The following is a 55,203-nucleotide window of genomic DNA, read 5'->3' as shown; positions in this document are numbered from 1 at the left end:
CACCTGTGACGCGCTGATCATCGCCACCGGCGCCAGCGCCCGTTATCTGGGCCTGCCGTCCGAAGAAGCGTTCATGGGCAAGGGCGTTTCCGCTTGCGCTACCTGCGACGGTTTCTTCTACCGCAACAAGCCAGTGGCTGTGGTCGGTGGTGGCAACACGGCCGTGGAAGAGGCGCTGTACCTGGCCAACATCGCCAGCACCGTGACCCTGGTTCACCGCCGCGAGACCTTCCGCGCCGAGAAGATCCTGATCGACAAGCTGCATGCCCGCGTGGCTGAAGGCAAGATCATCCTCAAGCTCAATGCCACCCTCGACGAAGTCCTGGGCGACAACATGGGCGTGACCGGTGCTCGCCTGAAGAACAACGACGGCAGCTTCGACGAGCTGAAAGTCGACGGCGTGTTCATCGCCATCGGCCACACGCCGAACACCTCGCTGTTCACTGGCGTGCTGGAAGCCAAAGACGGTTACCTGGTGGTGCAGGGCGGCCGTGAAGGCAATGCGACTGCCACCAATATCGAAGGTATCTTCGCGGCTGGCGACGTGGCCGACCACGTGTACCGCCAGGCCATCACCTCGGCTGGCGCCGGTTGCATGGCGGCCCTGGATGCCGAGCGTTACCTCGACGGCCTGCAGAACGCCTCGTTCTAAACAGCGCCGCAAAACAAATGTGGGAGGGGGCTTGCCCCGATGAGGGAGTGTCAGTCACTGGATTGGTTGACTGACACACCGCCATCGGGGGCAAGCCCCCTCCCACATTTTTATCGGTGTTTGATTCAGGATTTGCGGGTGAGTGGTTGGGCGGTGAATTTTACGCCGGCCAGGCCGTGGGCGATCAATGCGCGGATATTGCCATGGTCACTGCCCTCAGGCGTATCCACCACCGAACGGTAGTGCTCACCAAACGCCAGCAACGCTTCCTGATCACTCAAGCCTTCCAGCAGCGCCAACCCCAAGGTCTTGCACGACCCCTCGTTCTGCCCGGCGGCGTTTTCCACGGTGCCGTTGGTGAAGGCTTGCGGCTGGTAATCGTAACCGGCGGCGACGAATGCCAGGGTCTCGGCAAAGGCGTGTTCGCCGCTGTTGAGGCTGGCGCGCAGGGTGTTCAAATCAGTCATGGGTTTTTCCTTTGGCGAACGCCGCCTGCTGGTCGGCACTGGCTTCTTTCTGGTATTGGGCTTTCCACTCGGCGTACGGCATGCCGTACACCACTTCGCGGGCGTCATCGAGGCTCAGCTCGATATGGCGCTCATCGGCCTCGGCCTTGTACCACTTGGACAAGCAGTTACGGCAGAAGCCCGAGAGGTTCATCAGGTCGATGTTCTGCACATCCTTGCGGCTGTCCAGGTGCGCCACCAGACGGCGGAAGGCGGCGGCTTCGAGTTCGAGGCGTTGTTGGTCGTTCATAGGGCTCACTTGACTATCAGCGGCTGGCGGCCAGAGTGATCGAAACCGACTCGGCGAAACGCAGCGCATGGGGCTTGTCCACTTCGACTTCGGCGTACAACACCGATTCATTGCTCATCACCAGGTCCAGCAGCTCCTGGGTCAGGCGCTCCAGCAGCGCAAAGCGATTGCCTTCGACGTGGGCGATGATCGCCTTGGTGATGGTGCGGTAGTTCAGCGCGTGGTCGATATCGTTGTCGCGCACGGCTTCCTGGGCGGCATACAGGATCGTCAGGTTGATCAGCACGTCCTGCTTGTTGAGGATCTCGTCTTCATTGATGCCGACGAAGGTGCGCAGGCACAGGTCCTTGACCCGGATGCGCGCCATGCCTGGTTGAAGTTGTGGCATTGCTACTTGCTCCGTCCAATCAGTTGCAGGAACTCCATGCGCGTGGTGTTCGACTCGCGAAACGCGCCGAGCATCACCGAGGTGTTCATGGTTGAATTCTGTTTTTCCACGCCGCGCATCATCATGCACATGTGCTTGGCCTCGATCACCACGGCCACGCCGGCGGCCTGGGTCACTTCCTGGATGGCGTCGGCGATCTGGCGCGTGAGGTTTTCCTGGATCTGCAGGCGCCGGGCGAACATGTCGACGATGCGCGCCAGCTTCGACAGGCCCAGCACCTTGCCGGTCGGAATATAGGCCACGTGGGCCTTGCCGATAAAGGGCAGCAGGTGGTGCTCGCACAGCGAGTACAACTCGATGTCCTTGAGGATCACCATCTCGTCGTTATCGGAGGCGAACAGCGCACCGTTGACGATGGTTTCCAGGTTCTGCTCGTAGCCATGACACAGATACTGCATGGCCTTGGCGGCGCGCTTGGGGGTGTCGAGCAAGCCTTCGCGTTCCGGGTCTTCGCCCAGGCCTTTGAGGATCTCGCGGTAGTGTTGGGGCAGGGATAAGGTCATACAACATCCTCAAAACGGCTTACTTGATATGCCGCCCGCCGTTGACGGTCAGGGTGGTACCGGTGACATAGGGGTTGTCCAACAGGTAACGCAGGCTCTGGTAAATCACCTCGGGCCCGGGCTCGATGCCCAGCGCCGACTTGGCCAGCACCTTGGTGCGATAGGCCGCGTCGTCGTCTTCATTGAACATCACCATCGCCGGGGCGATGCCATTGACCTTGATCAACGGCGCAAACTGCGCAGCAAACGACAGCGTGAGGCTGTCGAGCCCGGCCTTGGTGGCGCAATAGGCAATGTGCTGGCGGCTGCCCTTGCGCACCACGTCATCGCTGATGTGCACGATATCGGCAGGTGTCGAGCGTTGCAGCAAGGGTGAACAATGCAGGTTGATCAGGTACGGCGCAAGCATGTGTACGCTGAACATGTCGCTGAAGGCGCGGCTTTCGTCGCCGGGTGTTTCCGCGACCCAGGCCGAGGCGTTGTGGACAATCGCGCGCAGGCTGTGGGTGTGGGTGTTCAACTCGGCGATAAACGCCAGAATCCCCGCCTCCGTGGAGAAGTCGGCAAACACACCCACCGCGCCACGTGCGCGCAGGGCTTCGACGCCTGGGCGTTCGCTGCGGTAGCTGAAAATCACCGGTTGGCCCTCGTCCAGCAGGCGCTGGGCGCAATGCAGGCCGACACGCTGGCTGGCGCCGGTGATCAGGATCGGGGCGGGGGTGGAAGTCATGGGGGGCTCGCGTCGCTGGCAGAGTGAAACTATACCAGCGCGCGGCCGCCCCTGTACTCACGCGGCGGCTTCGGTGGCCTTGCGCGGTGGCGGCGTCGGGTGCAGCCAGTTGGCCAATAGATGGGTCGACAACGGGATAAACCAGTAAACCATCAAGGGCGTGAGCGCCAGGGTGCTGACCAGCACGCGCGGCACCAGGTCCAGCCCGCCGAGCAGCGGCCCGAGCACGAAGTTGAACAGCAGCGACACCGGGAAAAACGCCAGCCAGATCGCCACCGCCTGTTTCCAGCGCGGTGGCCGTGCGCCTACTGCGCCAAACCAGCCATCAATGCCGCTGACGCGATGTTCGGACGGGTCGGCAAACAGCTCGCTGCCACGGCTCAGCCACGCACTGCGCGAGGCGGAAAACTCCCAGGCGTGCAGGGTCTGGCCATCGGCGAAGCGGAAAATAATCTGGAATTCATCATCGTTGGGTGGTGGCGCGAGCACGCCGGAACCCAGGTAACCGGGAAAGTCCGTGGCCAATTGCTCGCCTTCGCGCAGCCAGGCCATCAATTCTTCGTAGCGACCTTTGGCCACGCGACGCGCAACCATCAAGGTGACGGGTGAGGTAGACATTGTGTATCTCCAAGTAATCAGGTGCGCTGGGCCGGGTAGGCGGCGCACAAACGTAGCTGCCGGGTAGGCTGCTACGTAAAAACAGGCAAGGATTATTCCTGTTTCAGCCAAATACACCAGATACTTTGGTCGGTTCGCTGTGTAACTTGAATCCGGTGCCCTCATAAGCGTTAAATGGGATCCAAATCGACACGGACGGTTCCTGACCTCTGATGCCCGAAATCACTGCTCCTCATCACGAATCCGCGCCCGACAGCGTCGCGGATATCGATGATCTTTTTCCGATTCGCGAAGTTGCCCGACTGACTGGCGTAAATCCGGTTACGTTGCGCGCGTGGGAGCGTCGCTATGGCTTGATTCAGCCGGTTCGCACCGAAAGCGGGCATCGGTTGTATTCGAGCACCGACATCGACACCGTGCACCGCGTTCTGGACTGGATCGAGCGCGGCGTCGCCGTGAGCAAAGTGGGCAAGATGCTGGCACGCGACGCGCTGTACAGCGAGCCCGCCACCCCCTCGCGCGTCGACACCGAACGCGAGTGGAGCCAGTTGCAGGCCCAATTGCGCGTGGCCATCAACGCGTTCGATGATCGTCAACTCGACCGCCTGTACGGCCAGATTTTCGCGGCTTACCCGCTTGCGGTGGTGCTCCAGAGCATTCTCATGCCCCTGTGGCAGCAGCTGCTGCGTCACCAGGGGCACTTCGGCCAGGCGAGTGAGTGGTTGTTCTTCGACGCCTTCCTGCGTGCCCGCCTTGCACAACGCCTGCACCTGGCCAGCGCTTCGGCGACACCTCGGGTATTGCTGGCGGCCGTGGCCGGCGAGTGCCGGGAGCTTGAGTTGCTGGTAGCGGGGGTGTTGATCGGCTCGGATAAGCTGGCGGTGAAAGTGTTTGCTGCGGGCCAGCCGTTTGACGAGTTGACGCTGGTGTGCGAGAAAACCCGGCCGCGCGCGCTGGTGCTGTTCTCCAACCGCGCACCCGGCGCCGAGTTGCCCTTGCGCCTCAAACGCCTGGCGCTGACCCTGGACTGCCCGTTGCTGCTGGCCGGGGATGCGTCGGACATGGCAGAAGAAACCCTGGCGGACTCATCCATCGGTTGCCTGGGCAATGAAGGGCGCTCGATGCAACACCGCTTGCAGCAGTTTCTGCGCGGCAGCCTGGACACCTGATCTCAGGCGTGAACCTCGGGGTGGATCAAGCGGTGCTGATGCAGGATGAACTGGCGCAGCCGCTCGGTTTCGTCCATGTCGCTCTGGTCCAGGCGATAGGCAAACAGGCCCCTCGCGGTTTCACGCTGCAGCGTGCCACGCAGGGCGATGCGCTCGTAGCCCGAAGGGCTGAACCACAGCGCAAAAGTCTTCGGCGGCTTGAACCGCCCGCGAATTTCCACCAGCACACCCTTGAATGAAACCTCATGCACCCACAGGGCGCCGGGGTTGCCCCTGATGTTCTCCAGCGCGACCGGCGCTTCAAGGGCCAGGCGCCAGGGGCGGACCATCGGCCCGTCCTCAAAGATAGTCGGCACGCCCAGGCGCAAATGCACCGCGTGAAACTCGTCTTCCACCAGGTGCAGGGGGAAGGTGAGTTGCTGGTTTTCGAACTGCGCCTGAATGGTGAGCTGCTCATGGCTGGCCAGCCGGGTGAGCAAGTCACGAATTTGCGCGCCGCCGTTGACGGTCAGGCTCGACGAAGCATCCCGCAGGTTGAGTTGCGGGTTGTGCTGCATCTTCTGGATAAAGTCCAGTTCGTCCTGTGTCAAAAGTGCGTCGCGTTGCATGAGGCGTGCTCAGGAGGGAGGCATTAAAACGCCATTATCCGCTTAATGGTCGAATATCCTATGATTTGTTGCTGCCACTGGTCATTTTAAGCACGGCCAACTCGGCTTTTACCTGGGCCAGTTCGGCTTCCAGCTGAAACACGCGCTGCTGGGCCTTGACCTGCAGGGTCACGTCCTTCTGCACACCGACAAAATACGTCTGTTTGTCCGCTTCGTTGTACACCGTCGACAGCGACAGTTCGTTCCAGAAGTGGCTGCCGTCCTTGCGGTAATTGCGCAGGGTTTCGCGACAGGCGCCGCCACTTTCCAGGGCCTCGCGGATGGCCATCAGGGCTGGCTGGTCGCGGTCGCCGGACTGCAGGAAACGGCAATCCTGATAGAGAATTTCATCCGGCGTGTAACCGGTCATCCGCTCGAAGGCCGGGTTGACGTAGATCAGCGGCCTTTCCTTGCCTTCGCGTTCCGCGACGACGATGCCGTCGTTGGAAGCGTTGATCACCATTTGCATCAGTTGAGCGTTAATCATTGAGCGGTACGTGCCTTGTTAAGGATGCTGGCAGTGTATGACATGCCCTGAATGTTGCACGGCGCGCGCCGAAATTTTTGCCACAGCTGCTAATATCCCAGGCTTTCACTCAACTACAGGATCAGATTGATGAAAGTCGCCATCCTTTCCGGCTCGGTGTACGGCACGGCTGAAGAAGTCGCCCGTCACGCCGCCGGCATCCTCAACGCGGCCGGTTTTGAAGCTTGGTACAACCCGCGCGCCACTCTGGCAGACGTGCAGGCCTATGCTCCCGAGGCCTTTCTGGCGGTGACTTCCACCACCGGCATGGGTGAGTTGCCCGACAACCTGCAGCCGCTTTATTCGGCCATTCGCGACGTGCTGCCCGCCGCCTGGCGCGGCCTGCCCGGCGCGGTGATCGGCCTGGGCGACGCCAGCTACGGCGACACCTTCTGCGGCGGCGGGGAGCAAATGCGCGAGCTGTTCGGCGAGCTGGGCGTGCGCGAAGTGCTGCCGATGCTGCGCCTGGACGCCAGCGAAAGCGTGACCCCGGAAGCCGACGCCGAACCTTGGCTGGCCGAGCTGGTTACTGCACTGCGCGCTTGACCGGAAACTCGCGCATTCTCGCCAGATAAAGACAATGTCCCCGCGCAAATAGTCGGGCGCCCTGAACGTGAGACGGGCCCATGAAGTGGGCGGCGAACAGGGCTCGGTGGCCTGCTCAACCTGTTTGCCGTGCCTTTATTGGCGGCGCTTCTCTGACGCTGCTTGAGCAAATTTCAACTATTCTCATGGCTGACTCGCTCGGTCATCAAGCTGGCTGCCAAGGCAACTCCTTGGGCCAGGGTGTCTGACTAGACTGGCCCATCACTCAAAAAATAATAACAAGTGCGCCAAGGAGGTCTTTACCGTGAGCCTAGCCCCCGTTCTATCGCCACAGAATGTCAAAGACCAGGTCAGCGCTGCCGAGTGGCAAGCCCGTGTCGACCTGGCGGCCTGCTATCGCCTGGTGGCGCTGCATGGCTGGGATGACCTGATCTTCACCCACATATCGGCCAAGGTGCCGGGCACCGATGACTTCCTGATCAACCCTTACGGGCTGATGTTCCACGAGATTACCGCGTCGAGCCTGGTCAAGGTCGACCAGGCCGGCAACAAGCTGATGGACAGCCCCTACGAGATCAACCCGGCGGGCTACACCATCCACAGCGCCATCCATGAAGTGCGCCACGACGTGAACTGCGTGCTGCACACCCACACCGCCTCCGGGGTGGCGGTGGCGGCGCAGAAGCAGGGTGTGCTGCCGATCAGCCAGCAATCGATTTTCGTGCTGTCGAGCCTGGCCTATCACGCCTACGAAGGCGTGGCGCTGAACCATGAAGAAAAGGCGCGCCTGCAGGCTGACCTTGGCGACAACAACTTTCTGATGTTGCACAACCACGGCTTGCTCACCTGCGGCAGCACCATCGCCGACACCTTCCTGATGATGTTCACCTTCCAGCGCGCCTGCGATATCCAGGTGCTGGCGCAAAACGGCGGCGCTGAACTGATCCCCATCGGCCCGCAGATTCTTGCCGGAGCCAAGGCGATGGTGGCGGCTGTCACAAAGAGTGCACAAGGTATGGGGGGCGCGCTGGCCTGGCCGGCGTTGCTGCGTAAATTGGACAGCCAAGACCCTGGGTATAAAAGCTGATGCCACTCGCCGAGATCCCGCTCAGAGCCTGGCGCAAGCGCGGTCAGGAATTCGTCTTCCGTGGTCGTGCGATCCGTTACTGGGTGGCGGGGCAGGGCGAGCCGTTGCTGCTGATCCATGGCTTCCCCACGGCCAGCTGGGACTGGCATTACCTCTGGCAACCCCTGGCCCAGCGCAATCTGGTGATTGCCTGCGACATGCTCGGCTTTGGCGAGTCGGCCAAGCCGCTGGACCACGGCTATTGCCTGCTGGAGCAGGCCGACCTGCAACAGGCGCTACTCGACCACCTGCGCGTGGATCAGCCGGTGCATGTGTTGGCCCATGACTACGGTGACAGCGTCGCCCAGGAGCTGCTGGCCCGCCACTATGAAGGCCGGTTTTCGATGGCCAGCTGCGTGTTTCTCAATGGCGGTCTGTTCCCCGAAACCCACCGCCCGGCGCTGGTGCAGAAACTCCTGCTCAGCCCGCTCGGCTGGATGATCGGCCGCGCCTTCGGGCGCAACGCCCTGGCCAACAGTTTCAGCCAGATCTTCGGCCCCAACACCCGCCCCAGCGAAAGCGCGCTGGATGACTTCTGGAGCCTGATCGACTGCAACGACGGTACGCGCATCCTGCACAAACTGATCGCCTACATTCCTCAGCGGCGACGTATGCGTGAGCGTTGGGTGGGTGCAATGCAGCGCGGCGAAGTACCGCTGCGGGTGATCGATGGCGAGGTCGACCCGATCTCCGGTGTGCATATGGTCGAGCGTTATCACCAGTTGGTGCCGAATGCCGACACGGTACTGCTGGCGAATATCGGCCACTACCCCCAGATCGAGGCGCCGGTGCAGGTGCTCAAGCACTACCTGGCGTTTCGCGATGGGGTTGGGCAGGCGGCGCCGCGCTTGGCCTATTCCTGACACCGCAGTTCCAATGTGGGAGGGGGCTTGCCCCCTCCCACATTTGAACCAGTGTCGGCCTGGCATCATCCCCCTGCCTTATCGAGCACCATTCAGCTCTGGCCGACTTTATTGTGACCAGAAGCCCCGTGCCTGACACTCAAGCCATTCCCATTGTCGCCATTGGAGTTCGGTATGAGTGAGTCAGTGCAGTTCCAGGATAAGGTCGTGATCGTCACCGGAGCCGGCGGCGGGTTGGGCCGTGCCCATGCACTGTTGTTCGCCCGGCACGGGGCCAAGGTGCTGGTCAACGATCTCGGCGGTTCCACCCAGGGCGAGGGCGCCAATGCGTCGGCGGCTGACCGCGTGGTCGCCGAGATTCGCGCCGCCGGCGGTATCGCCGAAGCCAACCATGACTCTGTCACCGAGGGTGACAAGATCGTGCAGAACGCCCTCGACGCCTTTGGTCGCATCGACGTGGTGGTCAACAACGCCGGCATCCTGCGTGACAAGACCTTTCACAAAATGGACGACGGCGACTGGGACCTGGTTTACCGCGTGCATGTCGAAGGTGCCTACAAAGTGACGCGCGCCGCGTGGCCCCATCTGCGTGAGCAAGGTTATGGCCGGGTAATTTTCACCGCGTCCACCTCGGGCATCTACGGCAACTTCGGCCAGTCCAACTACGGCATGGCCAAGCTCGGGCTCTACGGCCTGACCCGCACCCTCGCTCTGGAGGGGCGCAAGAACAACATCCTGGTCAACGCCATCGCCCCCACCGGCGGCACGCGCATGACCGAAGGCCTGATCCCGCCGCAAGTGTTCGAGCGCCTCAAGCCGGAGCTGGTCAGCCCGTTGGTGGTGTATCTGGGCAGCGAGGCCTGCCAGGACACCGCGGGGCTGTTTGAAGTGGGCGGCGGCTGGATCGGCAAGACCCGCTGGGAGCAAAGCCTGGGCATGGGGTTCGATCCGGACGCCGGGTTTTCGCCGGATGACGTGGCGGCGCACTGGGCGCAGATCTGCGACTTCGAAGGCGCCTCGCACCCCAAGGACAATATCGAGGCGTTGAAGGAGATGATGGCGAATTTGCAGAAATACAGCCTGTGATCGTTACCTGAAAAAGCCTGAATCCCACGGGGCGCTGATAGCGCCCCGTTTTATTTTCGGCAAAAAAAAGCCGCTGCAAAGGCAGCGGCTGAAGTAAGACGTTGGATCAAGGAGCGACAAATCAACGTCAGTGAACACCGGTAACAGATTGAAAATAGGCATCAATCCATTGGAGTCTGGCTTTTCTTCCCGTTGGGGAAGCGGGCCGTTTGCCCTGAAAGCCCGGCAAGAATAGCCGTTTGTAACAAAATGAGTAATAGCGCTTCAGGACAAGGACTGTTACCGATATGGCAATAGTTGCAATGGGCGCCATCCATCCTCCTGATAACCCGCCATCCACCCAATCCATGACCTCGCCCAGACCCCAGCCAGAGCGCCCGGTAATCCTTTCGAGCGACAACACGAATCCCTCCTTGGTGCGCTTATCCCTCCTGACCGGCGGCAGTAGGGTGGGGCCTTCTGTCACTCACCGGGGAAGACGCATGACAAGAACAACAATGCGCGCCATCTTCAGGCCACAGGCGCTGGCCGCTGCGGTTGCACTGGGATGCTGTGCCCAGGCGCAGGCTGTTTCATTCAACATTGGCGAGATCGAAGGGCAATTCGATTCCTCGCTGTCGGTGGGCGCCAGCTGGGGCATGCGCGATGCCGATAAAAAGCTGGTGGGCACCGTGAACGGCGGCACCGGGCAGGCGTCGACCGGCGATGACGGGCGCCTGAACTTCAAGAAAGGCGAGACCTTCTCGAAGATCTTCAAGGGCCTGCATGACCTTGAATTGAAATACGGCGACACCGGCGTGTTCGTGCGCGGCAAGTACTGGTACGACTTCGAACTGCAGGACGAAGACCGCGAGTTCAAGCAGATCAGCAATCACAACCGCAAGGAAGGCGCCAAATCCAGCGGCGCGCAGATCCTCGATGCGTTCGTGTATCACAACTACTCACTGGGCGACCTGCCGGGCACCGTGCGAGCGGGCAAGCAAGTGGTCAGCTGGGGTGAAAGTACCTTCATCGGCAACTCCATCAACAGCATCAACCCCATCGACGTGTCGGCGTTCCGCCGCCCAGGTGCGGAGATCAAGGAAGGGCTGATTCCGGTGAACATGCTGTTCGCCTCCCAGGCCCTCACCAACCAGCTGACCGTGGAAGGCTTCTATCAGCTGGAGTGGGACCAGACCGTACTGGATAACTGCGGCACCTTTTTTGGTGGCGACGTGGCGGCGGATGGCTGCACCAACAACTACACCGTGGGCAACCCGGCGATTGCGCCGCTGCAGCCGGTGGCCGCCGCGTTCGGCCAGGGGTTTGGCGTCACCAACGAGGGCGTGATCGTGCGCCGCGCCGGCGACCGTGATGCGCGCGATTCCGGCCAGTTCGGTGCGGCGTTGCGTTGGCTCGGGGATGACACCGAGTACGGCCTGTATTTCATGAACTACCACAGCCGCACGCCGACCGTGGGCACCATCACCAATAACACCAGCCTGGCCACTCTCGGCGCGATTTCCGGTACCGCCAACGGCCTGGCGCCGGGCTCCGGTGCGGGTCTGGTCCAGAGCCTGATGCTCGGGCGCGGCCAGTACTACCTCGACTACCCGGAAGATATCCGTCTGTTTGGTGCCAGCTTCTCCACCACCTTGCCCACCGGCACGGCGTGGACCGGCGAGATCAGCTACCGCCCGAACGCACCGGTGCAACTCAATACCACCGACCTGACCCTGGCGCTCATCAACCCGGTCGCGGGCCAACTGGCCTCGCCGATCCGCAGCAACTTCGGTGACGACAACAAAGGCTACCGCCGCAAGGAAATCACCCAGGTCCAAAGCAGCATGACCCAGTTCTTCGACCAGGTACTGGGCGCCGAACGCCTGACGCTGGTGGGCGAAGCGGCCATCGTGCATGTCGCAGGCCTGGAGGATAAATCCAAACTGCGTTACGGCCGCGACTCGGTGTACGGCGCCTATGGCTTCCAGGGCGATACCGACGGTTTCGTCACCTCGACATCGTGGGGTTACCGTGCGCGGGCGATTCTGGACTACAACAACGTGATTGGCGGGATCAACCTCAAGCCCAACCTGTCGTGGTCCCACGACGTCGCCGGCTACGGCCCCAACGGCCTGTTCAACAAAGGCGCCAAGGCCATCAGCGTCGGGGTCGATGCCGACTACCGCAACACCTACACCGCCAGCCTCAGCTACACCGACTTCTTTGGTGGCGACTACAACACCCTGACCGACCGCGACTTCCTCGCCTTCAGCGTCGGCGCGAACTTCTGATCTGTCTTAAAGAAGGACAAGACTCTATGCGTAAGCTATTTGCGGTGATGGCCCTCAGCCTGTTGGCGGCCAATGTGATGGCGGCGGTGTCGCCGGAAGAGGCGGCCAAGCTCGGCACCAGCCTGACCCCAATGGGCTCGGAAAAAGCCGGCAACGCCGACGGCTCGATCCCGGCCTGGACCGGCGGCATCCCGAAAAACGCCGGCGCGGTAGACGCCAAGGGCTTTCTGGCCGACCCGTTCGCCAGTGAAAAACCGCTGTTCGTGATCACCGCCGCCACCGTCGACAAGTACAAGGACAAACTCTCCGATGGCCAAGTGGCGATGTTCAAGCGCTACCCCGAGACCTACAAGATCCCGGTGTACCCGAGCCACCGCACGGTCAACCTGCCGCCGGATATCTACGAGTCGATCAAGCGCAGCGCGCTTAACGTCAAGCCGATCAACGATGGCAATGGCCTCGAAGGTTTCACCGGCAACCGCTACTACGCGTTCCCGATCCCCAAGAATGGCGTGGAAGTGCTGTGGAACCACATCACCCGCTACCACGGCGGCAACCTGCGCCGCATCATCACCCAGGCTACGCCGCAGACCAACGGCAGCTACACCGCGATCCGTTTCGAGGAAGAAGTGGCGGTGCCGCAATTGATCCCGGACATGGACCCGGCCAAGGCGGCCAACGTGCTGACCTTCTTCAAGCAGTCAGTGACGGCGCCAGCGCGCCTGGCCGGCAACGTGTTGCTGGTGCATGAAACCCTCGACCAGGTGAAGGAACCGCGCCTGGCCTGGATCTACAACGCCGGCCAGCGTCGGGTGCGGCGTGCGCCGCAAGTGGCTTATGACGGGCCGGGCACTGCGTCCGACGGCCTGCGTACCTCCGACAACTTCGACATGTTCTCCGGCGCACCCGACCGCTACGACTGGAAACTGTTGGGCAAGAAGGAGATGTACATCCCCTACAACAGCTACAAGCTGGACCAGCCGACGCTCAAGTACGACGACATTATCAAGGCCGGCCACATCAACCAGGACCTGACCCGCTATGAACTGCACCGCGTGTGGGAAGTAGTCGGTACGGTCAAGCCGAGCGAGCGGCACATCTACGCCAAGCGCCACATGTACATCGACGAAGACAGCTGGCAGGTCGCGCTGGTGGATCACTACGACGGCCGTGGCCAATTGTGGCGGGTGGCCGAGGGCCATGCGCAGTTCTACTACAACCACCAGACCCCGGCCTACACCGTGGAAACCCTGTACGACATCATCGCCGGGCGCTACATCGCGCTGGGCATGAAGAACGAGGAGAAGAGCAGCTTTGTGTTCGGCTTCAATGCCAAGGCGGCGGACTACACGCCGGCGGCGTTGAGGGCTGAAGGCGTGCGCTGATCCCTCGGTTGCAATGCAGTTCAAATGTGGGAGGGGGCTTGCCCCCGATGGCAGTGGGTCAGTCAAAGATGAATTGGCTGATACACCGCCATCGGGGGCAAGCCCCCTCCCACAGTGGTTTGTGTACACATTGGGTTTTGTGCATGGGCTTCAATCACCCTGCTGAATACTTCTTCAATAACCGCCGCCCACAGGACTAGGGTAGGCGCCAGGTTGCATAACAATAAAAAGCAGGATGCAGCAATGACCGCCATGACACGCTGCCTGGACCGTCCTGGATTCATGCCTCGGCTGTCCGCCCACCATCTGCTGCGCCCGCGCCTGGCCGAGCCTTTGCTGGCAGCGCCGGCCAGGGTCAAACTGCTGTGTGCGCCCGGCGGCAGTGGCAAGAGCGCCTTGCTCGGCGAATGTGCGTTGCAGGCACCGACGGGTTGCCAAGTGTATTGGTTGCCGCTCAATGGCGTGGCCTTGAGCCCTCTCGACTTGTGCCAGCGGCTGGCGCAAAACCTGGGTTTGCCGTTCACCGATGAAGCCACGTTGCTGCTGGACCTCAGCCGCTGGCAGGCGCCGGCGTGGCTGTTCCTGGATGATTTTTGCCGTCTGCCCGCGCCCGACACCGACGCCTTGCTCGACCGCCTGCTCACCGCCGGGAGCCCGGCGCTGACATGGTGGCTCGGTGCGCGGCGGCGCCCGGCGTGCAACTGGCCACGGCTGCTGCTCGACGATGAATTGCTGGAGTGTGGCGCCGAGTTGGCTTTCAGCCCCGGCGAAATTCAGCAACTGCTCAGCCATGCACCGGGGCACTCGGTGGACAGTGTCATGCAATTCAGCGCCGGCTGGTGCGCCGGTGTACGCATCGCCTTGCTTGGCGATGGTCATCCCGAAAAAACCTTGCTCGATTACCTGCAACACGAACTGTTCAGCACGCTACCGCCCGAGCTGGCCGACGCCTGGCGCGTGTTGGCGCATCTGCCGCGTTTTAATCTGGGGCTCTGTGAGCACCTGTTCGGCTATGGCGACGGCAATCACTACCTGCGGGATTTACAGGCCCTCGGTGCATTTATCCAGCCGTGGGAAGACACCGACTGGCTGCAAGTATTTCCACCCCTGGCCAACCTGCTGCGCGATGAGCCTTGGGCGGCCAAACGCTCCTGGCATCGGCGCGCCTGCCAATGGTTTACCGCCGAGCAGGACTGGCAGGCCGCCTTCGAGCAGGCCCTGTTGGCGGAAGAATATGAGGTGGCTGTCAGCCTGTTGCAGCACTTCAGTTTCGAGGACCTGTTCCGCCAGCAGAACGCCGCGCTGCTGTTGCGCTTGCATGAGCAGCATGGTGACGAATTGATGCTCGGCTCGGCGCAGCTTGTAGGTTTGGTCACGGCGGCGTTGCTGTTTGCCGGGCGCTTCGAGCAGGCCGCGCAGTGCATCGATCAACTGGCACGATTCGCCCCGCAACCGACGGCGGCGCAGCAACGGCACCTGCTGGCACGCTGGCAGGCGCAGTGGGGCTGGCTGCTGCACTTGGGCGGGGACGCCGAACGTTCCCGCGTGCATTTTTTGGAAGCCCTGCAAGCCTTGCCCGACAGCGCCTGGACCTCGCGGCTGATGTGCCTGTCGGGGCTGACCCAGCAAGCCTTGCTGCGGGGTGAGCTGGACGTGGCGCAAGGCCTGAGCCGCGAAGCGCTGTGCCTGGCGCGGGCTCACGGCTCGTTGCTGCTTGAGGCTTTGCTCGAACTCGATCACGCGCAATTGCTGGAGCAACGCGGCGCGCCGTATCGGGCGCAAAGCCTGCTGGAAAATGTGCAGGCGATGTTGCTTGAGCAGCGGCTCAAGGTTGGGCCGCTGGTAGGTCGTATTGCCTTGCGGCGTGGGCACCTGGCATTGCGCCAAGGGCAGGACGCCCTCGCGGGTGAATGTTTCGAAAGCGGCCTGGCGCTGTGCCTGCACAGCCAGGACAAGCGCGTGCTCTACGGCTTTCTCGGCCTGGCACTGCTGGCCGCCAACCGCGGTGATTACGCCCAGGCGTTTTTCCAGTTGCGTGAAGCCGAGCGCCTGATGCAGCAACGCCAGGTACCAGACACGGTTTATCGCGCCGTGCTGCTGTTGGTCAGCGGGCATTTCTGGTTGCAGCAGGGGCGGCCTGAATTGACCGTGGAGGCGATGCGCCGCGTGCTCCGCCATTTCCGTGGGCCCCAGGCCAAGCAGGCACCGCCGGCCACCCTGGAGCTGATCCCGCGTCTTGAGTACCTGCTGGTGTTGGCGGAGGTGAAGCTGGGCTGCGCCGAGCAGCCGGTGGCACGCCTGACTGCACTACTGGAGGCCACTCACCAGCGCGGCATGCTGTGCCTGGAAACCGAATTGCACCTCGTGCTCGGGGAGGTGGCCTGGCAGCTGGGCGACAGCACCCTCGCGCGGCGTGCACTGCAAACCGGGTTGGACCTGGCCGCGCGCTGCCAGGTGCAGCAGGCCGTGCGCGAATTGCGTTTGCGCTCGCCGGGGTTGTTGAGCGAGCTGGGCATGGAGCCGCAGGCCAGCACGCCCGGCACCGTGGAAAACCCGCTGAGCCAACGCGAGCTGGAAGTGCTGCAACTGATCGCCGTGGGCAACTCCAACCTGGAAATCGCCGACCGCCTGTTTATCTCCCTGCACACCGTCAAGACCCACGCGCGGCGCATCCACAGCAAGCTCGGCGTGGAGCGGCGCACCCAGGCGGTGGCCAAGGCCAAGACGCTGGGGCTGATGGTTTAAAGGAACGCCTGGCGGTATTCACCAGGCGTTGCGCCCATGGCCTGGCGGAAGCGATGGGTGAAGTGGCTGGCGCTGGAAAACCCGCACAGCCAGGCGATTTCACCCAAGGGCAGGGCACCGCCGCGCAGCAGGCTTTGCGCGCGAGTCAGCCGGCGCGCCAGCAGGTACTGATGGGGCGGCAGGCCGAAGCTTTGGCGGAACATCCGTGCAAAGTGGTATTCCGACAGCGCGCACAGGCTGGCCAATTGGCCCAGGCTGATCGGCTCCGCGAGATGCTGGTCGATGTAGTCCACCAACAACCGTCGCTGATACGCCGCCAGCCCACCTTTCAACCGCAGGCCCTCACGCGCGCCGACCTGGCTGAGCAGGGTGTGGCTGAGCATTTCGTGGGCCAGGCTGCTGGTCAGCAAACGCTCGGCAGGCTCCTGCCAGTTGAGGGCGATCAACTGGTGAAAGCGCCGGGCCTGGCTGGCGTCTTCGAGGAAGGTGCTCTCGCGCAACGCCAGCGTGCGCGGCTCGCGGTCGAGCAGGGTGACGCACCCCAGGGCAAATTGCTCCGCGCTGAAATACACATGGGCCAAACGGATTTCACCGTTGATCACCCACGCCGACTGATGCTCGGCAGGCAGGATACAGAGTTTGCCGGGCCCGCCCTTGGTGCCCGGCTGGTCACGCCGAAACGTACCGGTGCCGCCGCCGATGTAGCACGACAGGGTGTGATGGCTGGGCGCCTGGTAATCCTGGGAATCGTGATGGTTGCTCCACAAGGCCGCAGACAAGCCGTCACCGAGCTCGGCGCAGGCTTCCAGGCGTGCGTTGGGCGAGCGGTTAAGGGCTTGAAAGACTTGCAGGGATTCCAGATCAGGCATGGTGTGTACTCTCCGACGCCTTGCATCCTACTCCGCGCAGCGGGCGCTGTGAGCCCGCCGCCCGACAAAAGCGCAAGAATGTGCAAGAGCGTTGCACGGGTTGAAGGCGACACTGTGGCTCAACCGATGGAGCCCGCTATGAACCTTTCCCTGTATTTACTCACCGTGCTGATCTGGGGCACTACCTGGATCGCCCTCAAGTGGCAACTGGGCGTCGTCGCGATTCCTGTGTCCATCGTCTATCGCTTCGGCCTGGCGGCGCTGGTGCTGTTTGCGTTGCTGTTGCTCAGCCGCAAGTTGCAGGTGATGAACCGGCGCGGGCATCTCATTTGCCTGGCCCAGGGCTTGTGCCTGTTTTGCGTGAACTTCATGTGTTTTCTCACGGCGAGCCAGTGGATTCCCAGCGGTCTGGTGGCGGTGGTGTTTTCCACGGCCACGCTGTGGAATGCGCTGAATGCCCGGGTGTTTTTCGGCCAGCGGGTGGCGCGCAATGTGTTGATGGGCGGCGGCCTGGGCTTGCTGGGGCTGGGCTTGCTGTTTTGGCCGGAGCTGGTGGGGCATACCGCCAGCCCGCAGACTTTGCTTGGTTTGGGGTTGGCGCTGTTGGGGACCATGTGTTTCTCGGCTGGCAATATGCTTTCGAGCCTGCAGCAGAAGGCGGGGTTGCGGCCGCTGACTACCAATGCCTGGGGCATGGCGTATGGCGCGGCGATGTTGGCGACGTATTGCGCGGTGCGCGGGATTCCGTTTGAGATGGACTGGAGTGCGCGGTATATCGGCGCGTTGTGGTACCTGGTGATTCCGGGGTCGGTGATTGGGTTTACGGCCTACCTGACGTTGGTCGGGCGTATGGGGCCGGAGCGGGCGGCGTATTGCACGGTGCTGTTTCCGGTGGTGGCGTTGAATGTGTCGGCGTTTGTTGAGGGGTATCAGTGGACGGCGCCGGCGTTGGTGGGGTTGGTGTTGGTGATGGCGGGGAATGTGTTGGTGTTTAGGAAGCCTAAGGTTGTGAATGCTGTCTTGAAGGCACAACACATCTAATGTGGGAGGGGGCAAGCCCCCTCCCACATTTTTAACCGAGTTGGCTGGGCTATTTCAGGCCGAGCCGTTTGGCCATGCGGCCCAGGTTGGCGCGGTCGAGGCCCAGTTCGCGGGCGGTGCTGGCCCAGTTGTGCTGGTGGCGATCCAGGCAGGCGGTGATGACTTGGCGCTGGTAGTGCTCGGTGGCCTGGCGCAGGTCGCCGGTCACGGCGAGGGGTACCTGCGCCGTTTCTTCGACAGCTGGCGCGCTGACATCGGGCAGGTCCAGGTCCTGGGCACTCAGGCTCAAAATCTTCGGACGCTCGCGACAGTTTCCCAGGGCTTTCAGCGCGCTGCGTCCGATCAAATGTTCCAGTTCGCGCACATTGCCTGGCCAGTTATACGCCAGCATCGCCGTCTGGGCATCGCTGGTCAGGCGCAGGCTGCCCAGGCCCATGCGTGAGCGGTTCTGCTCGAGGAAAAAACCCGCCAGCAGCAACACATCCCGCCCACGCTCGCGCAGCGCCGGCACTTGCAGGGGGTACACGCTGAGGCGGTGGTAGAAGTCGGCGCGGTAGCGGCCGTTGCGTACTTCGTCGGCGAGGTCGCGGTTGGTCGCGGCGATCAGGCGCACATCCACCTGGTGTTCCTTGTCCGAGCCCAGGCGTTGCAATTGGCCGCTTTGCAGCACGCGCAGCAGCTTGGCCTGCACGGTCAACGACAACTCGCCGACTTCATCGAGGAACAGGGTGCCGCCATTGGCCAATTCGAACTTGCCCCGGCGTTCATTCAGCGCGCCGGTAAAGGCACCGCGCACATGGCCGAACAGTTCACTTTCCACCAGGGTTTCCGGGAGGGCGGCGCAGTTGAGGCTGATCAGCGGTTTATCCGCGCGGTGGGAGGCGGCGTGAATCGCCTGGGCCACCAGCTCTTTGCCCACCCCGGTTTCGCCGGTAATCAGCACGGTCAGGTCGCTGCCGCCCACCAGTTGGATTTCTTCCACCAGGCGCTTGTGGCTTTTGCTCTGGCCGATCATTTCCTTGTGCTGCTGGCCGCTGGCCTGGCGGTAGATCTCGGCGCGCTGGTGTTCGTCTTCGGCGCGCAAGGCCAGGCGTTCGATGCGTTCGGCCACGTTGACGGTGGCGGCGGCGAGGCTGGCGAAGGCTTGCAGGGCGTCCAGTTCCACGCGTTCGAAGCGCTCGGTGTCGAGGGCGTCCAGGGTCAGCAGGCCCCAGGGCTGGTCGTCGACGAACAGCGGGCAGCCCATGCAATCGTGCACTTCAAGGTGGCCATGCAGGCCGTCGACCAGGCCGTCGTAGGGGTCGGGCAATTCGCTGTCACTGTCAAAGCGCGTCGGGCCGGGGCTGCTCAGCAGCACGGCGAAGCGCGGGTGTTCGCTGACCTTGAAGCGGCGGCCCAGGGTGTCGGCGCTCAAGCCGTCGACCGCCAGCGGCACCAGCCACTCGCCGTCCAGGCGCAGCAATGCGGTGGCGTCGCACGGCAGCAGGGCGCGCATGGCGTGCAGCAGTCGACGGTAACGCTCGCCTTCGGGCAGGTCGCGGGACAGGTCGGCGACCAGGGGCAGCAGGGTGGTGAGCAGCGATTGCGCAGTCATAATGACTCCTTGTAGTCCTTATGACTATAAAGTGCTTGCAGTCATATTGACTATATTTAATTTAAACTATTGATATATATAGAATTATTTGTTGGCATGAATAGTGACTATACAAAGGCAATCAGTAAAGAAGCCCAGGAGGCTCCCATGCTTAGTGCCCAAGACCGTGCCATCGTCAAATCCACCGTGCCCCTGCTGGAAAGCGGCGGCGAAGCACTGATCACCCATTTCTACCGCATGATGCTGTCCGAGTACCCCGAGGTTCGCCCGTTGTTCAACCAGGCCCACCAGGCCAGCGGCGACCAGCCCCGCGCCTTGGCCAATGGCGTGTTGATGTACGCGCGGCATATCGACCAGCTCGACCAGTTGGGCGACCTGGTGGCGAAAATCATCAACAAGCATGTGGCGTTGCAGATCCTGCCGGAACACTACCCGATTGTCGGCGCCTGCCTGTTGCGCGCCATATCCGAAGTGCTCGGCAGCGAGATCGCCACCCCTGAGGTGATGAGCGCCTGGGGCGCGGCGTACGGCCAGCTGGCGGATATCCTGATTGGCGCGGAAAAAGCCATCTACGATGAAAAGGCCGAGGCCCTCGGCGGCTGGCGCGGTGCGCGGGCATTCAAGGTGGTCAAGCGCGTGGAGGAGAGTGCCGAGATCATCTCCTTCTATTTCGCCCCTGTGGATAACGGCGCGATTCTGGCCGCCGCGCCGGGCCAGTACATCGGCATGAAGCTGCTGCTCGACGGTGAAGAGGTGCGCCGCAACTATTCCCTGTCGGCCCTGACCGATTCGGGCCAGTACCGCATCAGCGTCAAGCGCGAAGCGGGCGGGCGGGTGTCCAACTACCTGCATGACCAACTGCCTGTCGGCGCGACCATCGACCTGTTCCCGCCTTCGGGTGAGTTCACCCTGGCGGCCAGCGACAAGCCGCTGGTGCTGATCAGCGGTGGCGTCGGCATCACGCCGACCTTGCCGATGCTCGAAGCGGCCTTGGCCACCCAGCGCCCGGTGCACTTTATCCACTGCGCGCGCAACGGCGGGGTGCATGCGTTCCGCGACTGGGTGGATGGCCTGGCGGCGCAGCATCCGCAACTCAAACGCTTCTACTGCTACGCCGAGGACGACGGCATCAGCCCGGCAGCCGACAAGGTTGGCCTGCTGAACCAGGAACAACTGGCCGCCTGGCTGCCCGAGCAGCGCGACCTGGACGCCTACTTCCTCGGCCCCAAAGGTTTCATGGCCGCCATCAAGCGCCACCTCAAGGCCCTGGGCGTTCCCGATAAGCAGGCCCGCTACGAATTCTTCGGCCCCGCAGCCGCCCTGGAATAACCCCTAAAGGTTCACTCTGTTCAAATGTGGGAGGGCTGATTAATCCCCCGTTAACCCCCCTCTGTTTAAACCACTGTCTGTGTGTAAACTTGCGCCCATTGGCACAACCAAACAAAGGTATCGGGGATGAGTGACGAATTGCGTTTAGGCAGGGAGCGACGCTTTCTGGTGTTGCTGGGCATCATCTGCCTGGCGCTGATTGGCGGCGCACTCTACATGCAGGTGGTGTTGGGCGAGGCGCCATGTCCGCTGTGCATCCTGCAACGCTACGCCTTGCTGCTGATCGCGATCTTCGCGTTCATCGGCGCCGCGATGCGCACCAAGGGCGCCGTTACCCTGTTTGAAGGCCTGGTGATCCTCAGCGCCCTCGGTGGCGTGGCGGCGGCCGGCCATCATGTGTACACCCAGTTTTTCCCCGAGGTCAGTTGCGGTGTGGATGTACTGCAGCCGATCGTCGATGAGCTGCCCCTGGCCAAGGTGTTCCCGCTGGGCTTCCAGGTCGACGGCTTCTGCAGCACCCCGTACCCGCCGGTCCTCGGCCTGTCCCTGGCGCAATGGGCGCTGGTAGCCTTTGTGCTGACGGTGATCCTGGTGCCACTGGGCATCTATCGGAATCGCCAGCGCCAGGCCTGAGCCTTTCACGGAAACGCCCCGGTCCTTCTTGAGCGAAGGCCGGGGCGTTTTTGTGTGTAGGGTTTTGTGAAAGGGCTGTGACGAGGGGCAAGTTTAGGTGTGCGCAGTGTGCGACATGTTGTCACACGGAAGCTGTCGCAGGACGTTTCTGAGACGTTATTTGAAGCCTTAAATTTGCATCCGGCGGTCAATTTGTGCTGTCAGTTCGTGGTTTGAACCCTGCCTGAAAGGTCGCGCCATTCGAGCTTCGGCGTGATGTCCGAATGCCTTGTTTTATGGGGGGTTGGGTGCGTTTGCCATGCCCTTACGGGCAGTAAGGGCTGAGCCCAGCGGGCTAATAACAGGGCAATTTTTGTGGTTTTTGTTGAGAATCTAACGCGATAAGATCGCGAACCCCCGCAATAATGGTGAAGGATTATTGCTGTAATCGATAAAAATTATTTCTTTATAAGACATGGTTTATACATCGCTAGCTAACTACAATCGCCCGCACTGAATGTCCGGTGCTGTTCAATATTTGAGCACTGGAGCGGTCGAGGGGCAGATGGATGGCTCTGTGCGACCCCAAGGTTCCGGCAGCCTTTCAACTATCCGCACCAAATGGAATTGGTCTGTAACAAGGCCTTTAACCACGAAATCGAATAAGAACTCACCGCAGGTCCGTGAAACGTACAGTTATGGCGTGACGGGCAGGCTCTTATTCAATCGAAGAGAAATGCCAACCCTTGGCAGGGTGAAGTGTTGGCGATCAAAACCCAACTGCATTGCGCAAGCTGCTTTAGAGGTCGTGAGATGAGTAAAAACAGGTACCCCCGATTACTAGGCTTTTTGCCGCTGCTTGGCATGATGTTAATGCTGGGAGGCTGCAAGTGGACCTTGATGGACCCAAAAGGACAGATCGGTCTGGATCAACGAAACCTGATCATCACCGCCACCCTGCTGATGCTGTTGGTCGTGGTGCCTGTGATCATCATGACCTTCGCCTTCGCCTGGAAATACCGCGCGTCGAACACCAGCGCGACCTACGCGCCCAAGTGGTCGCACTCCACCAAGATCGAAATCGCAGTGTGGCTGGTGCCGATCCTCATCATCATCGCCCTGGGTTACATCACCTATAAGTCGACCCACGAGCTGGACCCGTACCGTCCGCTGGAGTCCGACGTCAAGCCGATCAACATCGAAGTGGTCGCGCTGGACTGGAAGTGGCTGTTCATCTACCCGGACCTGGGTATCGCTACTGTCAACGAGATCAAGTTCCCGGAAAACACCCCGCTGAACTTCCGGATCACCTCCGATGCCGTGATGAACTCGTTCTTCATCCCTGCCCTGGGTGGCCAGATCTACGCGATGGCAGGCATGCAGACCCGCCTGCACCTGATCGCCAACGAAAAAGCTGAAATGGAAGGCATCTCCGCCAACTACAGCGGCGCTGGCTTCACCGGCATGAAATTTAAAGCGACTTCGACTAGCCCAGAGGATTTCAACGCCTGGGTAGCCGAAGTCAAGGCCGCACCTAAACAGCTTGATCAAGCTGAATACGATGCCCTGACCAAACCAAGCCAGAACAACCCAGTCGCCCTGTACTCCGCGTATGAGCCGAACCTGTTTCAGAAAATCGTCGACAAGTACGAAGGTATGAAGCCAGGCAAGCCGGTCAAGCACGAGAAGAAAGAAGTGGCCGCGGTTGAAGGTTCTGACACGGGCTCGCATTCAACTGCTGGGGCAGAGGAGTAAACGATGTTTGGTAAATTAAGTTGGGATGCGGTCCCGTTCCACGAGCCGATTGTGATGATTACCATCGCCATGATCGCGCTGGGTGGTCTGGCACTGTTTGCAGCAATCACTTATTTCAAGAAGTGGACCTACCTGTGGACCGAGTGGCTGACGTCGGTCGACCACAAGAAAATCGGCGTCATGTACGTCATCGTTGCCATGGTCATGCTGCTGCGTGGTTTTGCCGACGCCATCATGATGCGTACCCAGCTGGCCATGGCCACCGAGGGTTCGCCTGGCTACCTGCCACCTGAACACTATGACCAGATCTTCACCGCTCACGGTGTGATCATGATCATCTTCATGGCGATGCCATTCTTCACCGGCCTGATGAACCTTGCCTTGCCGCTGCAGATTGGTGCGCGTGACGTTGCCTACCCGTTCCTGAACTCCCTGAGCTTCTGGCTGCTGGTTTCCGGCGTAGTGCTGATCAACGTATCCCTGGGCGTCGGCGAATTCGCCAAGACCGGTTGGGTTGCGTATCCGCCACTGTCGGGCATTCAGTACAGCCCTGGCGTGGGTGTGGACTACTACATCTGGGCCCTACAGTTATCAGGACTCGGGACGACGCTAACGGGGGTCAACTTCCTGGCCACCGTGCTGAAAATGCGCGCCCCTGGCATGAAACTGATGGACATGCCGATCTTCACCTGGACCTGCACCTGGGCCAACGTCCTGATCGTGGCTTCGTTCCCGATCCTGGCCGCTACCATGGCGCTGCTGTCGCTTGACCGTTACCTGGATTTCCACATTTTCACCAATGAACTTGGTGGCAATCCAATGATGTACGTGAACCTGTTCTGGGCATGGGGTCACCCTGAGGTGTACATCCTGATCCTGCCAGCGTTCGGTATCTTCTCCGAAGTGATCTCGACCTTTACCGGCAAGCGTCTGTTCGGTCACCACTCGATGGTCTACGCATCGGGCGCGATCTCGGTACTGGGCTTCATGGTTTGGCTGCACCACTTCTTCACCATGGGTTCGGGGGCCAGCGTCAACGCCTTCTTCGGCCTGGCGACGATGCTGATTTCCATCCCGACGGGGGTGAAGCTATTCAACTGGCTATTCACCATCTACCACGGCCGTCTGCGTATCACCAGCCAGGTTCTGTGGACCCTGGGCTTCATGGTGACCTTCGCCATCGGCGGCATGACCGGCGTACTGCTGGCTATCCCGGGTGCTGACTTCGTACTGCACAACAGCCTGTTCGTGATCGCGCACTTCCACAACGTGATCATCGGTGGTGCGGTATTCGGTTACATCGCTGGTTTCAGCTTCTACTTCCCGAAAGCGTTCGGCTTCAAGCTGCACGAAGGCTGGGGCAAGGCTGCATTCTGGTTCTGGATCTCGGGCTTCTTCGTCGCGTTCATGCCGCTCTATGCACTGGGCTTCATGGGCATGACCCGTCGTCTGAACGCCACGACCAACCCTGAGTGGGTGCCGTACCTGTACGTCGCCATGTTCGGTGCGATCATGATCGCCGTGGGTATCGCCTGCCAGCTGATCCAGCTGTACGTGAGTATCCGTGACCGTAAGCAGAACGCTTGCGACTCCGGCGACCCATGGAATGGCCACACCCTGGAATGGTCGACTTCGTCGCCACCGCCGTTCTACAACTTCGCCGTGATCCCTACTGCGAACACCATTGATGCGTTCACCGAAGCCAAGGAAGACGGTACTGCGTACCAGCGTCCTAAGCACTACGAGCCGATCCACATGCCGAACAACACCGCCACTGGCGTGGTGATGGGCGCGCTGTTGACCGTGTTCGGTTTCGCGATGATCTGGCACATCTGGTGGCTGGCAATCGTTGGCCTGGTAGGCACTATCGGCTACTTCATTGTCCACGCAGCACGTGATGATCAAGGCTACATGGTGCCGGTCGAAACGATCGAACGCATCGAAGCCGAGCAGCACGCTCGCCTGGTTGCCGAGAAGAAAATCCCGGCAGACCGTGTAGAAACCTCGATGGAACAGGCTTAAACCATGTCGAACTTAGTGACCAATGCTGGACACGCCCATGTCGATGACCATGGGCACGATGACCATCACCACGACTCGGGGCCGATGACCGTTTTCGGTTTCTGGCTCTACCTGATGACCGACTGCATCTTGTTTGCGTCGATCTTCGCGGTGTACGCGGTACTGGTAAACAACGTAGCGGGTGGCCCGTCGGGCCACGACATCTTCGAACTGCCTTACGTGCTCGGCGAAACCGCCTTGCTGTTGTTCAGTTCGATCACCTACGGCTTCGCCATGTTGGCCTTCTACAAGGGCAACAAGAAGGGCGTGCTGAGCTGGCTGGGCCTGACCTTCCTGTTCGGCCTGGGCTTCATCGGCATGGAGATCAACGAGTTCCACCTGCTGATCTCCGAAGGCTACGGCCCGCACCGTTCCGGCTTCCTGTCTGCGTTCTTCACGCTGGTAGGCACCCACGGTCTGCACGTAACTGCCGGCCTGCTGTGGATGGCGGTGATGATGTATCAGGTCAATAAACACGGCCTGACCAACACCAACAAGACTCGCCTGAGCTGCCTGAGCCTGTTCTGGCACTTCCTGGACGTGGTCTGGATCTGCGTCTTCACCGTTGTTTACCTGATGGGGACTCTGTAATGGCTAATGCACACTCCCATGACCATGACAGCCATGATGCAAGCCACGGCAGCGTTAAGTCCTACGCTATCGGCTTCATCCTGTCGGTAATCCTGACGCTCATCCCGTTCGGTCTGGTGATGTACCCGACCCTGCCGAAATCGATCACCTTGATGATCGTGCTGGCGTTCGCGGTGATTCAGGTTCTGGTTCACCTGGTGTACTTCCTGCACCTGGATCGCTCGAAAGAGCAGCGCGATAACGTGATTGCGTTTGTGTTCGCAGGTCTTGTGATCCTGCTGCTGGTTGGCCTGTCGATATGGATCATGTTCAGCATCCATACGTTCATGATGGCGAAGTGAGGTAAGACCCGATGTCGCTTAAGCACTTTATCCAAATCACCAAACCGGGGATCATTTTCGGTAACGTGCTTTCTGTGGCGGGCGGTTTCTTCCTGGCCTCCAAGGGGCATGTCGATCTGGCCATTTTCCTGGCTGCAATGATCGGCACGTCCCTGGTGGTAGCTTCCGGTTGCGTGTTCAACAACTGCATCGACCGTGACATCGACATCAAGATGGAGCGCACCAAGAATCGCGTGCTGGTCCAGGGCCTTATCTCCCTGAAGCTGGCACTGATCTACGCGACCGTTTTGGGTGTTGCCGGTGTGGCCCTGTTGTACAAGGTGGCCAACCCGTTGGCGGCGCTGTTTGCCGTGATCGGTTTTGTCATCTACGTCGGTCTCTACAGCCTGTACCTCAAGCGCAAGTCGGTTCACGGCACGCTGGTGGGCAGTTTGTCGGGGGCGATGCCGCCGGTGATTGGTTATGTGGCTGTAACCAATAGCTTCGACATGGCCGCGCTGACGCTACTGGTGATGTTCAGCCTGTGGCAGATGCCGCATTCCTACGCCATCGCGATTTTCCGCTTCAATGACTACCTGGCTGCGTCGATTCCGGTTCTGCCGGTAAAACGTGGCATCCAGGTCGCCAAGAAACACATCCTGCTGTACATCCTGGCCTTCCTTGTGGCGACCTTGATGTTGACCTTCAGTGGCTACGCCGGCATGAGCTATCTCGCCGTCGCCGCCGCCATGGGCATGTACTGGTTGTACATGGCCTGGACCGGCTACAAGGCGGTGGACGACACCGTCTGGGCGCGCAAGCTGTTCGTGTTCTCGATCTTCACCATCACCGCGCTCAGCGTGATGATGTCCCTGGATTTCCAAGTGCCGAAAGAGCTGTTGCTGACCTACGCTCACTGAGTGTCCAAGCAGTGAAAAGCCCCGCCTTCGAGAGAAGCGCGGGGCTTTTTATTGGGCGCTGGGTTTAAATTCGCCGGTGCTTGCCTCGTCATATCCCTCTGTATGAGCTGTGAGAATCCATCCCTCGCCTACAAGGAATAGTCACCATGGTCAGCGTCAGTCGTCGATCCCTTCTCGCCATTGGCGCCGCCCTGCCGTTGCTGGGGCGCCTGGATTGGGCGGCTGCCGCGCCGCCACCGGCAAAGGCTGACAAGGTGCGGCTCAACTACAACGAAAGCCCCTATGGCCCTGCTGCGGCTGCCCGCGAGGCCATGCAGCGAGGTATCGCCACTTCCGGGCTTTACCCCTACGGCCACATGTACGCCTTGGCCGCACAGTTTGCCCAGCAGCAGGGTATTGGCGAGGATCAGGTCGCGGTGTTTGCCGGCTCCATGGCGGCCCTGCGTTATGCGGTGCTGGCCTTTACCGGCGAAACCCGTGGCCTGGTGATGGCCACGCCGTCTTACGAAGTCCCGCGCCAGGCGGCTGAATCGAACAAGGCGCCAGTGAAGGAAGTGGGGCTCAACGCTGACCACGCCCACGACATCCCCGCCATGCTCGCCGCCGACCTCCAGGCCGGCATGCTCTACCTGTGCAACCCGAACAACCCCACCGGCACGCTGACGCCCACCGACGCCATCCGCCAGGCCCTGGCGAACAAACCCAAGGGCAGCGTGCTGGTGGTGGACGAGGCCTACATCGACTTTTCCGACGCGCCCAGCGTCGTGAGCTGGGTCAAGGACCACGACGACCTCCTGGTGCTGCGTACCTTCTCGAAAATCTACGGCATGGCCGGCGCGCGCATTGGCTTGGCGATCGGCCATCCGACGCTGCTGGAGCGGTTGGCGGTATTTGGCGGCGACAACGTGCCCGCCACGTCCAGCCTGCTCGGTGCTCGCGCCAGCCTGGACGACGTCAAGCTGTTGGGGCAACGCAAGGCCCTCAACGCCCAACTGCGCGACGAAACCATTACCTGGCTCAAGGCCCGGGGTTTTACCTGCACGGTATCCCGGGCCAACTGTTTCATGATCGACGTGAAGCAGCCGGCCGAGCAGGTCATCGACAAGCTTGCCGCACACGGCGTACTGATCGGGCGGGTATGGAAAAACTGGCCACAGTGGGTGCGGGTGACGGTGGGCAACAAGCAGGACATGGCGCGGTTTCGCGAGGTGTTTGCGGCGCAGGTCAGCTGACACAACACAGGCCAATGTGGGAGGGGGCTTGCCCCCGATAGCGGAGAGACAGTTACAGATATGCTGACTGACCTACCGCCATCGGGGGCAAGTCGAATCGTCGCACCGCCCCTCCCACATTTAGTTCAGTGTTGCTATCACTGCTGCGCGATGCTGTACCCATCAAACGCGGTCTGCTGCTGCAGTGCCGTAATCACGCTCTTGCGGCTCAGTGGCTGTTCAGCCCCGGCGTTATCCACAAAGCTCTCCACCTCAAGTTCGGCCTCATCACCTTCGCCCACAAAGTTGAACCCCAGAAACTCGAACGCCTCGCGGTCGACGTTCAGCTTCGAACGCGGCGTGCGCAGCGGCAGGGTCACGCTGATGCCGTCCTTGCTGATCACAAACACTTCGGCTTCTTTCTTCGGCCGTGCGGCCTTGCCTTTGCCGGCGCTTGGGTTGCTGATGGCCTGGTGGCTCTGGTTCAGCACCTTGAGCGCCAGGCCGTAGACCAGCTCCTGAAACTCGGGGTCATCCTTGAAGCTGGACAGGATGCGGCTGATCGAGAACTTGCTGCTCAGGTCTTCTAGGGCGATGTTGTCGGCCGCCTCGGCGTCCTTGAGCTGCTTGAGCTGGCCCATCAGGTCGTAGGCCTTGTCGTCGTCGAAGGCGTCGTGAGCCTGGCGAATGGCCACGCGCAGCTCGCGGATCTGGTCGCTTTCCTTGGAGGTGTGGAAGGCGTCCAGCACCATCTCGCTGATGATCTTGGCCGCAGGCACATGCTGTGAAAGATTGATGGCGTTTTCGTATTCGGCTTTGGACTGCAAGGCGACTACGGATTCTTCGGGGGCGGATTGTTCGGTGTAAGAATCGGACATTGAAATTTCACTACTTCAGTAAACGGAGACAAAAAAGCGTCGGGCATTTTCAGCGGGGAGGGGGATCAGGTCAAGGCAGCACATTGCCCTTATCGTGGTGCAAGGCTGCCGGCCAGCGGATGCGCGCTATTCGCCCAGTTGCTTGAGGCAGGCTTCGAGGATATCCAGGCCTTCCTCCAGCACCGCCGGCTCAGTGGTCAGCGGCGCGAGCAGGCGGATGATATGCCGCGACTTGCCGCTGGGCATCAGCAGCAGGCCGGCGTCGCGCGCCAGGCTCAATAATTGAGCAAGCTGTATCGGCGCGGGAGTGCCGTCGGCGTGGGCCAGTTCGATGCCGCGCATGGCGCCGACGCCGGTGAGGCGGCCAAGGTAGGGCGACAGCGGCTGCGCGCGCCACGCGGCATACCGACTCACAATGGCTTCCTCCTGTTGCGCGCCCCACGCGTGCAAGTGCGCATCGGTCATCGCATCCAGGGTGGCCAGCGCCGCCGCGCAGGCAATCGGGTTACCCGAGTAAGTACCGCCGAGGCCGCCCTTGGGCAGGTTGTCCATCAGCGCCTTGCGCCCGACCACCGCACCCAGTGGCACGCCGCCGGCGATGCTTTTGCCGAGCAGGATCAGGTCCGGCTCAATGCCCAGGCGCGAGAAGGCAAAGCGCTGGCCGGTACGCCCGAAGCCCGACTGGATTTCATCGGCGATCAGCAGAATATTGTGCTCTTCGCAAAAACGCCGCAGGGCCTGGGCGAACTCGATATCCAGCGCCAGGAAGCCGCCTTCGCCCTGCACCGGCTCGATAATGAAACAGGCCACGTCGTTGATGTCGATTTCCACGCTGAACAGGCGGTCCATGGCCTTCAGCGCTTCGGCACAGGTGACGCCGTTGTCGGCACTGGGGTAGGGCAGGTGATACACCGGGCCGGGCAGTACGCCGACCTTTTGCTTGTAGGGCGCGACCTTGCCGTTGAGGTTCAAGGTGGCCAGGGTGCGGCCGTGAAAGGCACCATCAAAGGCGATCACCGCCGTGCGGCCGGTGGCGCCGCGCACGATCTTCAACGCGTTTTCCGCCGCCTCCGCGCCGCTGTTGGTGAGCATGCCGCTCACCGGGTAGTCCACTGGGATAAAGGCCGTCAGGCGATCCATCAGTTCGATGTAGGGCGTATGCGGGGCGGCGTTGAAGGCGTAATGGGTCAGGCGGGTGGCCTGTTCACGAATCGCCTCGACCACGCCGGGGTGGCAATGACCGAGGTTGAGCACACCGATACCGCCGACAAAGTCGATGTAGCGTTTGCCCGTGGTGTCCCAGACCTCAGCGTTTTTGCCGTGGCTGAGGCTGATGGGGTGCACGATGGAAATCGACTGGCTGATGGTTTCACGGCTCATGAATCTCGGACTCGACGGTGGCGGGCTGGCTTTTATCTAAGCCGTGCGCCGGGCCCTGCCGCAAACGAAATAAAGTGCTCGGGTCATTCCAAATCGGAAGGAGCTGCCGACCTGGGTTATTCGCGCACGCCATCCTTCCCTGCTGCCTTGGCGCGATAGAGCGCCTGGTCGGCACGCGCCATCAGGGCGGCGGGGGACTCACCGGGTTGGCGCGCTGCCACGCCGACACTGAGGGTTATCTTTACGTCGCTTCTGAGCGGGTTGTCCCTCACCGTCTGGCAGATACGCTCGGCCACGGCCCTGGCATCCTCCAGCGAGCTTTTGGGCAACACCAGCATAAATTCGTCGCCACCCCAGCGAGCCAGCAGGTCATCCGGGCGAATGCAGCGCTCCAGGCACTCCACTACCTGGACCAGGACCTGGTCGCCCACGCCGTGACCGTGGCGATCATTGATCGCCTTGAAGTCATCAATGTCCATCGCGATCAGAGCCATGGGCACGCGAAAGCGCTGGGCGCGGTCGCATTCTTCCAGCAGGACTTTTTCCAGGCGGTAACGGTTGGCAACCAGGGTCAGGGCGTCCCGTTCGGCCAGGGAGCGGTTTTCATCGAGCTGCAATTGCAGCTGCTGATTGACCCGTGACAGCTCACGTGTGCGCTCGGCCACCAAGGCCTCAAGGGATTGATTGCGCTGCTCCAATTGCTCGACGGAGCTTTTGCGCGCATGGATGTCACGGTGTGCGCCCACCATCCGCGCCACTGAGGCATCGTCGTTTCGCGCAATCACGTAGCCGCGGTCTTCGATCCACAGGTAGCTGCCATCTTTTTTGCGGCAACGGTATTCGGCCTGGTAGTGGGGGGCACGGCGGTGGATGTAGTCATCGAACAGCGTCATTACCTGGGGGTAATCCTCCGGGTGAATCACGCTTTCCCAGGTGAATACGCTGTTCTCCAGAGAGTGGCGTGGGTAGCCAAGCATTTCGTACCAACCGGGGCTGCGGTAGACGAACCCGGTGTTGGCGTTCCAATCCCAGATCCCGTCGCTGACCAGTTCCAGCACGGTGTGCAGCATGTCGGCGTTGAAGTGAGAAAAATCACTTATAGGCGAGGTGTTGCCGGAGATATCGTCCATCTGTGCGCTCCTTGCGTGGGCTGGCGCTGAAACCAGCCGATGTTGACGCCGATACTCCGTGGCTGACGCTACTGTACAACGCGGCGTGGGTGGTTTGAATAGAGCAGATGTACGGTTGCAGGAAGTGGCGATGGGCTATTGCTTCGGCGCCACCATCCGCGTCCGAACCTTCCCATCCGCGTTGTGCTGGTAAATGCCTTCCGGCTGGCCATGATCGTTGAAAAACACCTGGCCTATTCCTGCCGAATTCCATAGCCGTTCGCCGGCCTCGGCGTGCTCTGGAATATGCGGCACCACCTGCATGGTGCGCCGGCGGGTGAACCAGTTGAGGGGCGAGCGTGGCGAATAGAGCCAGCGGTTGAGGCGGTCGAACCACTCCAGCAAGCGCGGCGGGAATTCGTTCTTGATGCCGCTGCTGGTGATCTGCCAGATCCTGGGGCCGGCGTTGCGATGGCGAATCAGTACTTCGTAGACAAACGAATAGTGCACATCGCCCGACAGGATCACGTAGTTCCCTGGCGTGCGCGAGTGGCGAAAAATGTTGAGGATCACCTGGGCGGCGCCGCGATGGGCCATCCAGTTTTCGGCGTCGACCAGCAGCGGGTAGCCACACCAGCTGAACACCTTCTGCACCGTCTCGATCAGCTTCACGCCGAAGATCGGCGCGGGCGACACGATGATGGCCGAGGGGTGGTCCAGCAGTTCCTGTTGCAGTTCGCTCAAGGCTTCCCAGTCCAGCAGGCCGGAAGGTTGCTTGAGGGTGAACTCACTGCGCCAGCGCCGGGTACGGGTGTCGAGCACCACCAGGGCGGGAGTGGTGGGCAGTACGTAGTGCCATTGCTGGAATTTCAGCAGCGTTTGCAGCAGTTCATCCTGCGCGGCCGCGCTCAGGTGGTTGTCGTGCGTCTGGCTGACCAGGGCCTGAGTGTGCGTGAGCGGTTCGCCAAACACGTCCGGCTGATTACCCCAGCCCTGGCACAGCATATAAGCCAGCAGCGCGTTGCCGATGATGCGCTTGGAGAAGGGGTGGCCGTAGGCGGTTTCTTCCCATTGGGCGCTGAGGTTCCAGTCATCGGTGATGTCGTGATCGTCAAAGATCATCAAGGTCGACAGGTGCGCGAACACCCGCGCCACGCCCGGCAGGCCGTCGCAAAAACGCTCGATCTGCACCTGCTCGCGGGCATACCGCGCGTGCTCGTCGCCGCTCAGTTGCGGCGGTTGCGGCGCAATCAGCGTCCACGGCGCTGGCGACCACACCAGCAGGTACATCGCGATCACTTCGGCAAAGGTCACCAGGTGGTTGTCGGCGGTGCTGCTGGTGAAGATCGGCTTTTTCACCCCGCCAAAAAAACGCTCGCGCAGGGTCTCGTTGCTGTCCAGCGCGGGCAGCAGGTCGGCGCGATGGTAGTAGCTGGCGCGATGCCCATAGAGGCTGGCGCTGTCGTCCACCACTGCGCCTTCCAGGTATTCGTCGAACAGGCCCAGGCGGGCGATCAGTGCATGAATCGCCCGCAGCATGGGCCCGGCCACATCGTCGGCGTACACCTGGTCGCCGCTCATCATCAGCAAGGCCGGGCGATGCTCGGGCAGGTGGGCGCTGGCCAGCAGGCGGTCTACGCACAGCAAGCCTTCGTTGGCAGGGTGATGGGGCTTGCGGCACGAACCGTGGACCAACTGATGGATGCGGCTATGCAAGATGAACGTCGGAACAGGCGCGTCCGTATACAACAGGTGCGGTGCCCACTCGCCGATGCCGGCGCCGTCGGCCAGCAGGTCGTAGCCGATGGCGACGTCCTGGGGCAGCGCATGGAGCAGTGCTACGTCGATCAGGTGAATAAAGGCGTGGCGCCCCACGGGCACGACCTGGAGGTGCTGTGCGTCGAGGTCGATGGCCTGCGTATCGCCCTGGGGCGGTTGCAGTTTCAGGGTCAAGGTCAGGGCGCGGCTGCCTACCAACCAGATGACCAGGCGCTGTGGTTCCAGGCGCCGTAGCATCGGGCCGGCAATCACGGCGGGCAGGGTGTCGGGTTGCGGCATGAAGGGCGCGGCTCAAGCAAGGTAGGACCGCAAAGGGTAGCGCAGAGGATGTCAGCGTTTCGTCAACAGTACGCAGCTCCACGCGCTGCGTACTGGTTTGGTGGCCCTGGCAAGGTCAAGCGTTCGGGGTCAGGGTCTGTCAGATCGGCTTGGGTACGGTGAATTTGAACTCGCTGCCGCGGCCCAACTCACTCTGGGCTTCGATCCGCCCGCCATGGGCCTGGACGATCCCCTGGGTGATGTACAGCCCCAGGCCGCTGCCGGTGGGGTTGTTCTCGGTCTGGGTCCAGTAGCGATCGAACACATGCGGCAACTGATCCGCAGCAATGCCTTCGCCGGAATCACGCACCGAAAACACGATTTCTTCGCCATTGCTCATGGCGCTGATGCCGATATTGCCCTGGCGCGGGGTGAACTTGATGGCGTTGCCGATCAGGTTCGACAGCACCTGGAACAGGCGCTCCGGGTCGCCATTGATCTGCAGGCCGGGCTCGGCGTTGAACGACAGGTCAATGCCTTTCTCCATCGCCAACGGTGCGAGCAGGGAGTAGGCCTCCTCGAACATCTGGCTGACATCCAGCGCCACCGGCTTGACCACATACCGGCCAGCCTCGATTTTCGAGGTGTCGAGCAGGTCTTCCAGCAGCACGTTCATGCGCCCGGCCGCCTGTTGCATGGTGTCGATGGCCGAGGAGATGCGCCGCGAGGTGTGTGGCCCGTCCGAGCTGAAGGCTTTTTGCATCATGCCGCAGAGCATGGAGATCACTGTCATCGGGTTGCGCAGGTCGTGGGACACCACCGCCACCAGCTCATCACGGGCGCGCACGGCTTGTTGCTCGCGCAGCACCTGGCGGGCCAGGTCGTTTTCCAGGGCCGAGCGGCGCAGGTCGTTGGCGGCAAACCGGTCACCATGGCTCCACTTGGTCGAGATGCCGGCCATTTCGACTTTCCAGATTTCAAACGACGTGCGTGGGCGAAGGCGCAGGCCGGTGTCGGAAGTTTCCAGGTTGAGCGGCTTGTTCGGGTCGCCGCTCCAGTTGATGTTCTCTTTGACTTCCGGGCGGAACCACAGCACGCCGTTGTCCACCGGCTTGGGCAGGCTCATGGCCAGGACCCCGCTGGCCACCTGCTGGAACTCGGCGGCCGGCGGGTACACCGCCGCCAGGTTATGGCTGGAAAACACCGGCTCGCCGCCGTCTTGCAGCCACTTGTGCAGTGCGCGGATCTGCGCCGGTTCCGGGCAGTTGCCGTAGCGGTGCAGCTGTTTGTCTTCGATGATCGCCACGCCGCCGGACAGGGTCAGGTCCATCAGCAACTGGCCTTGCTGGGCCAGGCCGTCGAACACATTGGCGTCCGACGCTTTCATCGCCTGGGCCAACAGCGCCAGGGCCTCGACTTTCTCCTCGCGCTGGCGGCTCAGGTCCAGGGCTTCCATCGCGCTGATCTGCAACGACAACACCTGGCCGATGGTTTGGCAGGCGGTGCGCAGGTCATTGGGCACCAGCAGCGGCTCGCGGTTGCCGCAGCTGATCAGGCCCCACAATTTGTCGCCTTTCATCAGCGAGATGCTCATGGACGACAACACGCCCATGTTTTGCATGTACTGGCAGTGAATCGGCGACACGCTGCGCAAGGTGGCGAAGCTCAAGTCCAGCGGCTGGCCGGTGTCCGGGCGCAACTTGGGCAGCAGCGGCACCGGCTCGTAGGCGGCGTTCGGGATGATGCGTAGCCAGTTGGTGCGATACAGCTCACGGGCCTGCTCGGGGATGTCGGACGCGGGGAAGAACAGCCCGTTGAACAGTTCCATGCACGGCGCCGACGCTTCGGCGATCACCTGGCCGTGGCCTTCGTCTTCAAAGCGATAGATCAGCACGCGGTCGTAGCCGGTCATGGCCTGGATTTCGGTCACGCTGATTTCGTACAGCGCCTGCAGGGTTTTCGCGGCCTGCAAGCGTTGCAGCATCTTGCCCAGGTCGCTCGTGCGACCTTTCAACGCGCGTGGCTGAAAGTCTTTAAGCCGTGGTTCGAACTCCAGCACCAGCACATCCTGATGGCGGTGCAACAGGCCTTCGAACTCAGCGCCGTTGAGGCTGACGTGCAGCGGCGGCGCGTCGAAAAAGGTGTTGTGTTCGGCCATGGCCTGCACCGCCTGGGCGTGCTCGGCGCCGATCAGGCTGTGCAGCGGCTGGCCCAGCAGCGTCTCGGGCGCGTGGCCGAACAAGGTGCCGACGTTGGCGCTGACCTGGATGATATTCAGCTCGGGCTCCGACAGCGTCAGCAGCACGCCGTGGGGCTGGATCGCGCCGGGGAAGCGGATGGGCTCGTCGGCACAGTTGGCAAGCAGCTCTTCAAAATCATCGGGTTTCATAGCAGTACCTCCTGGCTGTCGAGCCATTGCTCAAAGCAGCTGAATGTCGAGCGGGCAGCCTCTACCGCGCGCTGTTTGGCGGGGGTGTCCAGTGGCTGGCGGCCCAAGTAATCGAGAAAATCCTTCCAGCGTCGCCCGGTTTCGGCCGCGTACACATTGAGAAACGCGCCGCCGTTGTCGGCGTTGATGGCCAGGCGCTGGATCATTTCCCGACGCAGCACCTGGCCGCCCAGGGTCGCGCCTTCCAGCACATAAAGAACGCCAAGGCAGGCAGCGGGCGAGTCGATGCTCGGCAGGTGGGCACAGCGGGGCAGGGCTTGGATGGCGGCGGCGTCCAGGCCAAGGGCATGCAGGTCACTGACCAGCGTCGGGGTTTTCACACGCAGCGCCTGGTCGAATCCCTCGGGGATCAAGCCACTGTCGTACAGCGCCGCTTCCATCGACTGATAAAACCCGTGATACGCCTGGAGCAAGCGCTGATACCAACCGGCATCCAGGCGCTCGGAGAAAAACGGCAAGCGTTTCTCCAGCGCGATGTGCAGCAGGGCAGTGCCTGTGCGCAACGCTTCCAGCAATGAGGGCGCACCCACTTCAGGGGCCTTTGAATGCATTCAGTGAGCTCGAACTAGGGGTCTTTCGACCATGAATGACGCGTAGAAATGGGCGGCAATTCTACACAACTCATAGCCGTCAGCTTACGCCCAAGGCGAATATGCTGACCGGCGGATCAAAAAAATCGCTCCTTGCCTGCATAGTGACCCTCGGGGCGGTGCCGAAGTTCGGTAAAGTGATATTGCAACGCTATCAATGCAGCGATGAACCTTGCTGGGTCAGTGCTGTTTGCACGCACTCCAATAAATTTTCGGTGCTCCATGGCTTGGGCAGGAATCGAACCGAACCGCCCAATTGCTCTGCCAGCCGCGCGTTGCCCGAGGTCAGCAGCACTGGCACGCCGGGCCAACGATGCGCCACCACTCGGCTCAGGTCATAGCCGTTAAGCAGCCCCGGCATCTGCACGTCACTGACAATCAGATCGACCGGGTCATCGCCGCGCTCCAGGTAAATCATCCCTTCATCCGCCGAAGGAAAAGAGGTGACTACAGCCCCGAAATCTTCCAGTACATCCACCATCAACGAGCGAATGATCTCGTCGTCTTCCAATACCAAAATCGATGGCTGAGCCATGATCCTTACTCCACCATCAGGGTTCAGTAAGGTGGAGTCGGGCATGAGTAGTTAGGTTCGATTGGATATGTTCAGGGCGATGGGTGGTCGTTTAGAGGGTTGGGTTTGCACAGCCGTCGACAGATACGGCACGATAACTGCGCTTTGCACCCCTCGCACAAGGCCATCCACCGTGAATGCTCCCGCTGCCCCCTTGATCGACCCGGACCTGGGCAACCGCATGATAAAAGTCGACCACGCCGGTGAGCATGGCGCGATCTGCATCTACAGCGGCCAATTGTTCATGGCGCGGCTATTCAACCCCAGCCTGGTGGGCGAACTGCGCGAGTTTCTCGGTGACGAGCGCCGGCATCGCGCGGTGTTCAAGGCCGAATTGCAGCGCCGGGGTTACCCGCGTTGCCGCAGCTATTGGCTGTGCGGGCTTGGTGGCCTGGCGCTGGGCTTGCTCACCGGCCTATGCGGGCGCAAGGCGATCATGACCACCACCGTGGCGGTGGAAAGCGTGGTGCTCAGGCACCTTGCCCATCAGTTGCACGCGCTGCGCGACATCGACCCGCAGGCGGTGGCGGCCATTGCCTCGATTGTGGATGAAGAACAGCACCACCATGACCAGTCGGCGGCGCAGATCGATGTGAACGACCCCTGGTTCAAAGTGCTGACGCCGGTGGTCACCGCTTGGACCGAAGCGGTGATCTGGATGGGCATGCGCTCCTGACAAACAGGCATAATTGCCGGCATTACCCGCTGTGGAGCCCATCATGAAGTACGCCTTGTTCGCCCTCGCCCTGGTCCTCAACACCGGCTCCGCCTATGCCGCCGGCGATGCCGAGGCGGGTGGCAAGCTCTTCAGCAAGACCTGCGGCGGCTGTCACAGCATCGGCGAAGGCGCGCGCGGCGGCTTTGGCCCGGAACTCAATGGCATCATCGGTCGCCCCGCCGGCATCACCGCCGATTACCAGTATTCCGACGCGATGAAAAATTCCGGCGTGGTCTGGACCCGCGACAAACTCGCTGCCTATATCGAGGACCCGAAAAAAGTGGTGAGCGGCACGCGCATGATCTTCTGGGGCATCAGTGACCCGGAGAAGATCGAAAATATCCTGGCGTACCTCGAAACATTCCAAGACAAATAATCACTCCCGCACGTTGCGAAACAGCATCAGCCGCGCACTTTCGTGCAGCCCTCGGGTCAGCCCCTGCAAGCGCTGAAACTCCTCGGGATGCTGCGCGGCTACATCGTCGCGCGGTGTGGGTGATGCCAGGTCGTGCAGGGTCGGCGAGCTGCCGTCGTGTTGCATCTGCAGCAGGAAGTCCTGGGTCACGCCGCCGATGATCGGGAAGGTGCCTTCACGCAATACCAGCGGCACCACGCGCTCGCCTTCCGGCGCCGGTTGCTGGATATCGCGGCCCATGGCGCCGTTGCGAAACGGCACGCCCGCCATGCCGGCCACCGTGGGCAGCAGGTCGGCCAGGCCTACGGCCTCCTCGATCACTCGCGGCGCCAGGCCGGGAGCGTGGATCAGCAGCGGCACGTTGTTGCTTTCCAGGCCCAGTTGCTCGAAGGCCGGCGCCATGTGCGGGATCTGGCTGATGCGTGTGTTGTGGTCGCCGAAGAACACAAAAATGCTGTTGTCGTAATAACCGCCGGCCTTGGCGATTTGCATCAGGCGCCCGATGTTGTAGTCCAGCAGTCGCACCGCCTGGTATTGCTCGACGCTGCGCGAGCCGGCGGCCTGGGCTTGCGCCAGGGTCACGTCGTTCAGTTGGAAACCATCGTTGAGTTTGGGGATGGTGAACGGGCGATGGTTGCCGGAGGTTTGCACATAGGCGAAGAAGGGCTGGTCTTTGGGCAGCGCGCGCAGCAGCGTGTCACCTTCCTTGAACAGGTCCAGATCGGAGATCCCCCACACATCCACCCGGGGCGAGCGCCAGTGGCTTTCGTCATAGAGCTGCACGCCGTCGATGCTCTGGCGAATCAGCGCGTTGATATTCGCCCAGCCGGCATTGCCGCCGATCATGTAGAACTTCTGGTAGCCCGTGAACGCGTTGATCAGCGTGTGTTGCCGGGTGATCAGCGGGTTGCGCGTAGCGGTTTCCTGGCGGGTTACATCCGGCACGCCAGTGATGCTGGCCCACACGGTTTTAGCGGTGCCGGTCACGGGCACGTAGAAGTGCTTGAAGAACCAGCTTTGCGTGGCCAGGGCGTCCAGGTTCGGCGTGGGGTTGAGCGGGTTGCCATAGGCCCCGACGGCGCTGGTGCCGAGGGACTCGAGCATCACGAAAATCACATTGGGCGGGCGCGCGCCGGCCAGTCGATACGGCTGCACGCCTTGCTCGCGGGTGAAGTTCAGTGACTGCGCGTCGAGTTGGTCGACCCCCAGGTACTCGGCGATTTGCGGGTAATGCTCGCGCACCTGTTGTTCATCAAATTGCGATTGGCCGACTTTGAGCGTGTCATACAAAAACAGCACCGGGTTCAAGCCCACGGCGGCCACCTGGCTGTTGCCGGAAAAGAACGCATCGCTCCAGCGCAGCGGCACCGGGTTTTCCAGGTTGAGGTTGGCGACGCGGCCGAGCAGCGCCAGCAGCACGGCGACGATACCGACCACGGACACCGACGCCAGCGTCAGTTTGCCGATAGCCTTGGGCGCGCGATCCAGGGTCAAGCGCTCCAGGCACACCAGCGCCCATACCCACAGCGCCACCGCCGCCAGCCAGCAGGCAGTTATCCACAGCACCGGGTAGGTTTCCCACACCATCTGCTGAGAAATCTGCGCGTCTTGCAGGTAACGCAGCACCGTCGCATTGATGCGCACGCCGAGGTAGGCGTAGTGGCCGAAGTCGATGATGTACACCAGGCCTACCACCGCCAGCGCCACCACCAGATACCCGCGCGCCAGCCAGCGCAGGGCCGGCAGGGTGGTGAGGTTCCAGCGCGGCAGCCACGCCAGCACGGCCAGCGGCAGCAGGAGCAACACCGCCAGGCGCAGGTCGAAACGCAGGCCGATGCCCAGGGTTTCCAGCAGCGCCGGGGTGGTTGGTTCCAGACCCGAAAACCCCAGCACAAACACCAGCCGCAGCGCCGCCAGCAAGGCAAACACCAACCCGATCGCGCACACGCCGTAGCGCAGGCGGCGTGATTGCAACGCACTCATCATCCCCATCCTTAAGCACACCTTATATCCAATGTGTGAGGGGCGGTGCGACGATTCGACTTGCCCCCGATAGCTGTGTGTCAGTCACTGCATCCGGTGCCTGACACGCCGCCATCGGGAGCAAGCTCCCTCCCACATTTTGAATTGCATTAATCCTGCGACCAGGCAGTAACCCGCCAGCAGCGGATCCACCAGATAATCCCAATAGTTCTCGGATGCCTTTAGCCGCAACGCAAACGCCAACGTGCCCAGCACCAGCATCCACACCGCCAGCGCATTACGCAGCCACAACAGCACCAGCGCCGCCGCACCCACCAGCACAATCATCGGCCGTGGGTTGAAGCCCCAGCGGTAGGGGTCGAAATACGTCAGGCCCATCGTGGCCGGGTACAGCATCAGGCTCAGCAGGCCAAACAGCAGCAACAGCTGCACCTGATGTTGCCTGCCGAGCGATTGCACCACCCCCAGGCGACTCAGCCCCACCCACGCCAATAACACCAAGGTGCTGATGGCCAGGTCATCGGTAAAACTGCGTACGTACGCCGCCAACGGCAGCTCATTGACCGGGATAAAACTCACCGCCACCAGCACCGGCAGCAACCACGGCCGCCAGGGCGCGGTAACGCGCAACGCGCTGAGTGCCACAAACCCCAGCAACACAAAACTCAAATGCGCCTGCCATAGAGAAGCCATCACAGACGCTCCGCCAGCCAGGCTTCGTTGAAGCTGACATGTTTGATAAAGGTGTTATTCCACGAGTAGACCAAGTGGTACATGCCGTCCGGGCTGCGGCTGAAGTACGGGTACTCGTATTCGAAATCACAGCCCTCGGGCTTGCAGACGCGGTAGTCGAGGTTGCTGAGAAAACGTTCTTCCAAAGGCAAGCGACGTGCGCCGCTGGAGGCGCGGAAACCTTCGCCGATGATTTCTTTATAAGCCTCGGGGGAGAACGGCTGGCCGAGCGGGTCGGGTGACTCGTCCAACTGCACCACGGTACGCCACTGGCTGAGCTGGGCGTCGGTGCCGTAGAGGCTGAGTTTAAAGCGGCCGTCCTGCAGGTCGTTGAGGGCTACCAGCAGGCCATCGCCCTGGGTGCTCACCGCCGCCAGCGACGAATTGGGGTTGGCCGGCTCCAGCGGGTACGGCTCGCTCCACGTCTGCCCCGCGTCTTCGGTGCGGCTGGCCAGCACGCGGTTATGGGTGTTGCCGGCGTAGCGCAGCATCGCCACGGCGCGCTGGCCATCCAGCGGCACGATGGTCGGTTGCAGGGAATTCTTGCCGCGGCTGATGCGGAATTTGTCTATCACCGCGCCGTCGGCGTTCAGGTACAGGTATTCGGCAAACTTGCCCATGAACTCGTGGTACACCGGCAGGCCGATGGAGCCGTCGGCGTGGAACACCGGTGCTGCGCGCACCAGGGTGCTGATGTTGAAGAACGGCGACGTCACCAGTTGCCGCGGCGCCGACCAGTTGGCGCCGAGGTCTTCAGACACCATCACATTGATCGCACTGGTGGCCCAGCCGCCGACCGACACCGACACGTAAAACATCCACAGGCGCTGATCCGGCGCCAGGGCAATCACCGGGTTGCCCAGCTTGCGGATGTAACGCCCGGTGCCGTCGCGGGTGCTTTCCCGCGTGGCCAGCACCTGCTCGGCGCCCCATTCGCCGCTGTTCGCGTCAAAGCGTGCGGTGCGCACCTGCACGTCGGCCGCGCCTTCGCGAGACCCGGCGAACCACACGGCCATCAGGTCGCCGCCGGGCAGCGCGGTGACGGATGAGGAGTGCACAAAGTCCGTCAGCTGCGTAGACACGAACCGGCTGGTGTACTGCGCCGGCGCCGGCACTTTGGCGTTGTTTGGGCTTGCCTGGGCAAACGGCGCCAGCACATGGGGCGGGTGGCTTTGCCAGGCGGCGAAAAACACCGCCACTAGGCTGAAAATCAATAGGGCAGAGCGCATAGGGATTACTGCTCAAGCTCATCCGGCAGACGCTTCCTGCGACCGGTCAGCATGGATAACGGCAGGTTGTCCCGCACCTGGATACTTTCAAACACGGCGGCCAGCACATGCACGCAGACCAGGGCCAGCAGCATATCGGCGGCGGTTTCGTGGAGTTGCAACGGCCAATCGGCGCCCCACAGGGCATCGACTTCCTGCATCAGGAAGCCGCTGAGACCGAGGGTCAGCAACGCCAGCAACATCAACAGCATCACCAGCGCGCCAATCGGCGAATGGCCCAGGCGATGTTGCGGCTTACCGTTGAGCAGCGACCGTGCGTGGGCACTGAGCTTTTTTGGCGTAGGCCAAAAGTCCGCCCAGCGCGCACTGCGCGGCCCGACAAACCCCCACACTGTCCTGACCAGCAGCCAGGCCATGGCGTAGTAGCCCAGCCAGACATGCCAGTCGTCACCCGCTTCATTAAAGAAGTAATTGGCGACAAAGACCCCGGCGATGGACACGTGAAACAGCCTCACCACAGGGTCCCACAGGCGCAGGGTTTGCCCTGGCATCAGCCTTTGATCTCAGTCTTCACGGCCTTGCCGGTGACCGGGTCGTGGTAAATCTCGACCTTGCGTTTGTCTTTGTCGAAGCCGTAGATTTCGTAGCAGTTGCCGTCGGTGACCTTGAACTTGCTGATGGTGTAACCCTCGGCCTTGAGCTTGTCCTGGAAGGCTTTTTCGTCTTGCCATTGCGAGCGTTCGGCGGTGGTGCACTGCGGGCCGGCGAGGGCCAGGGGGCTGGCGAGAATCAGGGACAGCAGGAGAAGTTTGCGCATGGAAAAGCTCTCAGCAGGTGTGGGAGTTTTCACAGTGCAAAACCAACCTTAGCGCAACCTTAGTTGGCAACGAGCCGTAACATCTTTGGCGAAATACCCTCGGTCAGAACCCGGCATGATGCCGCCGATTCCTACAGAGATTCTGCTATGCGCCTACTCCTTGTCGAAGATGACCGAGCCCTCGGCCAGGGAATACGCGTGGCCCTCGGCGCCGAGGGCTACACCCTCGACTGGCTGCAGGATGGCGTTGCGGCACTGCATGCGCTGCGCACGGAAAGCTTCGACCTATTGCTGCTCGACCTTGGCCTGCCGCGCCTCGCCGGTCTGGATCTGTTGCAGCAACTGCGCGCCGAGCAGCACGACCTGCCGGTGCTGATCCTCACCGCCCGCGACGGCACGGTTGATCGCATCGCCGGGCTGGACGCTGGCGCCGACGATTACCTGGTCAAACCTTTCGATGTCGAAGAACTCAAGGCCCGCGTGCGCGCCCTGTTGCGCCGCAGCCAGGGCCGTGCGCAACCGCTGCTGGAACACGCCGGCGTCAGCCTCGACCCGGCCACCCAACAGGTGCGCTACCAGGACACCGAAGTCATCGTCACCCCCATGGAATACCAACTGCTGCACCAACTGATGGTGCGCCCCGGCAAAGTCGTCACCCGTGAACGCCTGGCCCGCACGCTGTACGGTTGGCAGGACCGGGTCGAGAGCAACACCCTTGAAGTACTTATCCACAACCTGCGCAAAAAACTCTGCACCGAACTGATCCGCACCGTGCGCGGCGTGGGCTACGTGCTGGCGGTTAAGCCATGACTTCGGTTCGCACGCGCATCCTCATCCCCGTGCTGGTGTTGGTGCTGCTGGGCGACGCGCTGATCTGCTGGCTGGTGCTGCGCGACAGCCACCACGAAATCGAAGAAGTCTACGACGCCCAACTGGCCCAGAGCGCGCGCCTGCTGCAAGGTGTACTGCGCCAACGCGACCCCGGCGACGCGGATTGGAGCCGCTTGTATCAGGCCTTCGACCAGGCCATGAGCCGCGTGGGCGAGGAGGGCGTCGCTCACCCCTACGAAACCCGCCTGACCTTCCAGGTGTGGCGCAGCGATGGGGAGTTGCTCATGCGCTCGGCCGAAGCCCCCGTGTTGGCCGCACCGCCGGCCACCCTCGGCTCCCATGACCTGATGGACAACGGCAACGACTGGTGCGCCTTCCTGCTGGCGGACGCTCAGCAGGGCTTGCTGATTTGGGTAGGCGAGCGCGACGACATTCGCCAGGACGTGATCCAGCGCATCGTGCGCCACACCCTCTGGCCCACCCTCGTCGGCGTGCCGCTGCTCACCGTGCTGATCTGGCTGTTGATCGGCTGGGGCCTCAAGCCCCTGCGCGCCATGGCCCAATCCATTCGCGGGCGCAGCGCCGAAACCTTGCAGCCACTGCATCTCAAGCCCCTGCCCAGCGACCTCGAACCCATGCAAACCGCGCTCAACCGGCTGCTGGTGCAAGTCGATGACCTGCTTGAACGCGAGCGTCGCTTTATCGCCGACGCCGCCCACGAACTGCGCACGCCGTTGGCGATCCTGCGCATTCACGCGCAAAACGCACAGAGCGCCGTGACCCCCGAGCAACGCCGTGAGGCTTTGGAATTCCTGGTCAGTGGCGTCGACCGCGCCACCCGCATCGGCAGCCAATTGCTGACCATGGCGCGTATCGAACCGCAACTCAACAACCCCAAGCGCAGTCGCGTGCAACTCACTGAACTGGTGCGCGAAGAACTCGCCGAACTCACGCCGCTGGCCATGGAAAAAGGCGTGGAACTGGTGCTGGAAGGGGAAGAGGAATGCTGGGTAGAAACGGAACCGGTGGCGCTGGCCATCGCCTTGCAGAACCTGGTGACCAACGCCCTCAATTTTTCTCCGCCGGGCAGTGAAGTCACCGTGGTAATCGGCGCCCATTGCCTGAGCGTGCAAGACCAGGGGCCGGGGATTGATGAGGCGCATATGGGGCGCTTGTTCGAACGTTTCTACAGCCGCGACAACGCCAATGGCGCCGGTTTGGGGTTGGCGATTGTGCAGATGATCGTCGGCAAGATCGGCTGTCGGTTGGCGTTGCATAACCTGGCGCAGGGCGGGTTGTGCGCGCGGTTGGTGTTTAACCAAGGTGCGCGTGGATAAACCGCAAAGGACGCCGCTTCACTTCCCTGCGGGGATAAAGGTTTCCTCGTCTTTACAAGGGATGCCGATTTGCAACGCTGCATCCCCTTCATAAGCGGTGCCGTCGGGCGAGACTCTGTAGAACACCTCATGCAGGTACTGTTTTTCGTCTTTTACAAAGCAGCGATAGGACGCATTGGCGGGGAACGCGGTGGTCAGCTCTTCAAACATCACGCTGGCGCCCACCCACGCGGCAAACTTTGCCTGGTCATACTGTACGACCGGTCGGAGCCTCACGATGTCATTGAAATAGGCCTGCTGCGCTTTGCCTGAACATGTGCCGTGTTTCTTCCATTCGTGTTTAAACATGCCCTCAGGATTCACCGTGACCAGCTCCGCGATGGCCGGCTCATGGGCAATTTGCTCCAGATTGCCGGGGCTGATCTCGCACTCTTTACCTTGTTCACATCCCGGCGCGGTATTGCAGAAGGCTGGATGGCGATTGGTTTTTTCCGGCGTGCTGCGGTTGTACGGCCATATCCCATGGGTGAGGAATTTTTCCGGAGGCGCTTCGCAGCCGGCGGTCTCGGGTTTCAATACACAGAAACTCGGCTGCCACGTAACGGAGTAGACCCAGTATTGGTAGCCCGCGTCGCTGGGGGTGATTTCTTCATTGTTATCCAATGCCCACACAGCGCCCGACGCGATCAGGGCGATGCAGCAGAGCAGGCGACAGGCGGCTCTCATGGTCTGAACTCCTTCCTTGGCACCCGACAGGCTGGGGCGTGCAGCCATAGTCCACGCGGATTGCGCACAGATCTACTGTCAGAGTTAACAGGTCATGGCACTCAACATCCTGCTATCCGCCTTGCGATCTGCGGAACATTCCGTGTAAACACGGGTCCAGTCCTCACACTTAACTCACACCGATAAGGACATCCCCCTGTGAAGCGAATTGCGCTGCTTTCCCTCACCCTCGCCCTGTGCGCCTGCCAATCCAACCAACGCGACTCCTCGCCGACCCTGCTTAAAGACGGCATCCAGTTTCGCCAGAAAATCGTAACCGTCGACGCCGAACACGCCAAAGTCATCATGAAAGCCGTCGGCGGCAACAACCCCGTCAAATTCGCCATCAGCCGCGAAGGCGACCCCGACCAACGCCCGGAAACCCTCGGCACCGTGGTGTACAACGGCGAAGGCCAAGTCTTCAACTGGATCGCCAAAACTATCCAAACAGTCACCAGCGCCGGTTTCCGGCGTTTTCCACAGCTGGAAACCCAGGCCGACCCGGGCAAGAAACTCACCGTATTCGGCAGTGCTGGCAGCATCGGCAACGGGGATTTTTACAGCTGCGTGCCGCCGGTGAGCACTTTCACTCCGGAGAAGGCGAAGGTGTATCTGGTGGAGTTCCAGTTCTCGCCGAGTCGTTCGGCGTGCATGCAGCAGGTGTTTGATATTACCGATCCGGCGAATCGGGTGCTGATTGGTGGGGCGGGCGGTGAGACGAAGTCGGGTTGAGCGGTTATTCAGCGGTGGGTATAGCCCACCGCTTGCGTGACGACCACCCCGTTGAAGGTGTGGGTGCAGCAGTCGCAATAAGGTTTCATGTTTTCGGGTGTCAGTTGTGGTTCTACCTTTTGCAGCAGGCCTGCGTCGTCGACGTATAGGCCGCTGTAGTAGCTGTTTTCATCCGTTCTCACGTAATCCTGTTTCTCGCTTTCATGAAGCGCAACCATCCAGAACACCGGGTTCGGCCGATCCAGGCGTGCGTTGGCTTCGCTGAAAACCGCGTGCCATGGCTGACCGACCTTGGACAGTAGGAAGCGATACAGTGGTGTGTAATCAAAGCCGTGTCGTTTATGGCTGTACATTGAGCCTCGGGTGGCGAGCGTGTTTTTTTCGGTCTTGGTGTTCCGTTCGTAGCGGTAAGCGCCACCACTGCCGTGGCGCACGCCATGGGTTCGGGTGTTGACGGAGCGGTAGAGGAGGGGCTTTTTCATTGTTGGCCTCGTGACGCGTTCTTGGGTTGTTTGGGAGTTGGTGGCCAACTGCCTTGGTAGCGGAAGGAGATTTGGTAGTCGAGATTGGCGGGGTCAATCACGTGCTGAAAGTGCGGCTGAATGATCGGTATCCAGCTAGGCAGCAGATTGAAAACGTCGGCATATAGCGCGGTTTCTTCGGTTAGATCCAACGCTTCAAAAACACTGTCTGCATCATCGACATCGGCTGAATACTCATCCGCTTTCAAGTCGTTGCTGTGCTTTTCGTACCAGCGCAATCGGATTTTCATAACCATTATTTGAATTCCTGTTTATCTGTAAATTCGGCGTTCTGGTTTCGCAGGTCCTCGGCGTTCAGCTGTATATGGGTCAAATGCGCCGAGGTGTTTCAAGTCACTGTTTCGATAAACTTCCAGCTCGCCTTTCTTGGCATCCCATTCGAATAACTTCTTTCCTTTTGCATCTATCCAGCGCTCGCGTAAGCCACTTCCGCCTTTCCTTGGTGTTGCGGGCCTTTGGGGGATCAGGCCAGGAAAGCCCGTTATGTCTTCTGTTCTGGGGGCTGGAAAGTAATCATGATCCGGATTCCTCAGCCCCTTCCGCGGCTCACTCACCACCACATACAGCGGCCGAACCCCAGACCCCACGGGGAACACCAGAATAAAATCCCGATACTCCGGCGGATAAATCGGGTTCACCAGAATCTGCGCCGCCTTCTCCGTCGACGGGTAAATCCAGATCACCGGCGCCTGTGGCGCAGCCTGCAACGCCGGAATCCCCAGCGTGTCACCTAGGTCGACGGCGGGCGTCCAGATCAGCTCCGCACCCTCACCCAAATCCGCGACGACCTGATTTCCACGGGTTTGGAACTGCACCACATCAATCATTTGCCACGCGGGATTGTCCCCGGTGTAAAAACCATAGCCCCTGAGCGTGCCGTCTTCCCGCTGCTCGATATGTAAACGCATCTGCGAACGCGCCTGCTGCATCGAGCGTAATTGCTCCTCGCTATACAGCGCGCTATCGCCCAGCTCTGCTGGCCACACCAGCGCTACCAACCCGCCTAACAGAGGCGCTGCCACCGAACCGATTGCGGCAGCGGTCGACTCCACCACCGCCGTACGCAACGCCAACTGCCCCAAGCCGACGGGCAAGGCGCTACCGCTGATCTTGCGCAGGGCAACAGCCCCCCGGCTGTCCACTTCACGACCGCCCAACAGGCTGAAATGGCCGTACTCCTTGATTAGCTCAAGCGGTACGTAGCCGGTGGGGTCTGAGTAGTGAGTGTGGCCGTCGGGCAGTTGGCAGGGTTTGATGAAGGTGCAGCCGGGCGGTTTGGCGGGCGTGGGCACTGCAGGGGGTGGGACGAATGAGTCGATAAACGGTGAATAGGCGGCGCGCTTCGGCTGCGGCGTCAGAATGCGCTGCTTGCGTAGTTGTTCCTCGGTGGGAGGGTAAAAGCGTTCTGACATGAGGGGCTCACTTCCTTGTGTAGGGAAGTGAGCCTACGAGGCTGAATCGCCGGTTGAAATTCGCCTTGTTCGATACGTTGCGTGGGAAAAGTCGCTACTGCACGGGGAAGTCCGTATATACAAAACCGGGCTTTAAGGGCTCAAACTTTCAGATTACCTTTCCGGCCGTCGCACCGCCCCTCCCACATTTTGAACGATGAATATCCGCTGATCAGCTCAGCAGATGCTTGGAGATGATCCGCGAAATCTCAACAATCGACGTCTTCCCCGTAAATTCAAACTTCACTTTCCCCAACGACGAAAAGTAAATCTCCAGCTCCGAGTCCAGATCAAACGTCCCGGACGTTTCCACCGAGTACGCGACGATGTTTTTGTACGGCAGCGAGGTGAAGTCTTTCTTGCTGCCGGTAATCCCCTGCACGTTCACGGCGATGATGCGTTTGGTGGTGAAGACCACGCCGTCGCGCATGGCTTTGTAGGCGTCGATGACTTCTTCGCCGTCCAGCAGCAGGGCTGAAACGCGTTCGGCGTATTCGTTGTTTTGTTTGAGTTTGAAGAAGCCTTTGTTGTTGAAGTCGATCATGTGCCTTTCCTTGGATGAATGGCGCGCCACGCGTGCGCCGGTGTATGAGGTTTTGCTCGCGGATCTGTATCTAACGCCCGGGGGCTGCGCGTTCTACCATGGCAGCCAACCGGCCCATCGAGGAGCGCCCCCAATGCCCGAACTGTCCAACTGGCTTGCCTACGGCCTGATCTCACTTGGCATGGTGCTCACGCCCGGGCCGAACATGATTTACCTCATTTCCCGCTCGATATGCCAGGGGCGCACGGCCGGTATGATTTCCCTCGGCGGCGTTGCCTTGGGTTTCCTGGTGTACATGCTGTGTGCGGCATTGGGTATTACCGCGTTGGTGATGGCGGTGCCGTTTGCCTACGACGCGCTGCGCCTGGGCGGTGCGTTGTACCTTGTGTACCTGGCCTGGCAGGCGGTCAAGCCGGGCGGCCGGTCACCTTTCCAGGTTAAAGACCTGCCCCGGGACAGCCCGCGCAAGTTGTTCATGATGGGCTTTGTGACCAACCTGCTGAACCCCAAAGTGGCCGTGATGTACTTGTCGTTGCTGCCCCAGTTTATCGACCCGAACGGCCACGGCAGTGTGCTGGCGCAATCCCTGGTGCTGGGCTTTACGCAGATTCTCATCAGCGTCAGCGTCAATTCGGTGATTGCCCTGGCTGCGGGCTCGATTGCGGTGTTCTTTGTGACCCGACCCGGTTGGCAGGTGGCGCAGCGCTGGTTGATGGGCTCGGTGCTGATGGGGTTGGCGGTGCGCATGGCGGTGGAAGGGCGGCGGTGAGGACTCACTGAATATCTTTCAAGTAGCCCTCAAGATCACTTAACGGCGCCAGCAGCCCACCCAGTTGCCGGACGTTTTGTACCTCAACCGTCAGCCGCCACAACTCCCGCCCCAACACCGTTTCAACCCCACCCAGCGCCCCTAGCGCTTGCCCCACACACTCACCCAGCTTGAGCTGAATCTCCGCCAAATCCCCCTGCCGCACCAACAACCCAAACACCTCCCGCTCATACCCATCCATCACCAGGTCGTCGCGCAAAAGCGGGCTGCCGTCATCGGTTTCGTGCACCAGTTTCAGTGCAAACAGCGCAACCGCTTCCAGCGTCAGTTCCATGGTCTCGGGTCCTCGGGGCTTTTTGGGGGAGGGCGATGATCACTGTTCTGTCGCAGAAAAAAAAGACCCCAGCCGTCGGTGCTCCAGGATCAGCTCCGCGCGGTGGTTGCGGGCGCGGCCTTGCGCTGTGCTGTTGTCCACGAGGGGGTGGATGCCGTTGGCTTGCAGGTAGCGCAGCACGCTGGCGGCGCGGTCGCCGCAGAGTTCCCAGTTGGAGGAGAACAGGATTTCGCTGCTGATTCGAAAGCTCACGCTGCGCGCATCCCAACGCGGGGGAGAGGGCTGTCTTTAAATGACGCCTTATAAGCAGCGGCCTACCAATTGCGAGGCGCACCGCATCAACGCTACACTTGCTAATCATTCTTATTAGCAAGCAAGGCCGGCTCTCCATGAACGTTCCGCCGGGTGCCCCTGTGCCCAGTTCCAACCTGGAGTCTCTGTACCGCTCGCACCACGGCTGGATGCAGCAGTGGTTGCAGCGCCAGCTGGGCAATGCCAGTGATGCGGCGGAGCTGGCGCATGACGTGTTCGTGCGGTTGCTCGCGACGCCGCGGGCGTTCAATGATGACGAGCATGCGCGCGCCTACCTGGGGCGCATGTCGCGGCATATGTGCGTGGACTTCTGGCGCCGTCGGCGCATCGAGCGGGCTTACCTGGACGTGCTGGCGGCCCAGCCTGAGCATCAGGTGCCGTCGCTGGAGTATCAGGCGATCGTCCTGGAAACCCTGGGGCAGTTGCAGGCGATGCTCGAGCGCATGCCCAAGCGGGTCGCCGAGGCGTTTCTGCTGATCCAGTTGCAAGGCCTGACCCAGCGCGAAACGGCGCTGCGGCTGGGGGTCAGTGAGCGCAGTGTGAATGGCTACCTGGCCCAGGCGATGTATCAGTGCCTGTTGCTGGAAGTCGAACTGGCGCAGTCGCTGACATGAGCCAGCCCGCCCCCGATCACCGTGTGTTGCAGGCAGCCGCGCATTGGTTTGCACGTTTGCATGCCGTGCCGGATGACATGGCCACCCGCAACCAGTGGGCTGCCTGGCTGGCAGAAGACGCCCAGCACCGCCTGGCCTGGCAGTACGTCGAAGGCATCAACCAGCGCTTCGGCAACCTCGGCGGCAACGCAGACCAGGCGCATCAGGTACTCACCACCTTGCGCCGCAATCCACTTTCGCGCCGTACCCTGCTCGGCGGTTTGTGTGTGGCCGGTGTCGGCGGCCTGTTGGCGTCGGCGAGCTGGCGACGCGGCTGGGTGGATTCGCCGCGCGCCTGGTTCGCCACCTACCGTACCGGGCTGGGCGAGGTGCGCCCGGTACGGCTGGCGGATGGCAGCCAGGTATGGCTGAACGGCGCCACGGCGCTGGACGTGCAGTTTGATCAAGGGCTACGGCAGTTGCGCTTGTATCGCGGCGAGTTGCTCATCGAAACCGGCGCAGACTCACGCCCCTTGCAGGTGGTGACGCGCGCCGGGCGCATGCAGCCGCTGGGCACCGTGTTCAGCGCACGTGCCGAGGGGCTGCAAACCACCTTGAGCGTATTCGGCGGCGCCGTGCAGGCAACTTGTGCGCAGAGTGGCCGACAGGCGCGGGTCGAGGCGGGGCAGTCGATGGTCTTCGATGCGCAGGGCAACGGCGCGCTGTTGCCGGCACACGCCCAGCGCCAGGATTGGAGCCGGGGCGTGCTGGTGGCTGAGTCAATGCCGCTCGGCGAGGTGGTACGGATTCTTGGAGACTATCGCCAGGGTCATCTCGGTATTGACCCGGCGCTTGCCGGCTTGCGGGCGGTGGGTACTTATCCGCTGCTCGACACTGATCGGGCCCTGGCGATGCTGGAGCGCGCGTTACCTATAAAGGTGGTGCGCACGTTGCCGTGGTGGGTCTCGATCGAGGCGCGCTGAAATAATCCAACAATCTTTTTCCGGTTTTGCGCGGCTCGCTCGCTTGGTTGGATAACGCTCCTCCATTCGACCTGCGAAAGGATTCATTCATGCTTGTTCGCGCTACCGCTTTTTCGCGCCGCCATCCACTTGTCCTGGCCGTCTTAATGGCCTTTGCCGCCGACGCCGCAGTTGTTCAGGCCGCCAGCCCCGACACGCCTCAGCAGCAGAGCCTGGAAATCCCCGCCGGCCCACTGGCCCGCCAACTGAACCTGCTGGCGAGCCAGGCGGGCATCCTCATTGGTGGAGATGCGACGCTCACGGCCAACAAGCAGAGCCAGGCGGTGCATGCCCCAAGCGTGGAGCAGGCGCTGGCGCAAATGCTGGCGGGCACCGGCGTGCAGGCGGTGCAAACCGGTGAGCGCGAGTTTCAACTGGTCGCCCAAGCTGCGTCGGGCTTGACCTTGGGCGCGACGACCATTACCGGCCAGGGCTTGAGTGCAGTCACCGAGGGCAGCGGGTCGTATGCAACCGGGCGTTCCGCGACCGCCACCAAGCTGGCGATGTCCCTGCGCGAAACGCCGCAGTCGGTGACCGTCGTCACCCGCCAGCGCATGGACGACCAGAGCATGAAGAACCTCGATGACGTGATGCAGAACGCCACGGGCATCATGGTGGTCAAGAACGGCGGCGAGCGCTCCCTGTACCAGGCGCGCGGCCAGTTGGTCGACAGCCTGCAGATCGATGGCGTACCGACCAACATCAGCAATGCGTATTCGATGGATGCCATTTCCAAACCCACCACCGATATTTACGACCGGGTCGAGATCGTGCGCGGTGCCACCGGTTTGATGGAGGGAGCGGGCACGCCGTCTGCGTCCATCAACCTGGTCCGCAAGCGCCCGACGGCCGAGCCGCAGGCGTTGATCGAAACCTCGGTGGGTTCCTGGGATGACTATAAGACGATGGTTGACCTGTCCTCGCCGCTGAACGAGGAGGGCACGTTGCGCGGGCGTTCGGTCATTTCCTATAACAATGCCAACAGTTACCTCGACACCGCGCAAAAGGAAAACCAGCTGTTCTACGGCATCCTCGAAGCGGATGTGAGCGAGTCGACCCTGGTGACGCTCGGCTACAGTTATCAGAAGGAGCGTAATTCGGGCTACGACTGGTCCGGCCTGCCGATCCACACCAACGGCGCGTTCTACCCGCTGTCGCGCTCAACCTCGTTGACCGGCGACTGGAACCACCTCGATAAGCGCAACACCACGGTGTTCACCGACATCCAGCACACCTTCGCCAATGATTGGAAGGCAGTGGTGGCCGTCAACCAGATGTGGTCCAAGTCGGATTTCCTCGGTAACTACACCTGGCCGGCGGGCACTACCGACCAGTTCACCTTGAACCCGCGTCACTTCCGCTACGACGACACGCAGACCAGCATTGACGGCTACGCGTCCGGCCCGTTCCAACTGCTGGGCCGTCAGCATGAGCTGATCATCGGCGGCAACTGGCGCAAGGACGACTTCGACTATCACGGCGGCCGCGATGCCACGTACCGTTATGTGGTCGACATGAACAACGTCGGTGCCTTCGATCCGCCCAAGCCGAATGCCTTGAACGTTAACCAGTGGAGTTACAACCGTACACAGGAACAGAAGGGCGTCTATATAGCAGGCCGCTTCAGCCTCACCGACTCCACCAGGTTCATCCTCGGCAGCCGCTTGAGCTGGGTCAGCTACGACAACCTGGATGTGGTCAGCAAGCCGGTGAAAACCCATTACTCCAAAAGTGGCGAGCTCACCCCGTACGCGGGGCTGGTCCAGGACCTGAACGACTACCTGACCGCGTACGCCAGCTACACCGAGATTTTCAAACCGCAGAACAATCAGGATGACAGCGGCTCGGTGCTGGAGCCCATGACCGGCAGCAACTATGAGATTGGGCTCAAGGGCGAATTCTTCGACAAGCGCCTGCAGGGTTCTATCGCCGTGTACCAGGCCGACCAGACCGGGCGCCCCGAACTGGTGACCTGCGATCGGGACTGGGCGTGCTATCGCGCTTCCGACAAAGTGCGCAATCGTGGTTTCGAGCTGGAGCTGAACGGCGAGATCACCTCGGACTGGAACCTGTCGGCGGGCTATACCTACAACCAATCCAAATACGTTGGCGGCGAACAGAAGGGCGAGAACTTCAACAGTGCAGCGCCGCGTCATCTATTCAAGCTCGCCACGGACTATCGCCTGCCCGGTGCGCTCAATCACATGCGGGTGGGCGGCAGCTTCTATGCGCAGAGCACCATGGTGCAGAGCGAATATGGCGAGGACTATAAGATCCAGCAGGACGCTTACCACCTGACCAACCTGCACGCGGTCTACGAGATCAACAAGCACCTTGAGCTGCAGTACAACCTGGATAACGTGTTCGACAAGAAGTACTACCAGACCCTGGGTAACCCCAACTACTGGAACTTCTATGGCGAGCCGCGCAATTTCAACATGGCGCTGCGCGCGAAATTCTGAGGCCCCAGCAGTGCTGCGGGGTGTTGATTACCTTGGGAAAAGAATTTCAAGACAGGGGTTGACCCTGAATTTTAATACTGTACTATTCGCCTCCCGCTAACGAGCAACGCGAAGTTGCAGTTAACGCAAGTGATTGAAATTGTTGAAATAATCACTTGACAGCAAATGAGGCTGCTGTAGAATGCGCGCCTCGGTTGAGACGAAAGATCTTAACCAACCGCT

At 61.4% G+C, this 55,203-nt stretch carries 56 protein-coding genes and 1 pseudogene (1 of these 57 only partly in view); 27 read left to right on the top strand and 30 right to left on the bottom strand.

All coding sequences use genetic code 11. From position 1 onward, the window contains the following. Positions 1–652, top strand: the 3' portion of a protein-coding gene (gene trxB, locus AC0IYH_RS22445) for a thioredoxin-disulfide reductase (RefSeq protein ID WP_116630313.1). The gene continues 311 nt to the left of window position 1, outside the view; the window shows 652 of its 963 coding nt (coding positions 312–963); its start codon lies beyond the left edge, outside the window; the stop codon is at positions 650–652. Positions 653–777: 125 nt separating this feature from the next. Here the strand turns inward: trxB and AC0IYH_RS22440 are convergent, their stop codons facing one another. From AC0IYH_RS22440 to AC0IYH_RS22415, 6 genes are read right to left on the bottom strand one after another with little or no spacing between them, the layout of a single operon-like run. Beyond that, positions 778–1,119 carry a HopJ type III effector protein gene (locus tag AC0IYH_RS22440; protein WP_116630314.1) on the bottom strand — a complete coding sequence of 114 codons (342 nt, stop codon included), beginning with the start codon at positions 1,117–1,119 and terminating at the stop codon, positions 778–780. After that, complete coding sequence (locus AC0IYH_RS22435) at positions 1,112–1,408, bottom strand: DUF1244 domain-containing protein (protein WP_065908484.1); 297 nt, start codon at positions 1,406–1,408, stop codon at positions 1,112–1,114. Before AC0IYH_RS22435 ends, AC0IYH_RS22440 begins: the two co-directional genes overlap by 8 nt. 16 nt (positions 1,409–1,424) lie before the next feature. Further along, positions 1,425–1,796 carry a dihydroneopterin triphosphate 2'-epimerase gene (gene folX / locus AC0IYH_RS22430; protein ID WP_471836256.1) on the bottom strand — a complete coding sequence of 124 codons (372 nt, stop codon included), beginning with the start codon at positions 1,794–1,796 and terminating at the stop codon, positions 1,425–1,427. Positions 1,797–1,798: 2 nt separating this feature from the next. Continuing rightward, complete coding sequence (gene folE, locus AC0IYH_RS22425) at positions 1,799–2,359, bottom strand: GTP cyclohydrolase I FolE (protein ID WP_101272958.1); 561 nt, start codon at positions 2,357–2,359, stop codon at positions 1,799–1,801. Between the two features lie 19 nt (positions 2,360–2,378). After that, positions 2,379–3,089 (bottom strand): dihydromonapterin reductase, encoded by a 711-nt coding sequence (gene folM / locus AC0IYH_RS22420; RefSeq protein WP_471836254.1) that lies wholly within the window; start codon positions 3,087–3,089, stop codon positions 2,379–2,381. 57 nt (positions 3,090–3,146) lie between these two features. Then, entirely contained in the window at positions 3,147–3,707 is a 561-nt protein-coding gene (locus AC0IYH_RS22415; protein WP_116630316.1) for an antibiotic biosynthesis monooxygenase family protein, read from the bottom strand. Between the two features lie 212 nt (positions 3,708–3,919). Here AC0IYH_RS22415 and AC0IYH_RS22410 point away from each other — a divergent pair, with 212 nt between their 5' ends. Continuing rightward, positions 3,920–4,876 (top strand): MerR family transcriptional regulator, encoded by a 957-nt coding sequence (locus tag AC0IYH_RS22410; protein ID WP_471836252.1) that lies wholly within the window; start codon positions 3,920–3,922, stop codon positions 4,874–4,876. Positions 4,877–4,878: 2 nt separating this feature from the next. On the opposite strand, the gene AC0IYH_RS22405 is transcribed toward AC0IYH_RS22410, so the two are convergent. Then, positions 4,879–5,484 carry a hypothetical protein gene (locus AC0IYH_RS22405; protein WP_471836251.1) on the bottom strand — a complete coding sequence of 202 codons (606 nt, stop codon included), beginning with the start codon at positions 5,482–5,484 and terminating at the stop codon, positions 4,879–4,881. A gap of 58 nt (positions 5,485–5,542) precedes the next feature. Continuing rightward, positions 5,543–6,010: a PAS domain-containing protein gene (locus AC0IYH_RS22400; RefSeq protein WP_116630319.1), complete on the bottom strand. Its 468-nt coding sequence runs from the start codon at positions 6,008–6,010 to the stop codon at positions 5,543–5,545. A gap of 129 nt (positions 6,011–6,139) precedes the next feature. Between AC0IYH_RS22400 and AC0IYH_RS22395 the strand changes: the two genes are divergently transcribed. The 4 genes from AC0IYH_RS22395 (at position 6,140) to AC0IYH_RS22380 (ending at position 9,670) form a co-directional block, all read left to right on the top strand. After that, on the top strand, positions 6,140–6,595 hold the full coding sequence (locus AC0IYH_RS22395; RefSeq protein WP_471836249.1) for a flavodoxin: 456 nt from the start codon (positions 6,140–6,142) through the stop codon (positions 6,593–6,595). 304 nt (positions 6,596–6,899) lie between these two features. Further along, positions 6,900–7,682 (top strand): class II aldolase/adducin family protein, encoded by a 783-nt coding sequence (locus tag AC0IYH_RS22390; RefSeq protein WP_471836247.1) that lies wholly within the window; start codon positions 6,900–6,902, stop codon positions 7,680–7,682. Next, positions 7,682–8,584 carry an alpha/beta fold hydrolase gene (locus AC0IYH_RS22385; RefSeq protein ID WP_471836246.1) on the top strand — a complete coding sequence of 301 codons (903 nt, stop codon included), beginning with the start codon at positions 7,682–7,684 and terminating at the stop codon, positions 8,582–8,584. Before AC0IYH_RS22390 ends, AC0IYH_RS22385 begins: the two co-directional genes overlap by 1 nt. 174 nt (positions 8,585–8,758) lie before the next feature. Then, the gene (locus tag AC0IYH_RS22380; protein WP_116630323.1) at positions 8,759–9,670 is read left to right on the top strand and encodes an SDR family oxidoreductase; all 912 of its coding nucleotides are present in this window, start codon (positions 8,759–8,761) and stop codon (positions 9,668–9,670) included. A 127-nt stretch (positions 9,671–9,797) separates the two neighbouring features. On the opposite strand, the gene AC0IYH_RS22375 is transcribed toward AC0IYH_RS22380, so the two are convergent. Further along, positions 9,798–10,073 (bottom strand): hypothetical protein, encoded by a 276-nt coding sequence (locus tag AC0IYH_RS22375; protein ID WP_471836244.1) that lies wholly within the window; start codon positions 10,071–10,073, stop codon positions 9,798–9,800. Between the two features lie 79 nt (positions 10,074–10,152). Here AC0IYH_RS22375 and AC0IYH_RS22370 point away from each other — a divergent pair, with 79 nt between their 5' ends. From AC0IYH_RS22370 to AC0IYH_RS22360, 3 genes are all read left to right on the top strand, one after another. After that, the gene (locus AC0IYH_RS22370; protein WP_471836243.1) at positions 10,153–11,943 is read left to right on the top strand and encodes a DUF1302 domain-containing protein; all 1,791 of its coding nucleotides are present in this window, start codon (positions 10,153–10,155) and stop codon (positions 11,941–11,943) included. A gap of 26 nt (positions 11,944–11,969) precedes the next feature. Continuing rightward, on the top strand, positions 11,970–13,328 hold the full coding sequence (locus tag AC0IYH_RS22365; RefSeq protein WP_471836241.1) for a DUF1329 domain-containing protein: 1,359 nt from the start codon (positions 11,970–11,972) through the stop codon (positions 13,326–13,328). Positions 13,329–13,571: 243 nt separating this feature from the next. Beyond that, positions 13,572–16,073: a LuxR C-terminal-related transcriptional regulator gene (locus tag AC0IYH_RS22360; protein WP_471836240.1), complete on the top strand. Its 2,502-nt coding sequence runs from the start codon at positions 13,572–13,574 to the stop codon at positions 16,071–16,073. Here the strand turns inward: AC0IYH_RS22360 and AC0IYH_RS22355 are convergent. Further along, positions 16,070–16,942, bottom strand: a complete 873-nt coding sequence (locus AC0IYH_RS22355; RefSeq protein ID WP_471836238.1) for a helix-turn-helix domain-containing protein — start codon at positions 16,940–16,942, stop codon at positions 16,070–16,072. The two genes, AC0IYH_RS22360 and AC0IYH_RS22355, sit on opposite strands and share 4 nt — an antisense overlap. A 138-nt stretch (positions 16,943–17,080) precedes the next feature. Here AC0IYH_RS22355 and AC0IYH_RS22350 point away from each other — a divergent pair, with 138 nt between their 5' ends. After that, entirely contained in the window at positions 17,081–17,983 is a 903-nt protein-coding gene (locus tag AC0IYH_RS22350) for a DMT family transporter (protein ID WP_116630328.1), read from the top strand. Between the two features lie 49 nt (positions 17,984–18,032). Here AC0IYH_RS22350 and norR read toward each other — a convergent pair whose 3' ends face one another. Further along, entirely contained in the window at positions 18,033–19,577 is a 1,545-nt protein-coding gene (gene norR, locus AC0IYH_RS22345; RefSeq protein WP_471836236.1) for a nitric oxide reductase transcriptional regulator NorR, read from the bottom strand. A gap of 147 nt (positions 19,578–19,724) precedes the next feature. On the opposite strand from norR, the gene hmpA reads away from it, so the two are divergent. The 8 genes from hmpA (at position 19,725) to ptaA (ending at position 28,397) form a co-directional block, all read left to right on the top strand. Beyond that, a complete protein-coding gene (hmpA, locus tag AC0IYH_RS22340; RefSeq protein ID WP_471836234.1) occupies positions 19,725–20,906 on the top strand; it encodes an NO-inducible flavohemoprotein in 1,182 nt (393 codons plus the stop codon). 126 nt (positions 20,907–21,032) lie between these two features. After that, positions 21,033–21,539 (top strand): disulfide bond formation protein B, encoded by a 507-nt coding sequence (locus AC0IYH_RS22335; protein WP_116630331.1) that lies wholly within the window; start codon positions 21,033–21,035, stop codon positions 21,537–21,539. Between the two features lie 792 nt (positions 21,540–22,331). Then, positions 22,332–23,273 (top strand): ubiquinol oxidase subunit II, encoded by a 942-nt coding sequence (cyoA, locus tag AC0IYH_RS22330; RefSeq protein ID WP_116630332.1) that lies wholly within the window; start codon positions 22,332–22,334, stop codon positions 23,271–23,273. Between the two features lie 3 nt (positions 23,274–23,276). Further along, complete coding sequence (gene cyoB / locus AC0IYH_RS22325; protein WP_116630333.1) at positions 23,277–25,295, top strand: cytochrome o ubiquinol oxidase subunit I; 2,019 nt, start codon at positions 23,277–23,279, stop codon at positions 25,293–25,295. A gap of 3 nt (positions 25,296–25,298) precedes the next feature. After that, entirely contained in the window at positions 25,299–25,925 is a 627-nt protein-coding gene (locus tag AC0IYH_RS22320; RefSeq protein WP_017734786.1) for a cytochrome o ubiquinol oxidase subunit III, read from the top strand. Further along, complete coding sequence (cyoD, locus tag AC0IYH_RS22315; protein WP_010206434.1) at positions 25,925–26,266, top strand: cytochrome o ubiquinol oxidase subunit IV; 342 nt, start codon at positions 25,925–25,927, stop codon at positions 26,264–26,266. The genes AC0IYH_RS22320 and cyoD overlap by 1 nt, the downstream gene beginning before the upstream one ends. An 11-nt stretch (positions 26,267–26,277) precedes the next feature. After that, a complete protein-coding gene (gene cyoE, locus AC0IYH_RS22310) occupies positions 26,278–27,165 on the top strand; it encodes a heme o synthase (RefSeq protein ID WP_003194050.1) in 888 nt (295 codons plus the stop codon). Between the two features lie 146 nt (positions 27,166–27,311). Beyond that, the gene (gene ptaA / locus AC0IYH_RS22305) at positions 27,312–28,397 is read left to right on the top strand and encodes a pyoverdine biosynthesis transaminase PtaA (RefSeq protein ID WP_116630334.1); all 1,086 of its coding nucleotides are present in this window, start codon (positions 27,312–27,314) and stop codon (positions 28,395–28,397) included. 137 nt (positions 28,398–28,534) lie between these two features. Here ptaA and AC0IYH_RS22300 read toward each other — a convergent pair whose 3' ends face one another. The 7 genes from AC0IYH_RS22300 to AC0IYH_RS22270 form a co-directional block, all read right to left on the bottom strand. Next, positions 28,535–29,254, bottom strand: coding sequence for a hypothetical protein (locus tag AC0IYH_RS22300; RefSeq protein ID WP_471836231.1), 720 nt, complete (start codon positions 29,252–29,254; stop codon positions 28,535–28,537). A 126-nt stretch (positions 29,255–29,380) separates the two neighbouring features. Continuing rightward, positions 29,381–30,634 (bottom strand): 2-aminoadipate transaminase, encoded by a 1,254-nt coding sequence (locus tag AC0IYH_RS22295; RefSeq protein WP_471836229.1) that lies wholly within the window; start codon positions 30,632–30,634, stop codon positions 29,381–29,383. Positions 30,635–30,750: 116 nt separating this feature from the next. Next, complete coding sequence (locus AC0IYH_RS22290; RefSeq protein ID WP_471836227.1) at positions 30,751–31,764, bottom strand: sensor domain-containing diguanylate cyclase; 1,014 nt, start codon at positions 31,762–31,764, stop codon at positions 30,751–30,753. A gap of 135 nt (positions 31,765–31,899) precedes the next feature. Next, positions 31,900–33,801, bottom strand: coding sequence for an alkaline phosphatase D family protein (locus tag AC0IYH_RS22285; protein WP_471836225.1), 1,902 nt, complete (start codon positions 33,799–33,801; stop codon positions 31,900–31,902). Positions 33,802–33,940: 139 nt separating this feature from the next. Continuing rightward, the gene (locus tag AC0IYH_RS22280; RefSeq protein WP_471836223.1) at positions 33,941–36,169 is read right to left on the bottom strand and encodes an ATP-binding protein; all 2,229 of its coding nucleotides are present in this window, start codon (positions 36,167–36,169) and stop codon (positions 33,941–33,943) included. Continuing rightward, entirely contained in the window at positions 36,166–36,780 is a 615-nt protein-coding gene (locus AC0IYH_RS22275) for a biliverdin-producing heme oxygenase (RefSeq protein ID WP_471836222.1), read from the bottom strand. Before AC0IYH_RS22275 ends, AC0IYH_RS22280 begins: the two co-directional genes overlap by 4 nt. 193 nt (positions 36,781–36,973) lie before the next feature. Continuing rightward, complete coding sequence (locus tag AC0IYH_RS22270; protein ID WP_116630341.1) at positions 36,974–37,354, bottom strand: response regulator; 381 nt, start codon at positions 37,352–37,354, stop codon at positions 36,974–36,976. 172 nt (positions 37,355–37,526) lie between these two features. On the opposite strand from AC0IYH_RS22270, the gene AC0IYH_RS22265 reads away from it, so the two are divergent. Together AC0IYH_RS22265 and AC0IYH_RS22260 are read left to right on the top strand one after the other, a co-directional pair. After that, on the top strand, positions 37,527–38,069 hold the full coding sequence (locus tag AC0IYH_RS22265) for a demethoxyubiquinone hydroxylase family protein (RefSeq protein ID WP_471836221.1): 543 nt from the start codon (positions 37,527–37,529) through the stop codon (positions 38,067–38,069). Between the two features lie 43 nt (positions 38,070–38,112). After that, positions 38,113–38,487 carry a c-type cytochrome gene (locus AC0IYH_RS22260; RefSeq protein WP_471836219.1) on the top strand — a complete coding sequence of 125 codons (375 nt, stop codon included), beginning with the start codon at positions 38,113–38,115 and terminating at the stop codon, positions 38,485–38,487. On the opposite strand, the gene AC0IYH_RS22255 is transcribed toward AC0IYH_RS22260, so the two are convergent. The 5 genes from AC0IYH_RS22255 to AC0IYH_RS22235 all read right to left on the bottom strand — a co-directional run bounded on the left by AC0IYH_RS22255 (position 38,488) and on the right by AC0IYH_RS22235 (position 43,287). Further along, positions 38,488–40,509 carry an LTA synthase family protein gene (locus AC0IYH_RS22255; RefSeq protein ID WP_471836218.1) on the bottom strand — a complete coding sequence of 674 codons (2,022 nt, stop codon included), beginning with the start codon at positions 40,507–40,509 and terminating at the stop codon, positions 38,488–38,490. 84 nt (positions 40,510–40,593) lie between these two features. Further along, positions 40,594–41,202 (bottom strand): hypothetical protein, encoded by a 609-nt coding sequence (locus AC0IYH_RS22250; protein ID WP_471836216.1) that lies wholly within the window; start codon positions 41,200–41,202, stop codon positions 40,594–40,596. Then, positions 41,202–42,470, bottom strand: coding sequence for a sialidase family protein (locus AC0IYH_RS22245; protein WP_116630344.1), 1,269 nt, complete (start codon positions 42,468–42,470; stop codon positions 41,202–41,204). The genes AC0IYH_RS22250 and AC0IYH_RS22245 overlap by 1 nt, the downstream gene beginning before the upstream one ends. A 5-nt stretch (positions 42,471–42,475) precedes the next feature. Continuing rightward, positions 42,476–43,021, bottom strand: coding sequence for a cytochrome b/b6 domain-containing protein (locus tag AC0IYH_RS22240; RefSeq protein ID WP_471836215.1), 546 nt, complete (start codon positions 43,019–43,021; stop codon positions 42,476–42,478). Then, positions 43,021–43,287: a PepSY domain-containing protein gene (locus AC0IYH_RS22235; protein WP_116630346.1), complete on the bottom strand. Its 267-nt coding sequence runs from the start codon at positions 43,285–43,287 to the stop codon at positions 43,021–43,023. The genes AC0IYH_RS22240 and AC0IYH_RS22235 overlap by 1 nt, the downstream gene beginning before the upstream one ends. Before the next feature lie 147 nt (positions 43,288–43,434). On the opposite strand from AC0IYH_RS22235, the gene AC0IYH_RS22230 reads away from it, so the two are divergent. Together AC0IYH_RS22230 and AC0IYH_RS22225 are read left to right on the top strand one after the other, a co-directional pair. After that, positions 43,435–44,097, top strand: coding sequence for a response regulator (locus AC0IYH_RS22230; protein ID WP_471836213.1), 663 nt, complete (start codon positions 43,435–43,437; stop codon positions 44,095–44,097). Further along, entirely contained in the window at positions 44,094–45,455 is a 1,362-nt protein-coding gene (locus tag AC0IYH_RS22225) for an ATP-binding protein (protein ID WP_471836211.1), read from the top strand. The genes AC0IYH_RS22230 and AC0IYH_RS22225 overlap by 4 nt, the downstream gene beginning before the upstream one ends. Before the next feature lie 18 nt (positions 45,456–45,473). On the opposite strand, the gene AC0IYH_RS22220 is transcribed toward AC0IYH_RS22225, so the two are convergent. Further along, positions 45,474–46,181 carry a ribonuclease T2 family protein gene (locus AC0IYH_RS22220; RefSeq protein ID WP_165842720.1) on the bottom strand — a complete coding sequence of 236 codons (708 nt, stop codon included), beginning with the start codon at positions 46,179–46,181 and terminating at the stop codon, positions 45,474–45,476. A 198-nt stretch (positions 46,182–46,379) separates the two neighbouring features. Between AC0IYH_RS22220 and AC0IYH_RS22215 the strand changes: the two genes are divergently transcribed. Beyond that, positions 46,380–46,952: a hypothetical protein gene (locus AC0IYH_RS22215; RefSeq protein ID WP_122773511.1), complete on the top strand. Its 573-nt coding sequence runs from the start codon at positions 46,380–46,382 to the stop codon at positions 46,950–46,952. 8 nt (positions 46,953–46,960) lie between these two features. Here AC0IYH_RS22215 and AC0IYH_RS22210 read toward each other — a convergent pair whose 3' ends face one another. The 4 genes from AC0IYH_RS22210 to AC0IYH_RS22195 form a co-directional block, all read right to left on the bottom strand. Next, a complete protein-coding gene (locus AC0IYH_RS22210) occupies positions 46,961–47,434 on the bottom strand; it encodes a hypothetical protein (protein WP_471836209.1) in 474 nt (157 codons plus the stop codon). Then, positions 47,431–47,730, bottom strand: coding sequence for a colicin E3-like toxin immunity protein (locus AC0IYH_RS22205; RefSeq protein ID WP_471836207.1), 300 nt, complete (start codon positions 47,728–47,730; stop codon positions 47,431–47,433). Before AC0IYH_RS22205 ends, AC0IYH_RS22210 begins: the two co-directional genes overlap by 4 nt. Before the next feature lie 15 nt (positions 47,731–47,745). Further along, positions 47,746–48,906, bottom strand: coding sequence for an S-type pyocin domain-containing protein (locus AC0IYH_RS22200; protein ID WP_471836205.1), 1,161 nt, complete (start codon positions 48,904–48,906; stop codon positions 47,746–47,748). Positions 48,907–49,117: 211 nt separating this feature from the next. Next, complete coding sequence (locus AC0IYH_RS22195) at positions 49,118–49,489, bottom strand: PH domain-containing protein (protein ID WP_053257892.1); 372 nt, start codon at positions 49,487–49,489, stop codon at positions 49,118–49,120. Between the two features lie 133 nt (positions 49,490–49,622). Between AC0IYH_RS22195 and AC0IYH_RS22190 the strand changes: the two genes are divergently transcribed. Next, the gene (locus AC0IYH_RS22190; RefSeq protein WP_471836203.1) at positions 49,623–50,258 is read left to right on the top strand and encodes a LysE family translocator; all 636 of its coding nucleotides are present in this window, start codon (positions 49,623–49,625) and stop codon (positions 50,256–50,258) included. 4 nt (positions 50,259–50,262) lie between these two features. On the opposite strand, the gene AC0IYH_RS22185 is transcribed toward AC0IYH_RS22190, so the two are convergent. Beyond that, complete coding sequence (locus tag AC0IYH_RS22185) at positions 50,263–50,592, bottom strand: hypothetical protein (protein WP_116630355.1); 330 nt, start codon at positions 50,590–50,592, stop codon at positions 50,263–50,265. Positions 50,593–50,631: 39 nt separating this feature from the next. After that, a pseudogene (locus AC0IYH_RS22180) lies at positions 50,632–50,847 on the bottom strand (hypothetical protein); the annotation flags it as partial. A gap of 134 nt (positions 50,848–50,981) precedes the next feature. Here AC0IYH_RS22180 and AC0IYH_RS22175 point away from each other — a divergent pair. The 3 genes from AC0IYH_RS22175 (at position 50,982) to AC0IYH_RS22165 (ending at position 54,981) form a co-directional block, all read left to right on the top strand. Continuing rightward, positions 50,982–51,518: a sigma-70 family RNA polymerase sigma factor gene (locus AC0IYH_RS22175; RefSeq protein WP_471836202.1), complete on the top strand. Its 537-nt coding sequence runs from the start codon at positions 50,982–50,984 to the stop codon at positions 51,516–51,518. Then, positions 51,515–52,480 (top strand): FecR domain-containing protein, encoded by a 966-nt coding sequence (locus AC0IYH_RS22170; protein ID WP_471836200.1) that lies wholly within the window; start codon positions 51,515–51,517, stop codon positions 52,478–52,480. Before AC0IYH_RS22175 ends, AC0IYH_RS22170 begins: the two co-directional genes overlap by 4 nt. Before the next feature lie 89 nt (positions 52,481–52,569). After that, positions 52,570–54,981, top strand: a complete 2,412-nt coding sequence (locus AC0IYH_RS22165; protein ID WP_471836198.1) for a TonB-dependent siderophore receptor — start codon at positions 52,570–52,572, stop codon at positions 54,979–54,981. The last annotated feature ends 222 nt before the right edge of the window (positions 54,982–55,203 follow it).

The organism is Pseudomonas sp. AC463, from assembly GCF_979253585.1.
This window is presented reverse-complemented; position numbering and strand designations above follow the sequence as displayed.

Coding starts and splice junctions, on each gene's coding strand:
- AC0IYH_RS22260 (WP_471836219.1), top strand. CDS start 38,113: ATGAAGTACGCCTTGTTCGCCCTCGCCCTGGTCCTCAACACCGGCTCC.
- AC0IYH_RS22275 (WP_471836222.1), bottom strand. CDS start 36,780: ATGCATTCAAAGGCCCCTGAAGTGGGTGCGCCCTCATTGCTGGAAGCG.
- AC0IYH_RS22220 (WP_165842720.1), bottom strand. CDS start 46,181: ATGAGAGCCGCCTGTCGCCTGCTCTGCTGCATCGCCCTGATCGCGTCG.
- AC0IYH_RS22440 (WP_116630314.1), bottom strand. CDS start 1,119: ATGACTGATTTGAACACCCTGCGCGCCAGCCTCAACAGCGGCGAACAC.
- cyoD (WP_010206434.1), top strand. CDS start 25,925: ATGGCTAATGCACACTCCCATGACCATGACAGCCATGATGCAAGCCAC.
- AC0IYH_RS22240 (WP_471836215.1), bottom strand. CDS start 43,021: ATGCCAGGGCAAACCCTGCGCCTGTGGGACCCTGTGGTGAGGCTGTTT.
- cyoB (WP_116630333.1), top strand. CDS start 23,277: ATGTTTGGTAAATTAAGTTGGGATGCGGTCCCGTTCCACGAGCCGATT.
- AC0IYH_RS22245 (WP_116630344.1), bottom strand. CDS start 42,470: ATGCGCTCTGCCCTATTGATTTTCAGCCTAGTGGCGGTGTTTTTCGCC.
- AC0IYH_RS22285 (WP_471836225.1), bottom strand. CDS start 33,801: ATGCCGCAACCCGACACCCTGCCCGCCGTGATTGCCGGCCCGATGCTA.
- AC0IYH_RS22235 (WP_116630346.1), bottom strand. CDS start 43,287: ATGCGCAAACTTCTCCTGCTGTCCCTGATTCTCGCCAGCCCCCTGGCC.
- AC0IYH_RS22225 (WP_471836211.1), top strand. CDS start 44,094: ATGACTTCGGTTCGCACGCGCATCCTCATCCCCGTGCTGGTGTTGGTG.
- cyoA (WP_116630332.1), top strand. CDS start 22,332: ATGAGTAAAAACAGGTACCCCCGATTACTAGGCTTTTTGCCGCTGCTT.
- AC0IYH_RS22365 (WP_471836241.1), top strand. CDS start 11,970: ATGCGTAAGCTATTTGCGGTGATGGCCCTCAGCCTGTTGGCGGCCAAT.
- AC0IYH_RS22335 (WP_116630331.1), top strand. CDS start 21,033: ATGAGTGACGAATTGCGTTTAGGCAGGGAGCGACGCTTTCTGGTGTTG.
- AC0IYH_RS22380 (WP_116630323.1), top strand. CDS start 8,759: ATGAGTGAGTCAGTGCAGTTCCAGGATAAGGTCGTGATCGTCACCGGA.
- AC0IYH_RS22350 (WP_116630328.1), top strand. CDS start 17,081: ATGAACCTTTCCCTGTATTTACTCACCGTGCTGATCTGGGGCACTACC.
- hmpA (WP_471836234.1), top strand. CDS start 19,725: ATGCTTAGTGCCCAAGACCGTGCCATCGTCAAATCCACCGTGCCCCTG.
- AC0IYH_RS22395 (WP_471836249.1), top strand. CDS start 6,140: ATGAAAGTCGCCATCCTTTCCGGCTCGGTGTACGGCACGGCTGAAGAA.
- cyoE (WP_003194050.1), top strand. CDS start 26,278: ATGTCGCTTAAGCACTTTATCCAAATCACCAAACCGGGGATCATTTTC.
- AC0IYH_RS22360 (WP_471836240.1), top strand. CDS start 13,572: ATGACCGCCATGACACGCTGCCTGGACCGTCCTGGATTCATGCCTCGG.
- AC0IYH_RS22170 (WP_471836200.1), top strand. CDS start 51,515: ATGAGCCAGCCCGCCCCCGATCACCGTGTGTTGCAGGCAGCCGCGCAT.
- AC0IYH_RS22205 (WP_471836207.1), bottom strand. CDS start 47,730: ATGGTTATGAAAATCCGATTGCGCTGGTACGAAAAGCACAGCAACGAC.
- AC0IYH_RS22410 (WP_471836252.1), top strand. CDS start 3,920: ATGCCCGAAATCACTGCTCCTCATCACGAATCCGCGCCCGACAGCGTC.
- AC0IYH_RS22185 (WP_116630355.1), bottom strand. CDS start 50,592: ATGGAACTGACGCTGGAAGCGGTTGCGCTGTTTGCACTGAAACTGGTG.
- AC0IYH_RS22405 (WP_471836251.1), bottom strand. CDS start 5,484: ATGCAACGCGACGCACTTTTGACACAGGACGAACTGGACTTTATCCAG.
- AC0IYH_RS22270 (WP_116630341.1), bottom strand. CDS start 37,354: ATGGCTCAGCCATCGATTTTGGTATTGGAAGACGACGAGATCATTCGC.
- AC0IYH_RS22255 (WP_471836218.1), bottom strand. CDS start 40,509: ATGAGTGCGTTGCAATCACGCCGCCTGCGCTACGGCGTGTGCGCGATC.
- AC0IYH_RS22165 (WP_471836198.1), top strand. CDS start 52,570: ATGCTTGTTCGCGCTACCGCTTTTTCGCGCCGCCATCCACTTGTCCTG.
- AC0IYH_RS22370 (WP_471836243.1), top strand. CDS start 10,153: ATGACAAGAACAACAATGCGCGCCATCTTCAGGCCACAGGCGCTGGCC.
- AC0IYH_RS22400 (WP_116630319.1), bottom strand. CDS start 6,010: ATGATTAACGCTCAACTGATGCAAATGGTGATCAACGCTTCCAACGAC.
- AC0IYH_RS22175 (WP_471836202.1), top strand. CDS start 50,982: ATGAACGTTCCGCCGGGTGCCCCTGTGCCCAGTTCCAACCTGGAGTCT.
- AC0IYH_RS22355 (WP_471836238.1), bottom strand. CDS start 16,942: ATGCCTGATCTGGAATCCCTGCAAGTCTTTCAAGCCCTTAACCGCTCG.
- folX (WP_471836256.1), bottom strand. CDS start 1,796: ATGCCACAACTTCAACCAGGCATGGCGCGCATCCGGGTCAAGGACCTG.
- AC0IYH_RS22230 (WP_471836213.1), top strand. CDS start 43,435: ATGCGCCTACTCCTTGTCGAAGATGACCGAGCCCTCGGCCAGGGAATA.
- folE (WP_101272958.1), bottom strand. CDS start 2,359: ATGACCTTATCCCTGCCCCAACACTACCGCGAGATCCTCAAAGGCCTG.
- AC0IYH_RS22415 (WP_116630316.1), bottom strand. CDS start 3,707: ATGTCTACCTCACCCGTCACCTTGATGGTTGCGCGTCGCGTGGCCAAA.
- AC0IYH_RS22290 (WP_471836227.1), bottom strand. CDS start 31,764: ATGGACGATATCTCCGGCAACACCTCGCCTATAAGTGATTTTTCTCAC.
- AC0IYH_RS22300 (WP_471836231.1), bottom strand. CDS start 29,254: ATGTCCGATTCTTACACCGAACAATCCGCCCCCGAAGAATCCGTAGTC.
- AC0IYH_RS22190 (WP_471836203.1), top strand. CDS start 49,623: ATGCCCGAACTGTCCAACTGGCTTGCCTACGGCCTGATCTCACTTGGC.
- AC0IYH_RS22280 (WP_471836223.1), bottom strand. CDS start 36,169: ATGAAACCCGATGATTTTGAAGAGCTGCTTGCCAACTGTGCCGACGAG.
- AC0IYH_RS22200 (WP_471836205.1), bottom strand. CDS start 48,906: ATGTCAGAACGCTTTTACCCTCCCACCGAGGAACAACTACGCAAGCAG.
- AC0IYH_RS22385 (WP_471836246.1), top strand. CDS start 7,682: ATGCCACTCGCCGAGATCCCGCTCAGAGCCTGGCGCAAGCGCGGTCAG.
- AC0IYH_RS22250 (WP_471836216.1), bottom strand. CDS start 41,202: ATGGCTTCTCTATGGCAGGCGCATTTGAGTTTTGTGTTGCTGGGGTTT.
- AC0IYH_RS22320 (WP_017734786.1), top strand. CDS start 25,299: ATGTCGAACTTAGTGACCAATGCTGGACACGCCCATGTCGATGACCAT.
- AC0IYH_RS22295 (WP_471836229.1), bottom strand. CDS start 30,634: ATGAGCCGTGAAACCATCAGCCAGTCGATTTCCATCGTGCACCCCATC.
- AC0IYH_RS22195 (WP_053257892.1), bottom strand. CDS start 49,489: ATGATCGACTTCAACAACAAAGGCTTCTTCAAACTCAAACAAAACAAC.
- ptaA (WP_116630334.1), top strand. CDS start 27,312: ATGGTCAGCGTCAGTCGTCGATCCCTTCTCGCCATTGGCGCCGCCCTG.
- norR (WP_471836236.1), bottom strand. CDS start 19,577: ATGACTGCGCAATCGCTGCTCACCACCCTGCTGCCCCTGGTCGCCGAC.
- AC0IYH_RS22210 (WP_471836209.1), bottom strand. CDS start 47,434: ATGAAAAAGCCCCTCCTCTACCGCTCCGTCAACACCCGAACCCATGGC.
- folM (WP_471836254.1), bottom strand. CDS start 3,089: ATGACTTCCACCCCCGCCCCGATCCTGATCACCGGCGCCAGCCAGCGT.
- AC0IYH_RS22435 (WP_065908484.1), bottom strand. CDS start 1,408: ATGAACGACCAACAACGCCTCGAACTCGAAGCCGCCGCCTTCCGCCGT.